This is a genomic window from Psychromonas sp. SR45-3, assembly GCF_014163575.1.
Taxonomy (GTDB): Bacteria; Pseudomonadota; Gammaproteobacteria; order Enterobacterales; family Psychromonadaceae; genus Psychromonas; species Psychromonas arctica.
In genome coordinates this window covers 1-57,671 of sequence record NZ_JACJDP010000018.1, presented here as the reverse complement: position 1 = coordinate 57,671, position 57,671 = coordinate 1, and the positions used below count along the sequence as shown (strand labels likewise).

Genomic DNA, 57,671 nt, shown 5'->3' with positions numbered 1-57,671 from the left:
TGATTGGTGAATCAGAAACTTGATAAAACCCCAGTGATTTACCTGTTTTTGTATCCCATAATGCAAATTCGTCACGGCTGGCAGATAATGCAACACTGTTATTTGATGATAAACGCACAATAAAAACATCGTTGTTTTGCCCCTGGTGATGATACCAGTTGAAAAGCAGTTTATTATGTCGATTATCCCATAAACTGATGCCATGGTGGATCGATGATGTCAGTGAATAATCTCCATTTTGAGAGAGTTCAGCTGCAAAGGCACCTTGCACAGCATGTTCATATTGCTGAGTCGGTTGCGAGTATTGCTCACAAGCAGTTAAAAACAAGCAGGTTGTGAGTAAAATAGTTTTTAAGGTATTAGCTAATGGCATGATTAAATTGTCTTTGTTGATAAACAGCTTTAAGGTTAGTATAAGTAAACTGTTTTAGATACTTGCTTTACAACTTTTTGAAGTAAAATCAAAGCTATCTGTTTTAATTTAATATTTGGAGTAACAATGAAAAACGTTTTTAAAGTTTCTTTATTAGCTGCAGCAGTTGCAATTACTGTTGGCTGTAACCAAGAAGAAGAGCAAGTAACTTCAACTCAAGAAACTGCTGCGGTAAGTTTTAAAGATGATAATGAAAAAGCGGCCTATGCAATTGGCGCATCATTTTCTCGTTATGTTTCTACTACATTGGAGAAGCAAGCTGAGTTTGGTATGACATTAGATAAAGAAATCATCCTGCAAGGTATTACAGATACATTACGTGATAACTCTAAATTAACAGATGAAGAGATGATCGAAACGCTAAAAGCGTACGATACAAAAGTGAAAGCGGCTGCTGAAAAAGTACAGCTTGAAGCGGCAAAAAAATCAGCTGCTGAAGCAAAAGCATTCTTAGATGAAAATGCAAAAGTGGAAGGTGTAACCGTAACTGACTCTGGTTTACAATATTCAGTGATCACTGAAGCAGAAGGTTCAAAACCTGCTGCAGAAGATACAGTGACAGTTCACTATGTAGGTACATTAGTTGACGGTACTGTTTTTGATAGTTCTATAGAGCGTGACCAGCCAGCTAAATTCCCGCTAAACCGTGTTATTCCAGGCTGGACTGAAGGTGTTCAGTTAATGAGTGTTGGCGAGAAATACAAGTTCGTTATTCCTGCTGAATTAGGTTACGGAGAGCAAGGTGCGGGCTCAATCCCACCGGGTGCAACGCTTATTTTTGAAGTTGAATTATTAGACATTGAACCTGCAGAAGCAGAAGAAGCACCGGCTGCAGAATAGTATTATAAGCAATAGCTATTTTAAGTAGTGTTATAGAAAGGTCGCGAAAGCGGCCTTTTTTATTGCTGGTATTTATTATTACCATTTATTGCTGCTATTTATTGCGATTATGTCTTGTTGATATGTAGTGTATTCAGTATTGCTGCTCTTTTAAGCTTTACCCTTAACTTGCATCATTACGCTCAATGCTTTGTAAAATCCATTGTCCAGACCTAAAGGATAAATGACAAACACTAGCATTATGGACGTTAAACATTCGTGGTGCATCCACTGGAATTCGCAGGATTTTTTTAATTAACATCACTATTGATAAACCATGCGTCATTACTGCAATCGACTGATCTTGATGCTGCTTGTTCAGCGCATTAATTTTATCAAACAAGCGTGTTTGCACCTCGGCTAAAGTTTCTCCCTCGTCAATTCTATAACCTAATTCAGCCGAAAATAAACGAGTCAGCTTCTCTCTATCTTTATCCGTTAGTTGGCGTTTTGCTTGGCCATCCAAATAATCATAACTAATTTCACGAAGTTGAGGGCAAGTTTGTAACGGCAATTGCTTTGCCTTAGCAAGCGGCGCAGCTGTGGCGACTGCTCGGCCTAAATCGCTACTATAAAATTGCTGTAACGGAATATCATTAAAATAACTAATTAGATTAGATGCTTGCAGATGGCCTGTTTCAGTCAAAGGGCTATCGGAATGACCTTGAAAATAGCCAAGTTGGTTAAATAATGTTTCACCGTGGCGAATTAAGTATAAATCAGTCATCGTAACCTCTCCTCAGAATAAACGTTTATTAACGTCTCTTAGGGTTTACTCAGTTATCGTTCTGTTTTTGCTGCGAGTTATTATCAGTATTGATCTTGGTACATTGCGATACTACGCTGAAATAAGTCTCTAATTCAAGAGGGCGGAATATCTTAAGAAGCTCTATCATAAACCCGATCATAAACATCAGATAAATACACAATTCCAGCGACAAAGAACAGCCTACCATCTGCTATTTATTTCACAGAGGAATTCCCCCTAAAAAAGGCAAATAGTGTATCCTTAGCCGATAATTTTTTAGTAGAAAAGATAGTTGCAGTTAAAGCCTATTGATTCAATGTTTTATAACAAATGACTCTAAAAAATGAAGCAAAGACAGGAATAATTAATCTCGAACGCTTCAAAACAATATTGAGTCAAAATACCAAGTAGCAAAATTAACTGTGTTTAAGGTGAACAATGTTTGATGTAATTATTATTGGCGCAGGTGCGTCAGGTTTGATGTGTGCAATTGAAGCGGGTAAACGTGGCCGTAAAGTATTACTCATTGAACACGCAAAGCGTATTGGCCAAAAAATAATAATGAGTGGTGGTGGACGTTGTAACTTTACCAACTTATATGTAGAGCCGAGTAATTTTCTATGCAGTAATCCACACTTTGTAAAATCCGCATTAAGCCGATACACACAGTGGGATTTTATTGCGCTGGTGGACAAACATAATATCAGCTGGCATGAACGCGACCACGGGCAACTATTCTGTGATGATAGCGCAAAGCAAATAGTAAAAATGCTATTAGATGAAGCACAAGCTGCCGGTGTAACTATTAAAACGCAATGTGAAGTCATCGATCATCAGCAGATAGCTGACAACGACTTTGCTGTACAAACCAACCAAGGTGATTTTAAATGCCAGTCATTAGTAGTTGCGACGGGGGGGCTTTCACTGCCTAAACTCGGTGCGACTCCTTTTGCTTATCAATTGGCTGAAAAATATGATTTACCTGTAAAGCCGACTCGTGCAGGATTAGTGCCTTTCACATTACAACCGGTGCTCAAAGATAAGCTCGTTGAATTATCTGGAATTAGTTTTCCTGCTACAGCCACCGCGATAAAAAAAGGTGCGTCAAAGAAAGACCATCCAATGAGTTTTAGTGAAGCGCTTTTGTTTACACACCGCGGCTTAAGTGGTCCTGTTATTTTACAGATATCAAACTACTGGCAAGCTGGTGATACCATCTTAATAGATCTATTACCCAGTCAGGATCTGCAAAGTTTATTGATACAAACACAACAAGATCGCCCTGAACTAGCCCTTAAAACACTGCTGTCTCAACACCTACCTAAACGCGTGGTGGAGTGTTTGTTAGGATTGGCCGAAATTGAAAGTCGCCCGTTAAAACAGTTCAATGAAAAAGAGCTACAACAAGTTGTGGCGTTATTCCATCAATGGCAACCGTTAATTAATGGTACCGAAGGGTATAGAACGGCAGAAGTGACACTAGGTGGTGTTGATACCGATGTGATCTCCTCTAAAACCATGGAATGTAAATCCGTTAAAGGCCTATATTTTGTTGGGGAAGCAATGGACGTGACCGGTTGGCTCGGGGGCTTTAACTTTGCATGGTGTTGGAGCTGCGGCTGGGCAGCAGGTCAAGATGTTTAATTTGTAGCGAAGCATTATAAATTTAGACAAAGGTACTAAAAGCTAGACAAAGGTAATTAAATTTAGACAAATTAACGTTTGTCTAAATTTACCTGTAGTAGTTAGAAGGGGAACATATCTATTGACTTATGCTTGTATAATTCTTAGTTTGCTAGTTTCAATTTCTTCTGAAAATCCTAAGCTCGTTCTCAATCACGACAGTAATTAGCTAAATCGTTTTCGTCTCTAAAGTCCCTCAGAGATGAACATTAATTTGTAAAGGCATAAGGTAAGATCTGCCCCTCTTCCCTTCAGACTATTCAATATATAATGTTAGATAAGTGATTCAGCTTGGTATTAATGACTACATTGCTATTCAATGACAAAGTTACTTGGTATATCACGAGTAATAAATTTTGCTGAAGTAGACTCTGAAAAACTACTGAAATAAAAATGTTATAATCTGATCAGAATGGATAGTATTAATATTTTCTCATCTTATTAACCAATATGAAGAAACTACTTTTTAGCTCTCTTTCGCAAGAATATCTACTCAGAAACCTGATATAAAGTTACTAATTAAAAGTTATTGGCTTTTTACTACTCGTCTTTTCATATAGGTAATAAACGTAATGTCCTCAAAAAAAAAGAATCGAAATCCGAAAGGATTTATACAAAAGCATGGACTTTTATCTGGTTTATTTAGCGTTATTTTTACTGCTCTAATTACCATTTACCTTTCAGCAACTTCTAACAATCAAGGCTCTTTTCACCAAATTAACAATAACAGTAGTGCTGGCATAATAAATACAGGTCAAGGTGATATAAATATAACTTATAAAGGCTTATCTCAAAAACAGTACAATTTATTACTGACAGTACTGGAAAATATAACCTCTAATGAGCAATCCTCTCATAGGCTCCTTGATCATCTTCTTGAGCAAATAGATGTTAAAAATATTGAAATTAATGATTTGATCATAAGGGTTGAAGAATTCAAGCAGAAAATTAATGAACTAATGATAAATGACTCGGTGTCTTCTGAGGTTAAAGAGTTAATTAAGCATGGAAAGTTAGATGAGGCAGAAGAGTTAGTTGATAGCTTGCAAACAGAGGTAATACAAGATCAAGAAAAAATTTTAGCTGGTAAATTTTTTGAGATTTCACTCATCAAGCAATTAAATTTTAAATATAAAGAAGCGCTGCTAAATATTGAAAAAGCAGTCGTATTGCAACCAATTAACCTTGGATATCTTAGACAAGCTTCATATTTAAATCTTGTGATGGGAAACTATGATGAAGCTATCATTCATGCCGATTTAGCTCTTAGTGCGAGTCTAAATAAATATGATGAAAACCATATAGCTGTAGCAACTGCATATAATAATCTAGGGCTTCTATATGGATCTACAATGCATTTAAAAAAAGCATTACACTACATTGAGTTATCATTGAAAATAGCATTGCAAAGTGTTGATGAAGAAAGTCGTGAAATTGCTACTAAGCAAAGCAATCTAGGTTCTATTTTGCTTAAAATGGGGAAGGTAGATGAAGCTATTTACCATCATAAATTGACCCTTAAAATTTTTTTAAAGTTATATGGTAAAGATGATTATAGAGTTGCAACTGCTCGCAACAACCTTGGTCTAGATTGGTATTACAAAGGTGAATTCGATAAAGCTTTAACTTATATTGAGTTAGCATTAAATAGTGACTTAAAAACTTTCGGTGCTGATCATGTTGCAATTAGACACAATAACCTTGGATTGATTTGGTTTGGAAAAGGTGAATATAATAAAGCTATTATTTATTTTGAGCTCGCTAAAAATAGCTTTTTAAAAAATTTTGGTAGCGATTACTTTGGCCTTACAGATGTATATCACAGTATTGGTTCAGTCTGGTATGCAAAAGAAGATATCACTAAAGCGATTGAGTATTTTGAATTAGCCCTAAACAATATTCTTTATAATCAAGGTGAAAAACATCCTGTAATTATTAAAATATATACTGATCTAGGGAATTCATGGTTTAAAAAAAGTGATTCGAATAAGGCCATTGATTATTTTGATTTAGCTCTTAAGTCTCAATCGAGTATATTTGGTGAAGAAGCATCACAAACTGCTTTTTTTCGTAAGGATGTAGCTCGTGTTTTTTTGCGTAACGGTGAGCATGACAAAGCAGTTTCACTTTATGAATTTTCACTTGTCAAAGCACGATATGAACTAGGTGAAAATAACATTGCAGTTGCTACTATTTATCGAGAGTTAGGGAAGTTATATTTAGTAGTGCAAAAAAAATATAGTAAATCTATAGAATATTTAGAAAAATCCCTTCGTGTGTATATCGGCGCTTTCGGTGAAAACTCTGTTCAAGTTGCCAATATCAACGCCGACTTGGCTCTAGCGTTCTCACAACAAGGAGAATTCGATAAAGCAATAATTCATTATGAAAAGTCCTTAAACTATCTTAAAGAAAAATTAGGAGAAGCTGATCCTAATACAAAAATAGTTGCCCATAACTTTACTAAACTAAAGTTATATTTAGCAAATAAAGAATCACAAAATTAGAGTATATTAATATTTTAAGTGATTTTTTAGGGGGAAATGCTGAATGTGGCGAAACCTATCCCTCAATACACAACCAACTGAAGCATAGTTGTTGGGGTATAGTATTTCATTTTGTATTATTTAGTAATTAGAATCTGCTCTAAGCTTTTACCCTAGAAATTTGTGTCGAAACTGCACTAAAGGGCGGGGAACTATAATATGTGGCTAATCTTACTTCGCCACAGCATAGTTTAGTGCTCAACTAATTTTAGCCACCTAGTTAGAGGATAATCACGAACATCCTTTTTTAGAAAATATGCTAATTATTGAAAAGGGTAAAATGGAATGGGTCTGTGAGGTTGTTATCGTAATAAAAAAAAACGCAGCGAGGCTGCGTTTTAATATAGTTGTTTAATCGAGTAGGTTAATTTAAATTAACTTCTTCTTCTTCTATTTCATCATCACTTTCAGGTTCAATCAGTTCTGGCTTTTCATGTAAATCAGCTTTTAATTGACCTTTACGGTGTTTTAACACGGTATCTAATTTTTTAGCGGCACTTGTAATCGCTGGATACATAACAGCATTGTTACCATTAGCTGCAATGCTGGTTCCTTCATAATTGGTGCGAATTTCAACATTAAACTCACCATGATCTTTGGAAATGATAATATCTAGCGAGATAAGTGTGGGGAAGTGGGTCGATATTTTAGCGAATTTTTCTTCTAAGTGCTCTTTAATGCTATCAGTAATATCAACATGGTGACCGGAAATATTTATTTTCATAGATTGCCCTTAATAGATTGATCGTTCATTACCTTTGTATACTTGCATAAATAAACTCGTTGTACAAATACAAGCGTATATAATTAGAAATCAAATAATTGGATTGTCCTAGCCTTGTTTACGTCAACAGAATTTACATAGTGACCCATAACTCACATTAACAAATAACAGGGGCAATAGGCGCCTAAATATGCATCAGTTGGCCAATAACTAAATGGTCATTTTATCCTAAAGCAAGCATCACATTGGTTAATTAATTGGGTCACAAGTTAATGATTTGTAAGTCGGCCTATGCGCGTTACTCCATAAGCCGATAAAGCTTGTATTGTTTTTAATTACGTCAAACTATTTATTTTAGTGCTTATAGAGTAAGTATTTGAGCGAAGACATTTGCCTGAATACGAAAGTGTGGCCAAAATCAGTTGACCACTACACTAGCTGATTTAGGACTTGGTGAAACATATAAATTTCAGAAGCTGAAGGTTCAAGAACGAACCTTGAAGATACGTAAACTGCTTATAAACGTTAATCTACTTGCTCATTATTGATAGATAACTCGATTTGCTCAACGTAATTTTTTGTTGATAACAATGGCAGTGGACGTCCTAAACCGAAGAAAGCATTAACATGTTTGATAGCAGGTATCTTTCCACTTTCTTTAAATACTGCTGTTGTTGTCGCTTTAAGTTCAGCTAAATTGATGCGATGTTCAGCGCCGAATGTTTCAACTGGTTTATAGGTCGTTTTTTCTGAAAAAATATTTGCGAAGTCGCTGTAGCCCATTTTTATATCCTTAAATATCATCATTATTGTGGTGTTAAGTCATCTTAATAAGTGCACTTATAAAAGTAAGAACACTAAAACACCTGAAATTATTATACTTACCTTTAATGCCTCTATTGAAAATAAAGGTAACCTAATTTTTAATAGAAGCTTTTTAATCTCCATTAGAAAATACTTCAAATTATGAGATGAAATATTAACAGAATCCCAATAGTTACGTTACTTTAATGCCATGATTACTTTAGTCTGAATCCATATTTTGGTGCTAAATGCTTTAATGGGGGTTATCACTTATTTGTTTTTTTGTTATTTGTTGGAGTGTCAGGTTGTGCACCGTAAAACATTAGGGAATACTCATCAGTTTGCCCTGATCCAGATTTAAGCTATTTTTTGATAATGGTGCTTTAGATATTTGAAGATAGTTTGTTATGTCTTATTTCGACAACTGCGTCAATCTGCGACAACCTGCTATAACTTCGACAACCTTAAGAACTGCTTATAGATAAGCCTTATGACTATCTCATATACGGTTTTTCCGTTTCTAATCCCTTCGTCTTAATGTGCTGTTAGTCGGTTACTTAGCAATAACTTAACGTTTTACTTTGTTTATTAACTTGTCTCATTTACTGTAAAAGTAACAAAATATTATTCATTATGATTGAAATTAGAAGCGCATTGAATCGTTGTGAGTGCAGGAGTCATAATAAAAGGATCGAAAATGAGTTTAGAAAAAGTACGGCAACAGGCACAACTGGACTTTTGTGAAAGCAGTAAAAATATTGAAGTCGGTGATCTTAAAGGTTTCCCAATTACATTAGCAGAATTAAAGTCCACAAACAGTGGATCCCATTATGTTGTTGAAACCTTTGATTCTGGGCTGACTGGGGTTGTCTATCATCTTCAGTTTGCTGATAGTCACTGGACACTAAAACTAAAAAGGTCTGCTAGCCTAGTAAATAATGTCGACGGTCAAACATCCTTTCTTAATGAGGTGCAGCGTCGCTATGATTTTACCGTTTTAAAGCAAAGTAAAGCGGCGGATTTTAATCATATAATTGATACCAAATTTGCATCGTATAGCGAAGGAATTATTCTTTCTCCGTGGATTGTTGGGGAGCCTCCTAAACGTTTTAATAAAGCAATTTTTGAACAAATTTTTACATCCATTTGCAATTTAGAACTAAACGGTTTTTTTGAGTGGGATTTATCCCCTGGCAACATCTTATTGGACAATAACAATAGGATTAAACTGTTTGATTTTGGTTATATGTATCGGTTTGATCCACTTAAGCACTTTAATAGCAATGGTCAAGATACTCCTTTATTCCACGGTATTGAGCGCTTTGAAACACGTTTCTTTTTTGATTACTTATTAAAAAATCCTCTTCAATTGTCTAAGGAAGAGTTGTTTGAGTTATATCGTTTGGAGAAAATATGTGCGCTACAGGCTTATCAGCTTAAACTTCAAAGCCTGAAAAACGCATCTGCCAAGGTTAGTGTCATCGCCCATCAAAAAAATATTAATCTGAAATGGGAAAAAGCACTAGGTAACGAAGAAGCGTTAAGAGAGTTGTATTTGGTTGAAAATTATCGCTCTAACGTACTGGACTTGCTAGATGATTTACATGGCCAGTCATGTAATATTTATACGCTTAAAAAAGCAGATTTAATTTTAAGTTTTATCGATCAGCATTTTATTCAGCTTCTTAATAACGAGGCCTTTTTCTTTGGTGACGAAGAATTAAATCAGGAACAACTGACCGTTAAATATACTCAGCTTCGTGATCAAGCTGCAAGTTTCCAATTAAGTTGTTGAATGGATGGTTAAGTAATTGAAAAGTAAGTTTTTATTTGTTGGTGAGTATTCATGAGTTAAGGGTTGGAGGTAAGTCAGTTGATATGGCTCTAATTACTTTAATGTAATACAGAAGTTAAAGAACAAAAAAAACAATGCTTATTGGCTCACTTTTAAACCATCAACGCCACCAAACTACCTTTATAGCCATACGGTTTCACTCAAGGGTGGCTTTTTATTACGTCACTTAAGCAATGATAGGCGCTGATTCCTGGCGGTCGTACTTCTTTTTTAATCCCCTTAAATACTAACCAACAATTTTATTTCTACCACTATTCTTTGCTTGGTAAAGCCGTTTATCTGCTATTTCTATCAGGGCCTCAGCTGAAGCATTGGGGGATTCCTTGAGGTCAACTAAGCCGAAACTCATGGTGATATGCTGATTTTCAAACACCGGGACAGCAGCAAATTCCTGTTGAATATTATTAAGCCTTTCAAGCACCTGTTCTGCTTCCATATCCAGAAATACCAAGACAAATTCTTCACCTCCATAACGCGCTACAATATCTTTTGCTGCTCGGGTATGTTTCTTAAGGTTAGCGGCCACAGCAACTAATGCGCTATCGCCTAAAGTATGCCCAAACTCGTCATTGATACGTTTAAAGTAGTCAATATCACCCAGTACAAAGGTTAGTGGGTGTGCTTTGTTTTGTGCGGAATTAAATGCCTTTTCGAATACTAGATTAAATCCTCGACGGTTATAAAGTGTTGTTAACTCGTCAGTGAGTGAACTTTCAAGTAAATTCTCATTTTCATACTGTAAGTGAGAAGTTCGCTCTGAAACTTTTTGTTCTAGGTGTTGCAATATATCCAAAAGGTTTTCTGCCATTGCATGTAAGCCTTGATTGAGCGAACTAATTTCGCGGATCCTACTCATGGGTTGTGGGAGTAGGAGAATACTTTCAACCTTTTTATCATTAGCGGCTTTATTAAGTTGTTGTATCGGTTTACCTATATACCAAGCAATCGTGGAACCAATGATTGCAATACACGCAAATAGAGAGAGCGTGATGAAAATAGTGGTTTGTGTGTATTCAGTTAATATCCCTTCATGATAAGAAGAAGGAATAAGAATACCGATCAGCCAAGTTTTCCCATATTTTAGTTTTATGTTACTAACGCGGTATAAGTAAACTTCTCCATCAAGGTTAAGCTGATATGAGCCTTTTTTTAAGTGCTGACTGGCTATTTTAAACAATGGATCTGGGTGGTTGTTGAGGTTCAACCTAGTGTATGTTCCTTCCGTAATATTGTACAAAGCATCTTTGCTTGAAGTGGCAATCAATGCACCATTTTCTTCAGCTAAAAAAATGTAAGCGTTATCCACTAGCTCTAACGATTCTAAATAATCATCTAATTCAATCAACGCAACACTGGTTGCAGTGACGCCTAATACTGCACCATTTGCATCATAAATAGGAACAGATAAACCGACACCTAGTGTTGCTTGACCGTAATAGGGATGAATATCACTCCAGGTCATTGTTTGGGCTTTTAGTGCATCTAGGTAAAAGGGTCTTTCCCTTGGGTCGTAATTAAAAGTGGGGTCGGTTTCTATCTTGATGCCAATATTGTGTTTAGGGTGATAGTTAAATCCTTCCATGGTGAAAGGTTTATGAATAAAATTTGCTGCAATATTGTGCTGTATTTTACCAATGGGATCACGTGCAGATGCGAGGAAGCGACCATCCGCTGTCGCAACGGAAATAAACGTCATATGCTCAAAAGGGATGGCTTGTTCGTATAAGCGGGTGGCGATTGGTGTTAAGTTATTCAGTAATTCAGGTTTGTTAGTAAAGGCATCGCGGTTAATCTTCAAAATGTCGCTAAGTGGCGCAATGAAATCTCTCACCCTATCATCAATGCGACTTTCCACTTCCTTTATATATTGCTCGCCTACATGATTCGCTATATTGGAAATGGTGATGGTGGATACAAAGTACATCAGCACGCCTGCAATAAGTGCAAGTAGTACGAAGGGAGTAATAATTAACCAACGCAGGGGAATAGATTTCACTGAGTATTCTCTCTATTTATAATGGAACATTTTAATCTTAACGAAACTAGCAGGTATTTTTATTAATATTAAATAGTGTACGTTATGCATTGATAGTAATAGCTTTATCCATTTGAATAAGTGATACAACACTGAACTTACGGTTTTCAACTAAATAAAGTCAATAAATAATATTAATAAAGCCTTTTTAAATGTAATAACTTATAAAGTGTGATCTCGGATCTTATATGTATTATTAAAATCTATAAAAGTTCAATTTTTTCTTCGCTTTTTCATTAAAAAAACCTTAGTATTTCCACGGTGTTACCACTTAGGTGGTATTTTTTTTATTGTTAATAAACTATTTGTACGCAAATAGAGGTGAATGGATGCAACAAAGCGATACAGATACACCCGTTAGTAATAACTCTACCTTGTTAGTAAAGATAAAAAATATCTCTTTTACGGTGGTGTTGATTATGTTGTCGCTTGGGCAGTGGAATGATACTAAAGAAGCCGTTGTTAGTGTTTATGAAGAAGTGATTTCAAGGTTTACGAACGAAATAGAATATAAGCGTATTAGCAAATTACGCATTGGACTTACTGAACGTTATACGGAGCAAATCTTAGGAGCTCCTCAAGTCATTAAACCCTCTAAATTAGATGATGATCTTCAATATTATTATTACAACAGTGATAAGTTTCTATTAGTTACTTTTATTAAAAAGCAACGCTTGAGTGGCTTTACCGTATTCAGTAAAAAAGCTGATTTTTTAGCACCCATTGCTTATATCAACAAGCAGCTTAATACGCTGGATATTAAACAATACCTCCCTTCACAGGAGTCAATACTGACTAATGTCGGGAGTTTGGAATATTTCTCAGAAAGCTATGAGTTAAGCCGTAACTTAATGTTCTATAACTTGTTATTAGGGCATGTGAACTACAGCAATGCACCTACGCCTTACAGCCAAACTATTATCGACGTTAACCATATGTTGAATTCAGTGGAAGAATTTGATTTCTCCTCGGTTACATTTTCATCACCATTAATACCCAATTTTTATTCTATTACTGAATTGTCTAACGAAATAATGCAGGAATCTCTGTTAAGCAACTATGAGATGAGTGCGTTATTTAATAATTATGATTAATTACTTCGTTTTTAAAAAAAGGATCTCCAATGTTTAAAAAAACAGCCCTCACATTCTCGTTAGTAACGGTATTAACTGCTTGCCAAAGCACTTCAAGTGTTAACGATGTGCAGTCATTAGCTTGTTTTTACCCTGACGCGCCAAAGGAAGAAGCACCGCAATGGGTGTGTGGTGTAACACCAACAGGATTAGAAATTAGTGCAACCGGCTACGCGAAGAAAAATGTAGCAGGGGCAAGCATTATGAATGATATCTCCATTAATGACGCACGCGTTAACCTAGGTCGTCAATTCGAAGTTAATGTTCAAAGTATTTTAAAAACGGCTTCAACGTCTTCTACTAATACAACCACAGAAGGTGTGAGTGAAAATGTAGATGAGTACTTTGAAAATGTCACTAAAAGCATCTCAAGCACTACTTTAAATAACTCAAGAATCATCACTAAACGTACTAGTCCTGCTGGTGGTTTGTATACGTTAGTGGGTATGGACAAGGCAACTTTCGATATGAACTTTTCTAAAGTGATCCAAAAAGCAGAAGCAAAAGATGCCGAGTTATGGTCTAAATTCAATGACAAAAAAACAGCTGATGAACTTGCAAACGTGCTTTCAAAATTAAAAAACAAATAATATAGGAAGCCGCATCACTGTTGTTCTCTGAGTGATGTGGCTTTTCTGAGGTCATATGAAAAAATTTATAACTAGCCTATTCGTTATCTCTTTAGTACTTAGCCCGCTGGCAAGTTCAGACAATGTATTTGATGAATTTGACGCAGAAATGAATGAGTTTGAATCCCCTGACAATGACAAAATAGTTAAAGAGTATATTTCTTTTGTTAGTGGGTATTTAGCTGAATATGACACTTGGAGAAAGGAGTATTTAAACGGGTTCGATTACAAACAAACTCAAATTATTATGCAATGGGGTGAAACCACAGCACAAGATATCAATAATGTTGTTTATTCTGAAGACTTAAAAACCAGAGAACTGGTTGACTACGATAACAATCAGGCTGTGATTGAAATACTCGTCCCTGTAGATACCACTGCAGCTGAAAGTGAAAAAATATTAACGTCATATCTTGCTAAAGATGAAAAAAAATCAGAAGCAAAGCAAGCACTTAAGAAAGTTGTTAAGGCGAAGGATATTCAGTTAAATGAGATTAAATTCGATGCTGAACAAGAAAAAAATGCCAAGGAAGTGATCAAAAAGCAAACGATCGCTTATAAAAATGAAGCGGATCTTAAAGCGGATAAGTTACAAGAAACTCAAGCAAGTGTACCTGAAAGTATTATTGAGAAATCTGTCGAGTTACAAAAAAAGATACTAGAAAAAGAAGAGATCCAACGTATTGCGGCGGTTGAAGCACAATATGCAGCGTTGAGAGAAAAAACAAAGGTGACACCGCCGACGTATAAAGTACTTAAATATACCGCTAAATTACCAGCTAACAGCCTCAGTAAAAGAGCGAAAAAATACAAGCCATTTGCTGAAAAAGAGAGCCAACGCTTCGATATTCCCGTGGCCTTAGTGATGGCTATTATGCATTCTGAATCTGCTTTTCAACCGAAGGCTAAATCAGCGGTTCCTGCTTATGGATTAATGCAAATAGTGCCACGCACTGCGGGTCATGATGTAAATAAAATGATTCGAAAAATAGATAAACCCATGCAAGTTAAAGAGTTGTATGTGCCTAGTATTAACGTTGAAACGGGCAGTGCTTATTTAAGCATTTTAGATAAGCGTTATCTGAAGTCGATAACTGACCCAAAGAGTCGTTTGTATTGCACTATCGCAGCTTACAACACCGGCGCAGGTAATGTCGCAAAAGTGTTTAATAGCAGTGGTAATACCAGAAATATTAATAAAGCGGCACGAGTTATTAACACATTATCGCCTGAGCAAGTGTATACCGCTTTAATGAATAAACTACCTTACGATGAAACTAAGCATTACTTAAAAAAAGTGTCTAAACGAATCGCCTTATACGAAACAAAATCTGCAATATAATCTGCTACAGGGAAAGATGATGATTAAATGTAAGCAGTATTTTAAACCTTTATTTGTTGCTATTACGGGGCTTGTTCTTTTAGGTGCATGCTCATCTAATTCAGGCAGCGAAAATGTACCTGAATGGGTACTTTCACCGACTCAAGATAATCAACAATATATGTATGGTGTTGGTGTCGGAAGGGGGCTTGAAGAAGCAAAGCAACACGCATTAAAAGAGATTGCCGGTAAATTTTCGGTCAGTGTCAATAGCGATACATTACACAAGCAATCTTTACATAATGGGCAAGTGGATCAGCTCTTTTCACAAAAAGTTAACACGCAAGTGAAAGACATTGAGTTTACGCATGTGGAGCAAAAAAAGGCTGAAAAGGTAGAACAACAGTATTTTGTAGAAGTTGCTATCTCGAGAAATGAGTTTATTAAGGATAAAAAATCTAAGCTGACGACCATTACCAATCACATTGATACTAGGCTGAATAATATAAGTAGTAAAAGTAAGATTGAACAGCTTTACGCTTATAACAAAGTTCAAGCCAGTGTAGCCGAAGCTGAGCCGCTACTGTATTTGATTGCCGTTGCCGATAATGAATTTGATTTAACACCTTATACTCGTTTATTTCAGGAGTATTCATTAGCCGAAGCGCAATTGCTTGCAAGTACTCACTTCTATATTCAAGCAACAAATAACTTATCTCCCATTGCAGAGCAGTTACATGACCTAATGCAAACGCATGGGTTTCAAGTTGCTAGTCATAAAAGTAAAGCTGATGCCATTATTCAGGTGCAAGGTAAAACAAAGAATAGCTTGGCTTTTTCTGTTTATAGCACGCGTATTAACTTCAGTTTTTTAGTTAAATCCAAGGTCGGTAAAGTGTATAGCAAAAGGTCATCTCTGCTTAATGGTTCTTCTGTGACTCGCTACCAACAAGCTTATGAAAGTGCCGTGAGTAAATTCTTAACCGTGGTTGAAAACCGCTCCGATGTTTATCAGTTATTAGGGTTTGATGAGTAAACGATACTGATAATAAGTACAAAATAATTAAATAATCAGAATTCAGCATATTTAACTTTGCATATTAAAAGGAAGTAGTACATGAAGAAAAAATTATTAGTTGTCGCAGTATCTGCAACGTTAGGTCTTACTGGTTGTATTCAAACAAAAGAAAATATTCGTGAATATACTGATGTTTCAATGCAAAAAGCAGATATATTACCAAGCAAAGAAACCATTGCTGGTGCGAAGCAAAAAATAGTGATTTTTCCTGCAGATACAACGGATTCTCCCTTAGGTAAATCAAGCCATACCGGCACAGCGATTTCCACTGCATTAGAAACTCATCTCGCGGAGGTTGGGGTTGAAATAGTAGATAGAAACATTGCAAGAAAGCTTAAGAAAGAACTCGCACTTGCAGAGTCAAAGGGGAAGTCGCAATACAGTGGTCCCGATATTGCTGACTATGCCATCACGGGTAATGTTTCAAACGCTTCTCTTTCCTATGATTTTACAGCGCGAAAGTCATACACAAATGATGATGGTAAAACCAGTGTGACACCTGCACACTGTCGTTTCACGGCAACGGTGGCAGCTAATTTAAAACTCTATAAATTACCTGGGTTAGCTTATTCAAAAACCATTACAACAGAAGACAAAGCTTCCTTCTCAACGGATACCAGCAACAGTCGATGTCCTATCAGCAATGCTTCTGCTAATGCTTTAATACGTAAAGCTGCTAAAGCTGGCGTTGAAAGTAATCGAGCGAAATTCCAGAACTTCTTTGCTCCTAAAGCTTATGTGCTAGAGCGAAAAGTGAATGGCGATAAAAGTTTATTTAAGATATCTGCAGGCAAAAATTTTGGTTTTAAACCTGAATCAACGATCACCTTTTATAACTTAGAAGTTAAAGCAAATCCATTAACCGGTGATGTTGCTATCGAGGAATATGCAGTGGTTGAAGGCACTATCACGAGTAACCTTATTAGTGACAATTTTGCTTGGATATTAGTGGATGACGAATACGCTGATCAAGTTAAGTTAGGTGACTACGTTAAAGTTAAATATGAGAAATCAACCTTCGGTGATCTTACCACTAAAATGACCACGAGTTTTAATAGTGGCCTAAAAAACATGTTTAACTAATTCAGGTTTAACTAATTCAAGTTTAAGTAAGTTTAGCTTAATTCAAACTAACTTAACTCAAACTAGTTTAGCCTATGCCTCATTAGGCACTGCAGTCAGCCATAAAAACGACACATTGTTTCTTTTTATGGCTGATTTTTTTGCTTTTATTTTCCTGCTTTGATCTTCTCCTTAACACTTACACAAATTCAATTAAATATTCTCAATTAAACATGCCCATTAAGTAACTGTGTGATTTTTTAGTAATCGCGGTAACTTCTTTAAATTAACAACTTACTTTAAATTAGCTGACCAGTGTCAACTATCTAAAATTAAAGATTTATAGTGGGATATTATTGATTGTTTGCCTCGCAGATACACAGTATTGTGCGTGATATGATCACAGTAAAATGGCCGTTTAGGAGATAATAATGTCAGAACATGATGCAAACTTACCGAATATTGAAGCAACTGAGTTCGATATTCCAAGCTTAGAAAAAGTGACAGAAAGATCTCTCCCTGCACCGCATAAACCAAGAATATTATTGTTATATGGTTCATTACGAGAGCGTTCTTATAGTCGCTTTGCTGTTGAAGAAAGTGCACGTCTATTAAATGCATTTGGTGCTGAAACGCGGATTTTTAATCCCGCAGGTCTCCCACAACCGGATACTGAAGATGAGTCTCACCCAAAGGTGAAAGAGTTACGTGAGTTGATGATTTGGTCCGAAGGACAAGTGTGGTGTTCACCTGAGCGACACGGTTCAATGACCAGTATTTTTAAAAGCCAAATTGATTGGATGCCTTTAAGTATTGGCGCAGTTAGGCCTACTCAAGGAAAAACCCTTGCTGTTATGCAAGTTTGCGGCGGTTCTCAGTCTTTTAATGCGGTTAATCAAATGCGTATTTTAGGTCGTTGGATGCGGATGGTGACTATCCCAAACCAATCGTCAGTTGCGAAAGCATTTTTAGAGTTTGAGGAAGACGGGCGAATGAAAGCATCATCTTATTACAATCGTATCGTTGATGTGATGGAAGAGCTAGTGAAGTTCACTTTATTGTTACGAGACAATAAAGCGTACTTTGTGGACCGTTATTCAGAGCGTGTTGAATCAGCAGAAAAACTAAGCCAGAGAGTTAATCAAAGATCGATATAACAGCGCTTTTAATGTAAGGGCGAATGTTAATTTAAAGGCAGATGTTAATTTATAGCGTTGAATTTAAAGCAGTAAGTTTAAAGCACAGATGACTGTATTGCATCTATGCTTTAACAAATAAACTTTACACTTTCTTAGTATTGCCTTTATTGCATTTGTAATTGAAACTGTTCAATAATCTGTTTATGTTTTTGCGCTAAAACACCTTCTTTTACCGTAGGAATTCGCATTAAATCAACTTGTTTATTGGTTTCAGAAAACTCCCTTGCAAAATGTGCTGCTAGTTCATGTTTTCGGCTTTGCTGAGATAAGTCGGCAATGTCTGCAATATTAATATCAGGATCAAAGCGGTGAAAGCCTTGATAGCTAAAGTGTTTATCTACATGCAAATCACTGAGACGAATAAACTCTTGCATTAAAGCACGGCTCAATGCATTTAAAGACAGTTCATCTACCATCAAATAAAGTGTCGCATTGCTCATCTCCGGCAAAGTGCTACGTTGTGTTTGTTGAACCTTTATATCGACCAACCACAAACCATTAGGACGTTGTTGTGCCTCTATCAGTGCTAATTGGCTATGGTCATAACTGATAGTCTCTAACACTTGGTTTATTTGTTGCTGCACAGTGGTTGTAATTGCAGGTTCATTGATACATTTATTTTTATCGTAAAACTCCGCCATTAAGGGAAGATCAATGTGAGTATTAAAAGGTGTGGTGGTGCTGTGATTAAGGGTTAATCTGAATAGCTCTCTCACTTCATGCTCGCGTGATTTTTTTATCGCTAAAAAAACACTTTGAATAATCTCAGAGGTTGGTAATTCTCGCTCTACACGCCATTTTCGACCAAATAATAATTTAAGTTGGCTTTCTTTTTGAGTCGATTTTTTATGGTAGTTATCATGCCCTACAACGCCTACTTGTATATAAATGCCCGATAGTTCCTGTGCTGCAAATACAACATATCTAGGGTCATATTCAATATCACAAATGAGTGCTTCGACACTTTGCAAAGTATGTTGATAAGTTAAGTAGTGTTGGGGCACACAGTAGTCACCATTACTTAGTAAAATTTTTGGCGCTTTAGGCATCATCTTTTCACCTAAACGCAGGGAAACTTCTTTAACCATTTGAAAAACCTTATCGTGTTTATTTAAAAACTAATACGCTGTGCAATCAACTAAAGTTCACTGATGCAATAAAAAGTAGTAATTAAGACCAAGGGACGCCACAAATAATTTCATTTGATAGCGTCTTTTTATAAAAGGCTGTGAGGGGTATCAACACTAATACAAGATGATGTGATTAATTGCGAATAGAGGGAGCTTTTATTTATCTCTCATCGTTTGATTATATTAATAACCAAAGCGTGTTGGTTCAAAGCGGTTCAAGAACTTATGCATTGAATGACAAAGAAATAGGGTGATCACAATGGCGACAGCAATACTACTGATCCGGTATAACGCACTAAAGATTAAATCGTTATCAGGACTTAAATATTGTCCGAAAAGAATACCTAAGGTGGTCATAGCTCCAAAACCAATACTAGAGCCACCACCTTCTCGTACGTGAAATTGAGCAAATAACATAAGTCCAATCCACAGAACAGGTATCACCAGTAATAATTGATTTGACCAATCATAGAGTAAAAACTGTAGTGAGATGCCAAAAGCCACTCCAAGAATTGTCCCTATTGCACGTTTACGGGCATAACCAATCACACCATTCCAGTGCATAGGAAATAGAATTAAGATGGTACTTGCCTGAGCGGACATTGAATCTTGTAAATCGAAAATTTGAAAAATAATAAATGAGATCGTTGCGAGGGTGGCGCCTAATAAAGCCTCATGACGCATACGATGTGGCGCTTTAGGCGCAGGTTTATGTGCAGTTCTAGGCTCTACATCTGGTATAACGGCCATCATGGCATAGGCGATAACAACAGATAATATTGTTGCCCAAAAATTACTAAATAATAGATCGTTTAAGTTGGTATCTGGGTAGCTAGCAAAATTCAGCATAATGCTTAGCATCAACACGCCATTTGCCCCAAATAGAAATAAAGATCCTCGTGACATCGCTGCAAAACGATACATAAATAATAAAAATACAACCGGTGTCATCAAACCGGGTGAGGCCCCTAGTAAACTAGTGAGAAAGCCTACTTCAATCACAGCCACGACAGAAGAGGCAATGATTTGGCGCATAGCATGAGCTGACATTACAGGGACTAACCCCAGTAAGATCATCGGTGTAACGGTAAAGAAAATACCATAATGTAAATCAAATATCTTACACAGTGTAAAACCGAGGGTTGCCCCCGTTGCAACACGTAAGCATTGGCGTAAATCATTGGTAGTCAAGGGAGTGTGACGTATTTGCATGAGCAGGCAGACCTTTATTAGACTTTTATTATTTTTTGAATATCTTGCAGTGATAGCAACAATGGACTGTCTGAGTGTGAGTCAGGAAAGTCCATGCCACTATGTGTAAGTGAATCAATCTAAGTTAGTAAATCTAAGCTAGTAAATTTAAGTTAATATATATAATGCAGTAGGCTGATCATTTTAATCTGACCTTTAGCGAATAAACCAAAAATACTATTATCAGGTAACAGCTGTACCGTTGCCCTAGCACCTGCAGGGAGGTGATTAATTTCCGTATCGTTTAAGGTTAGATGTAGTCTTAAGCGTTGTGCATCTCGCACCCAACGTGTTGATTCTTGCGGCTCTGCTAAACGACCATTAGCATCAAATTGTCCCGCACTCACCCCCGCATCAACACCACTAACGGTTGCTTGATACAATTGACCTGGCTCACCATCAAAGGTTACTAATGCCGTCGAGTCGACGTTGACGTCACGCAGGTTCTTTTCTCTAAAGTCCGCAATAATATCTATTTTCTGAGAAACCATGGCGAGCAATGGTTGGCCTATTGTTGCGAAGCTACCGACTTCTAATTGTAAGTTGGTGACAATACCGTCTTGGTCAGCATGGATTTGGGTATAAGAAAGGTCTAACTTTGCTTGCGCTAGACGGTTTTGTGCCTGACGCAGTTTAAGGTTTTTCTCTCCATAACTACCACGGCTGATTTTAAGTTTGTCTAAACGAGCGATCGCTGCTAAAAGATTAGCTTCAGCTGCATCAGCATCACTATCCGCTTGATCTTTTTGTTGACGTGAAACGCCATGAGAAGCGAATAATGCATCAAGACGTTTCGCTTCACTGCGTTTTTGATGCGCAGTTGTTTTACTCGCATTAACATCAGCTTTTGCCGCCGCAAGCGATGCATCCAACTCAGCGTTATCTTGATTTGCTTGTTCAAGAGCCAATTGAGATTGTGCCACCGCTAGCTCATAAGGCGCGGGATCAATTTGGAAAAGTAGATCACCCTTAGCAACCGTTTGGTTATTAGTGACTGCAATGGTTTTAATTTTTCCGCTAATTTGTGGTGTTACTTTAGTGACAACACGCGTCGCCATTGCCTGAGGAGTTAAAGGGATAATATTATCGGCCAGCAAAAAATAGCTAAAAATCATTACAAATCCAAAAATAGCGACTTTTACTAAACGGGCAAATTGTTGATCTGGTGTCATCTTATTTCTCATAAATCAGTTGAAGTAATTTTCGCCAATTTTTGATTGGCGTTATCAGTAATTAAACTAATAATACGTTCGAACTCATTGAGTTCAGTTGGGCTTATTCCTTCAAGCAAATCCATGCGGACTTGTATAATCCGTGTTTCTATTGTTTTTAATGTTTCTTTTCCTGCGGGTGTGAGGTCGACAATTCTTGCGCGTTTATCTTTATCGCAACAATGTCGTTCAATCAAACCTTGCTCTTCTAACTGGCCTAATGTCCGCATCAGCGAAGGCAATTCAATTTCTAATGCATTGGCTAATACCTTTTGACTGACCTTATCCCCTAAGCGTAATAACTTCCAAAGAGCAGTCCAACGTGGGTAAGTTAACCCCAACGGGGCAAGTTCAATCTCTGCCACAGTGCGCCATCGCCTATGCAAACGCGCGAGGTGTTCAGCAAGTGATAGTTCTTTTAACCGCTCTAATTCTTGTCGCATATTATTCACCTAATAAAGAATATAGTTAGCAAGCTAAGTATTGTACTTAGTTAGCTTGCTAAGTAAATAGCTGGCTATTTAAAAGTTGATAGGAAAGTCTTAGTGTTAATGGATCGAATGCTGAATCATTGAGCGGTGATAGTCTGCCAAAGATGGTCTTACCCATAATTTATAACCTAATGATTCATCAGCTAATAATCCATCAGCTAAAAATCCATCAACTAATAGTTCATGGTCTTATATAAAAGAGGAGTAACAATTAGGTGTGAAGTAGTGAAGTTCAGTGATCATGAGCTGTTTAGTGATAGTGATACCTAAAGTGACTGCTAGGTAAAATGATTAGCGATAAAGTAATAGTAAGGTCAGCTGATGAGGTTGATGACATGTAGTACGGCCTCTTTTTTAAAATTTTAAAAAAGAGGCGTTGGTTGAATGATTAAATAAATTGATTCATTCAACCTCTTTATTAGATAGCTGATGAAGATGTCATCAGCTATCTAGAGAGTGGTTATTCACTGGGATCTAAGGTGCTAGACTCATCGAAAGGTAATGGTTTCTAGCATCTTATTTTAATTTGAAATAACTCACTGAACTGAGCAGTTGTTTACTTAGTTCTGATAGCGAAGAAGCAGAGGTCATCGACACTTTTGCTCGATTGGTATTTTCCACTGAGACTTGGTTAACTTCATTAACATTTATTTGTATTTCATCAAGAGTATTGGTTTGTAATAACGACGCTGCAGACGTTTCTTTAGAAATATCTTTAATCTCCTCTACGGAGAGATTAATCTCATCGATGACCTGGCCTGTATGCGTAACATGCTCAACACTTTCCAATGATTTAGTATGGCTATTATTGATAACAGAAACAGCTGATAGTGTGCGTTTTTTAAGTGACTCAAGTGTTGTTTGGATTTCTCCTGTAGAGTCTTGAGTGCGTTTAGCTAAATTTCTGACTTCATCCGCTACTACGGCAAAACCTCGACCGTATTCACCCGCTCGTGCAGCTTCAATTGCTGCATTTAATGCTAATAAGTTAGTTTGATCTGCAATACTTTTAATCACTTCAAGGATGCTAATGATATTATCTGCTTCGGCATCTAATTGTTGAATAGCGGATACTGAGTTTTCAATCTCGCCCGCTAAGCCTTGAATAGAAGTAATAGTGACCTCAACTCTCCGTTTCCCTTTTTGTGCAGACTCAATTGCATTATTTGATTTAGCAACTGCGTTATCTGCTTTTTCAGACAACTGTGTGGAGACAGAATAAAGCGCATCCACCGAGCCTGACAGTTTAGCCATTTGTGAATGTTGGAATTCAGCATTATTGATTCTTAATTTATTATCGCTAACGAGGCCTACTATTTCTTTATCAAGGTTATTTGCGAGTGAAATAACTGATTTAAATATGTTTTTTAGATCGGCCATCATACTGAAAATAGAGCGTTTTATTTCGCTGATTTCATCTTTATTATCCTTCACCTCAATGGTTTTACTGAGATCTCCTTTAGATAAAGAGTGAGTGACTGAAACAATTGATTGCAAGTCTTTTTTTAGCTTAGTGAGCATTAAAAAGGAGAAAGTAATAACCATTACAAAAATACTGATCGCTAATATAGTAGATTGCAGCACATTTTTATTTTCAGCTACAATTATTTTTTCTGAGCGGATATTCACTAACTTATCATACATTACGTTAATGGATTCAATACTTTTAATGACGGGAGGGAAAGCTAGTCGCGCTGCTTTTTCTGCTTTTTTTCGAGTAATAAAAGTTGCTTGAGTTAACCACACATTAGTTAGTTCAGAAAGTGATAGATCAAGGTGTTCTATCTGTTTTAGCAGTTGATCCCTACTGTTGAGAATACCAACTTCAGGTTGTAGTTGTAGTTCCGAATTCCATTCACTTTCAAGAGTATGACTTGTTGTCATTAAACTCGTAATATAATCGTTGAGCATTAACTGAACATTATCGGTTGCTTGTTTTAATTCTTTTTCTTCTATCGCGCGCGCCGAAAATTTCATGCCCATATCTTCAGAGAATTGATAAGCCTTAAGGATATCTTTCCACTTATTATTCACACTTGTGTAGAACTCTCTAATCTCTGAATCTAAGGCAATATTATCAACTACAGTTTGACTATTAATGACCAGTTTTATAGACATAAAGAGTAATGAGCATAATAAAATAACCACTAAGCTCGATATTTTGAAAGACAGCGTCAAGTTTTTAAGTAAATTCAAAGTATACATCCATGTAAAGAAATAATGAAAAATAGGCTGATTGATAAGCTTTAGGAAGCGTATTTGTTAGATCAGGATTGAGTAAAAAATAATACCTCAATAAGGGTAGATGTGATTTTTTAAAATACAACAGTATCACTGTCAATAATAATCAATATCAGTGGGTTGTTAGGTAAAAGTGGGATGAGGTTAATTGTACTGTACTGTATTGTTTCACTTTGTTACTAGCATTAAGCTTTTGTCGCTGAAGATGGAGTAAGTATGTGAGAACTAACATTATTGATTAGCTCTCGACAATTGGGCTAACCTTTTACAGCAAGCCTAAATTTTTAGCATGGAACTGTAGGTGTGAATCAATATAACTACTGATAAAGTAATAACTGTGGTCGTAACCTTCACGCATATTGAGTTGAAACTGGTTTAATTGAAGGTTAGCAATTGCGGCTAAGTTTTCAGGTTTCAACTGTTCTTGTAAAAACGAATCGTTGCTACCTTGGTCAATTAAAATAGGTTGATGATTTTTTTTCTGTGCTAATAATTCACAGCTGTCATAGGCTTTCCATTCTTCAACATTATCACCTAAATAAGCACTGAATGCTTTTTCTCCCCATGGACAATTAATAGGGTTACAGATTGGACTAAATGCACTGATTGATTGGTATAAATCAGGATTCCGTAAACCAATTGTTAATGCGCCATGCCCACCCATTGAGTGACCGCTGATCACACGTTGTTTGGTGACTGGGAAGTTAGCTTCTATTAAAGCGGGTAACTCATTAACGATATAGTCGTACATTTGATAATGCTTATTCCAAGGTGCTTGTGTGGCATTAAGGTAAAAACCTGCACCTAAACCAAGGTCGTAAGCTTTATCTTTATCGTCGGCTACATTCTCGCCACGTGGGCTGGTATCTGGTGCAACAATCGCAATACCTAACTCTGCTGCTAACTTTTGTGCGCCTGCTTTTTGCATAAAGTTTTCGTCGCTACAGGTTAAACCTGATAACCAATACATGACTGGTACTGGGTTATTACTGCTTGCTTGCGGCGGTAAATAGATGGCAAAACGCATTTCACAATTAAGTACGTTTGATGAGTGAGTGTATTGTTTATGCCAACCTTCAAATAGTTTATTGCTGCTGATATTTTCAAGGATCATAATATTGCTCGTTTTTAATTGAAGTAGACCAAACAGCGGTCCTGCTTGGTCTATAAGTGAGGATTTTAGCTACGTATGTTAGCTAGGTACTTTAGTTACTTACTCTATTTATGGTCGAAGTGAATAACAGTACGGATACTTTCGCCACTGTGCATTAAATCGAAAGATTTATTGATATCTTCCAATGGCATAGTATGCGTAATAAAGTCACTCAACTTGAACTCTCCAGCCATGTAACGTTCAACAATTGCTGGTAATTCCGAGCGACCTTTAACACCACCAAATGCAGTACCACGCCATACACGCCCAGTCACTAACTGGAACGGACGAGTAGAAATCTCTTTACCAGCGCCAGCAACACCAACGATCACTGATTCGCCCCAACCTTTATGACAACACTCAAGTGCGCTGCGCATTACGTCAACATTACCGATACACTCAAATGAGTATTCAACACCGCCATCGGTCATTTCAACGATCACATCTTGGATAGGTTTATCGTAGTCTTTAGGGTTAATGCAGTCAGTTGCACCTAGTTGTTTTGCTAGTTCAAATTTACTTTCATTAATATCAATACCAATGATTTTATTTGCGCCAGCCATTTTTGCGCCAATGATAGCTGATAGACCAATACCACCTAAACCAAAGATGGCAACGTTATCGCCTTTTTCAACTTTAGCGGTATTTAATACCGCGCCCATACCTGTGGTAACACCACAACCTAATAAACATACTTCTTCAAGTGGTGCTTCTTTGCTGACTTTAGCTAATGAGATCTCTGGTAATACTGTGTACTCAGAGAATGTTGAACATCCCATGTAGTGGTAAATGGGTTGCCCGTCTTTATAGAAACGGCTAGTGCCGTCTGGCATTACGCCACGGCCTTGTGTTTCACGTACTGCGCTACATAAGTTAGTTTTACCTGATTTACAGAACTTACATTCACCACATTCAGCCGTATAAAGGGGAATAACATGGTCTCCGACACTAACACTAGTGACGCCTTCGCCTACCTGTTCAACAATACCACCACCTTCATGGCCTAAAATAACAGGAAATAAACCTTCTGGATCTTCGCCAGATAAAGTAAATGCATCGGTATGGCAGACACCAGAAGCGACTACTTTAACTAATACTTCACCTTTTCTAGGCAACATTACATCAACTTCTTCAATAACTAGTGGTTGATTTGGGCCCCAAGCGATCGCTGCTTTTGATTTAATAAATTGGTCTGTCATATTTACTCCGATTATGTGTGTATTGCATTTTAATAGGTCTATTATATTTGTTTCTGAATTAATGATAATCTACCTAAAATGAAAATTACTTTTACTAGGTGGTAACAATGAAGTGGCAAGGTATTAATGAATTTGTAGCGGTAGCTGAAACCCAGAGTTTTTCATTAGCCGCTAAAAACCTCAATATATCAACCGCACAAGTAAGCCGTCAAATCAGTGCGCTGGAAAAACGTTTAAAGGTAAAACTGTTCTACCGTACCACACGTAAAGTATCACTAACACAGGAAGCACAGCTATTTTATCAGCATTGTCGTCACCTATTAGATAGTCTTGATACCGCAGAACAAGCGATAACCAATCTGCAAAGTAGCCCGCAGGGGAAAATAAAACTAACTGTGCCAGTTACTTATGGCGAACAAAAAATATTGCCATTAGTGAATGACTTTGTAGCGTTACATAATGAAATTGAAGTGACAACCGAGCTAACCAATCATCGTGTCGACTTAATTGATGGTGGCTTTGATATTGCTATTCGTCTAGGGCAATTACAAGACTCAACCTTAATTGCCAAACGATTGAGCCAACGTTTTAATTATGTGTGTGCCACTGAAGATTATTTACAAACACACGGCCAACCTCACTCATTATCGGAGTTAAAACATCACAATTGTTTATTGGGCACGCGAGACTATTGGCGCTTCATTGAACAAGGTAAAGAAAAAGCGGTGAGGGTAAAGGGAAATTTACGCTGTAACAGTGGCTTATCGCTGGTGGATGCTGCATTAAAAAATATTGGTATTGTGCAGTTACCGGATTATTACGTGCAAGCGTATATAGAGTCAGGCCAGTTAATGAGGATTTTGGATCAGTTCAGAGAACCCGCAGAGGGCATTTGGGCGGTATACCCACAGAATCGTTATATGTCACCTAAGATCCGTTTGTTAATCGATCATCTTGCCAAGTATTTACAGTGATTAGAGCTTAAGTTATAGGGGAATTTTAATCAAAGGAGCTAAATTTCATACTTGGCTAATTCAATATTGAATTGCTTTACTGGACATTGAATATTATAGTGAGACCTATTTGAAGACCTTTTAATAGTACCGAGAAACGTATGACAACAAGAATATTAACTGAAAATGCTGCGAGTATAAGTGAGTTAAAAGCAAACCCAATGAAAGTCGCTTTAAGTGCTTCTGGGGAAGCAATTGCTGTTCTTAATAGAAACGAGCCTGCTTTTTATTGTGTGCCAGCTGAAACCTATGAGCTTTTAATGGATCACGTAGAAAACTTAGAGTTATTAGCCTTGGCTGAAAGTAGAAAAGATGAAATAAGCATCAAGGTTAGTTTAGATGACTTATGAACTTGAATTTAAAAAGTCAGCTTTAAAAGAATGGAAAAAATTAGGCTCTACAGTACAAATTCAATTCAAGAAAAAACTTATTCACATCTTAGAAAATCCACACATTTCAAGTGCTAAATTATCTGGTGGGACCGATCTTTATAAGATCAAACTAAGACAAGCAGGCTATAGACTAGTTTATGCTGTTAACGATCAGGTCATTACTGTTACTGTTATTTCAGTAGGAAAACGAGATAAAAGCAGTGTTTATAAAGAAGCAATGAAGCGGGTCGATTAAGGTTAAGAATTAATATTTTTTCGATGGGTTTAGTTCAGAGAACCTGCAGAGGGCATTTGGATGGTCTACCCAGGTGAATCATTATGTAACGGAAGCCCCGTTTGTTAATCGATCATCTTGCGAAGCATTTACAATAAAAAAATAAAGCGCGTACCAGTCTCCTAATACACGCTTTATATTGTCAGCATTGGTTAATTAACTTCAATTTTAGTTTATTAAATTAAGCATTTTTCCATTGTTTTTTACGGTTTTTTTTCCAATTTCTTTGCTGTTTTGACCTGTAGTCATTGCTGGTTTCTATGCCGTGTGGAAAACAATGATTACATCCCATCTCTTCACCAACACAAATTCTGGAAATAAAAGTGCCTGAAATTTTATGAGGCATTGCTGCTAAACCAGCTTCATTTGCACCGTACGCTGAAATTAATTTACTTTCTTTTTTCATTTTCTCTCTCCTAGGAAATACCTAGAACAGAGAACCTTTTAGAAATTGTATTAACATAATTCCCCCTTAATCACTCCATTGAGCACCATCACCATTAACTCTATTACAAGTTGCTACCACTTACAGAAGCGCCCACTGGAAAGAATTTACCATAGCATAATACACCTAAAAAATAATTAATAAAATATCGTTTGTTATTGATTTAATTGTCTTTAATTAAAGTAATCAGTACCAAAAAACAGCTAAAGCGGTATTCCTATGGAGACTATGGGAACGAGGTATCATGCTAATTGATTACTGATTACTGATTACTGATTACTGATTACTGATTAGTTATGTCGCCATACCAAAACTTGACCAAAGTTACACCAAAGCTTCACCAAAACCACACCGCAACTAAAGACAGATAAGAAATAAAAAATTCCCCAATATAAACCTTACTTCAGCACCTTTTGTAGCCATGCCGAAATATCTCTCAACTGCTCAGCGACTACCGTATGTGGCATTGGATATGAATACCACTGTACTTGATATCCGGCATTAACTAATAATTGATTCGCCATTTTACCCGCGCTAAAAGGCACCACGTCATCTTGCTCACCGTGTTGATGTAAAATCGGTGTTTGCTGATTTTCAACGGCTAATGATGCAGGCAATTGATCGCCATTAGGTAAGTAGCATGACATCGCTAAAATACCCGCCAGCTTTTGCGTATACCTTAATCCAGTAAATAAGCTCATCACGCCGCCTTGGCTAAAACCTGCCAATACTATCTTGTCACTGGCAATCCCGTTATCAAGCTGCTCTTGTATCAATCTTTGAATAATTTTTTCTGAATCAAGTACGTCGGCAATATTTGCTCGATTGTGTAAATCCATGCTTTTAATGTCATACCATGAGCGCATCACTGCACCTTGGTTAATGGTCACTGCTTGCTCTGGAGCATGTGGAAAAACAAAGCGAATTTGATGATCCTGTGGTAATCGTAAGACCGGAACAATCGGTGAAAAACCTGCGCCAGAATCGCCTAATCCATGCAACCAAATTACACAGCGTGTTGCTTTTGATGAAGGTTCGATGGTGATCCTATCTAATTGTGTTACTGACATTTGTGGGTCCTTTAATCTGTACTATGTATAAATTTTTATAAGTTATCGTTTTATTAATCAAGCGGTAATGCGGTTTTCTTAACAACTTCACGTAATACAAAACTGGAATGTACTCCGGTTACGCCTTCAAGTTTGGTAATATGTCCCAATAGAAACTTCTCGTAATGCTGCATATCTCGCACTACCACTTTTAATAAAAAGTCTGCTGATTGGCCTGTAACAATTAGGCACTCTAATACTTCTGGTAGTGATGAGACTTCTCTTTCAAAGTTTTCAAATCGTTCTGGAGTATGCCTATCCATACTAATACCGATCATTGCGGTTAGGTTTAAGCCTAAGGCTGCTGGTTTTAATAGAGTGACGTGTTTATCAATAATGCCAGATTCTTCTAGACGTTTTACACGTCGAGAACAGGGAGTAGGGGATAAGCCAACGCTGTCAGCTAACTCTAAATTACTGATCCGCGCATTACTTTGCATTAAGCGCAATATTTGTTTGTCAGTTCGGTCTAATTTGATCACTGAGTGCATGCTTTAACCTCTGTTTGGTTTTAATCACTACTTTTTTTGCTTTAAGTAGGTTTTTGTTGCGATAATTTGCCATTAAATAAGCGAGTTTGCAATCATTCACTCCATAAAATTGTTTATAGTTTCACTATGGATAGCGAGCGAAGTTTCTAACCGGAAACGGGTGGCAATAACCTTACCATGGTGAGCCAACTCGCTGATTCTTTTGTTTTATCTTAACCAGAGACAAAATAAAAGAGTCCTAACCAACTACTATGCAGACCAAAGACTAAGTAGGACAGAATAAGATAGCAACAAACCGTTAATCGAAGAATAGTTTTAGGGAATCTCTTATGTCAATGAATAGCAATCAGCCATCTAGCTTCAATCATAAAAAGTATCGTGCTTTTACGCCTATTCAAAAAGTTGATAGACGTTGGCCAAATCGCACAATTACCCAAGCACCAGAGTGGTGTAGTGTTGATTTAAGAGATGGTAATCAAGCGCTGATCGAGCCAATGAGTCCAAGCCAGAAATTAGAGTTGTTTAAGTTATTAGTTGATGTTGGTTTTAAAGAGATTGAAGTGGGTTTTCCAGCCGCTTCAGCCCCTGACTTTGATTTTGTTCGTCAATTGATTGAGCAAGATTTAATTCCAGATGACGTAACGATTCAAGTATTAACACAGGCTAGAGAGCCTTTAATTGCACGTAGTTTTGAAGCCTTAAAAGGCGCTAAAAAAGCGATTGTACATTTGTATAATTCAACCTCTACGGTGCAACGTGAACAAGTTTTTAAAAAGTCGCGTGAAGAGATTAAAAGTATTGCAGTGCAAGGTGCGCAATGGGTAAAAGAGATGGCGTTACAACAACCTGATACCTATTGGTCTTTCCAGTATTCCCCTGAAAGCTTTACCGGTACAGAAATGGACTATGCATTAGAAGTCTGTGATGCGGTGATCGATGTCTGGCAACCGACGGTTGATAACAAAGTGATCATCAACTTACCTGCGACAGTAGAAGTATCAACACCTAATGTTTATGCCGACCAAATTGAGTGGATTAACGATAATATCAGTCATCGTGAAGCGGTAAGAATTAGTCTGCACACGCATAATGACCGTGGTTGTGGTGTCGCGGCTGCAGAGTTAGGTGTGTTAGCCGGTGCTGACCGTATCGAAGGTACTTTGCTAGGTAATGGTGAGCGTACTGGTAATATGGATATTGTCACCATGGCGATGAATATTTACAGCCAAGGCATTGACCCTGAATTAAACTTTTCAGATATGGATCGTATTATTTCAACCGTTGAGCGTTGTACGCAATTAGCGGTTCATCCTCGTCATGCTTATGCTGGTGAGCTTGTGTTTGCAGCCTTTTCAGGTAGCCATCAAGATGCGATTAATAAATGTATGAGTATTGATGCTGAGCAGCGAGAGCAAGATCCTGATGCACATTGGCAGGTCGCTTATTTACCTATTGACCCTCGAGATCTAGGTCGCTCTTATCAACAAGTCATCCGTATTAATAGCCAATCGGGCAAGGGCGGTGTTGCTTATGTACTTGAGCAAGATTACGGCATTCAAATGCCACGTTGGATGCAAGTTGACTTTAGCCCATATATTCAAGAGTTTGCAGAACAAAGCGAAGCAGAAGTTGGTCCTAAAGCGATTAAAGAGATTTTTTCTAGTACTTATTTAAATCCACAACAAGCAGCGAAAATGGCCGATTATCAATTAAACCGTGAGGGTAATGTAGATACTTTACAGGTTGAATTAGAAATCGCAGACCAAGTTGTTGGTATTAAAGGCGAAGGTAAAGGTGTGTTAGATGCCTTTGTTAAAGGACTAAGCGCTAAGATTGGTTATGACATTGTATTACTTGATTATAATGAGCATGCTATGCCAAGTAAATTAGGCGCTGAAAATGAACAAGCCGAGGCAATGGCTTACGTACAAATTAGCATTAAAGGCCAGCGTTACTGCGCCGCATCACATTGCGAAGATATTGTTACTGCATCAATGCAAGCGGTATTAAATGCATTAGGCCGAAGTGGTGTAGAGATAGAATCAATTGTATCGCTATCTGCTTAGAGAAAAGAAATGATGATTCGCTAGCGTTATAATGCAGCTATTAAAATAAAGGCTTCAACGATCATTTCATGATCATTGAAGCCTTTATGGTATTAGCGATTGGTCGATTAAGCTGGACCTAGATAAATACGTACCCGTGACGTTATTTTTAAATTAAATGATATATCAGTTAAGCTAAACCCCAGTTACACAGAATTATTGACAGGGCCATTAAGCCAAACCTAAACGACGCCAATCTCTATTTAAACCACGTCATAAACGGCCAACTCAATAATATTGTCATCACTCTTCGAGCAAGACTCTAATCAAAAAATGCTTTAATCAAAAAAATACGGCAATCAAGCCATAAGAGCTCACTTTGGAATAGATAAAAGTGCCAGTTATGTTTTTACTGGCATGCTTACGTGAATAGACTTTTGGGATTGCGAAGAGAGTCTTAGGATAAAAATATTTATGCATCATTGATAAGTCTAACTTTAAAAAGTAGAATACGAATCATTATCGTTCGTTTTTGTTTGAAGGTCATTATGTCTAACGTTGTTATATTAAGTGATGATCCACAAAGTGGTTCATCATTAACTGAAATTTTAAGCCAAAACAGTCATCAAGTAACTTGCTTTAGTGATACAGAAACGACGTTAGACTTCCTACAGCAACAAAATGTTGATCTCGTCTTATTGGACCATCATTTATCCTCTCCGGAAACATTGCAGTTAATCACTACGATATGTAAACGTTTTGCTATTCCTATTTTATTATTGAGCGCGTTGTCTGAGCAAACCAATGTCCTTGATGGTTTGCAGGCAGGAGCAGATCAATACATGATAAAACCATTTTCTGCTAAAGCATTGTTAGTACACATTGATGCTCTATTACGTCGGGTTACGTTAGAGAAGCAGCGTTTAGCATTCCAGCATTGTAGTAAGCAGTTTTCGTTTAAAGTTGCACGCTTACCGTTAACTGAAACAGAAGTTTCCTTAGTGCAATATCTGAGTAAAAATGACGGCGATATTGTTTCTAAAGCGACTTTACAAAAAGAGGTGTTAAAAAGGGAGTTGTCAGCTTTTGATCGAAACTTGGATGTGCATATTAGTAATATTCGTCGCAAAATGTTTAATGCTGGTTTGTCTAAATCACATATAAAGACGGTGCATGGGAAAGGTTATGCTTTCAGTGAAAAAGTTGCACAACTTTCGTGTGCTCTGATGTTTTTTTTATAGTGGTTTTTTAGGGGGCTCAACGTTGCTTTTTAATATAAGTAAATCATGTTTTAAATGAAGTCTGGTTAAATCTTTACGCCAAGCTATTTATTCATTTATTACATATTTATTCATAAATACTGTAACCACTCTGACTTCTCATCTCAATACCTAAATCCTGGATCCCGAACCATTTTATCTTTTAGCGATTTATTCATATCAGTATTTTAATTTTTTTTAAATGTAAAGAATGTAATTTAGTTGTTATTGATAACTATTATCATGTATTTTTCTGACGTTGTTTCCATCAGTTAGAGTGATCAACACTCAAATGGAATTGCTATCAATAATTAACGCTTTGGAGAAGTGGAACATGTTTAAGAAAAATCAATTAGCGGTCTTCGTAGGGGCTGCGCTTGCCTCATCAATGGTTTATGTAAATGCTGCCGAAACAGGGGCAAACCCTGAAGATGTTATGGTGATCACTGCGGAACGTGAAAATTACAAAGTTGATAGTAATACTGGCTCAATGCGTATGGAAATGACGCAACTTGAAACACCGGGACAAGTGACGGTAATTGATGAGCAATTAATTGATGAGCAGCGTGCGGCGACATTAGGACAAGTTTTAAAAAATGATTCAAGTGTTTCAGCGGGCGGTGATAGCCGCAACCGTGAGCGCTTCTCTTTACGTGGTTTCGAATTAAGTAGTAGCAGCGGTTTTTTACGTGATGGTAAACAGCATTGGTCTCATTACCGTCAACCTGTTGAATTATTAGAATCTGTTGAAGTACTAAAAGGGCCTGCTGGTTTGTTATACGGACAATCAGCACCTGGCGGCCTTATTAACATGATATCTAAAAAACCTACCGCTGAAACGCAGGTTGTATTTAGCCAAGATATTGGTTCAGACAGCGCAACCCGAAGCACTCTTGATGTGAGTGGCGCATTAAATGAAGATAAAACATTACGTAGCCGTTTAGTTTTATCACAACAAAATTATGATTCATGGAGAAGTTATAGCGATGGTTCTACACCTTCTACAGAACGTTTTGTAGGTGGACTATTTGTTGACTATGATATCAATGATGCCGTCACTGTTTCTGCACATTACGACCGAACAACAGATAACGGAAGTGTCGATTCTGGTGCTTATGTAGTTGATGGTAAATCAGTATTAGGCGATAAGTATATTTGGGATACGCAATGGTCAAACATTGATAATGAAGTTGAGAATGTAGGCCTTGGTATTGATGCACAATTAAACCAAAATTGGTCGTTAAATGTTAGCTATAACTATCAAAACTTTAAGCGTCATGATGTAGAGAGTTACCCTACTGAAACAAGTTTTGATGGAACTACTTATAGCCAAAATGGCAGTGATCGTAGTGACCATTGGATCTTCCAAACTGCAAGTGCTGATTTAGTCGGTGAATTTAACACTGGCAATATTGAACACCAATTATTAATTGGTAGTAACTGGCTAGGTTACAGTTATGAACGTGAACAGTATTCGTTAAACGGTTCTACAACGACAGTAGGCGAAGCAAATGCCTCTGCAACCATTGATACTTCTGCAAGTGTAAAAACAAGTGACAGTGAATATAACGCTTATGGTTTTTATGTCCAAGATATGGTGACCTTAAATAAACAGTGGCAAGTATTAGCTGGACTTCGTTATGACTTAAAAGTCACACCGGGTGAAGATGGCGAATCTGATGAAAAATTAGATGCTATTGTGCCTAAACTAGCATTGATTTATCACCCTGCAAGCAATGGTTCTATCTACTTAACTTATTCTGAAAGTTTTGAGCCATTATCCGATGTTTCAGATAGCAATGCGACTAACGACGGTGCTTCACTTGATCCAGTGACAGGTAAACTTTACGAGTTAGGGACGAAATGGGAACTGTTTGACGATAGGTTGTTTGCTTCTGCGGCTATTTTTGAAATTACCCAGGAAAACTCAACTATTAATGTTGGACCTTCTGACTCATACGAAGTTACGCAAGCAGGTGAACGTGTTCATCGAGGTGCTGAATTAGCATTCCAAGGTAATTTAACAGAGTCATTATCATTGAGTGGTACGGGTACTTATCTTGATGCTGAATACACCACGGATGCAAATTATCAGGGGAATAGACCTGCTGATGTGCCTAAATTCTCCGCTAGTGTTTGGTCTCGTTATCAAGTGACCAGTGATACGGATCTTAACTTAGGCGCTACCTACGTTGGTTCACGTTACAGTGATGCTGCTAATACCTACAAAAAAGATGCTTATACACGCATTGATTTAGGTGTTTCTCATACACTTCAATATGACCAAAACCTTGAGATGGTTTTCCGCTTAAACGTAGAGAACCTATTTGATACTGAATACTACGCAGGTGGCGGTTCAACCAGTGATGATTACGCTAGTAACGGTGCACAAAACGTAGTGGTTGGTGAAGGACGTAACTTTATGGCAACAGTACAAGTTCGTTATTAATTAAAGCCTGTCAACTGTTTGAGCAGATGCTCAAACAGTTGATACATCTATTTGTAATTTAATCGCCCTGTCATTTATTTACAATCTCACCTTATCGTTTATTTGCATTAGATAGTAAATGTAAAGAATGTAAATTTATTTATCCCTTAAATGATAATGAGTTACATTTGCGTTTTTATAATCTAATAAAATAAGACATCAACTTTCATGGTCAATTCGCTCAAAAATAAAAAAGTGCAGTTATGGGCAAGGCGTTTACATATCTACGTTTCAATGGCTTTGTTATTAGTTGTTTTATTTTTTTCCGTTACCGGCATCACTCTAAATAGACCTCATTTATATGTAAGTGAACAGCCACAAGTTGATCAGCAAACGCTGGCTATACCTGATTTTTTATTTGCAATAACAGACGATCATTTAGTTGTTGATAAAACGAAGCTGTTAACTTACTTAGCAGATAAAACCAATGTCACAGGAGAGCCCTCATCTGTGCAGTTATTCAGCGAAGTAGAAGAAGGGGAGTTGGTTGAAGGTGAGGTTTCCTTAGATTACAAAGGTCCTGGTTTTAACAGCACCGTCTTTATTGATTTAGTCACGAAAGAAGCGGAAATACAAACAACGCATTATGGTGTGATTGCGGTTTTGAATGATCTCCACAAAGGCAGGAATAGTGGTCAGGTATGGGCATGGTTTATTGATATTAGTGCCTTATTAATGATTTTTTTTGTATTAACAGGAGTGTGCTTGTTAGTGCCTAAGAAAAAGAGTTTTAGCTTGGGATTGAAATGGACGGCATTTGGCACCGTTATCAGCTTATTGATTTATCTCTTTGCCGTACCATAAAAAGTACTGTGAGTTATTGCTGAAGTTAACGCCATATCAACAAAAAATACTGTTAAGAAAATTTAAATGAAGAGAGTGAGAAAATGAAAGGGATCTATTTTAGTTATTGGTTGTTGGGATTAATGGTTGCCTTACCGAGTTGGGCAAAAACTATTCCAGCATCAGCGAGCATGGGCGTTGAGCTTGAACTACCTCAAGTGCAAGCAAGTATCTATGCTCGGCCCTATGTCGCAGTGTGGATTGAAGATAAACAACGACAGCCAGTGCGCACCATGCAGTTGTGGGTAGGTGATGACGAATGGTTAAAAGACTTACGCAGTTGGTGGCGTAAAGTAGGGCGTGATAACCGTTCGGTTGTTGATGCCGTTACTTCTGCTACTAGACCCGTTGGACAACATCGCTTCACGTGGGATGGTTTAGATCAGCAAGGAAAGCGAGTTGAACAAGGTGATTACACTTTTTATGTTGAAGTTGTGCGTGAGCATGGTGGACGTAATTACATTCGACAAAAAATAACGTTAGGTGAAGAAAGCTTTGATTTGCAAATTGCACCTACTGAAGAGACTGGCAATATCGCCTTGCATTATCAGCTTAATTAACGGGGGTTTATATTTTCAAGTTATTAAGTTAGCAGTCATCGATAAATCGTCACCTATAAATAACCACTAATTACAAATCAATAATCACTAAGAGAGAGAACAATGATAAATAAAAAATTCAATGCCGTTGTTGTAATGGCGTCAATGCTAGTCGGATTAACACTATCAAGTGTTGCTAGTGCTCATCCACGTTGGGTATTACCTTCTCATTTTACTATTTCTAAAGAAGGTGGTGATTGGTTAACTTTTGATGTGACAGCATCTCATGGAACGTTTGTTATCGATAAACCTGCGGGAAGTGAAACAGCGCAAGTGGTTATGCCCGATGGCCGTAATGAACGTCCTGACTTTGTCTTGCGTGGAAAACGCCGCTCTGTATTTGACTTTCACTTTACAGAAGAAGGTACACACCGAGTGCAAATTAATGGTACGCCAAGCTACGTAACAAGCTATAAAGCAGGTAAACGTGATACTCAGAAAAGATTACGTGCTAGCAAGGTTGAGCGAGCTGGATTGTTACCTGAAGGTGCACGTGACGTAAGCAGTACATTAAACTACACGCGAGCAGAAACCTATATTACTGTTGGCAAACCAAGTGAAAAGCCTTTCCCGTTAGAAGGTAAATTCTTAGAGCTTCAACCTATTACTAAACCTGCTGATATTGTAGCGACTGAATCTGTACGTTTTCAATTATTCTTTAACGGTAAAGCACAAGCGGGTGTGAAAGCAGAAATTACACGTGATGGGACTTTATACCGTAATCAGCAAGACCAAATTGACGTAGTTAGTGATGAGCAAGGTTTTATTGAGTTTACGCCAGAGATTGCTGGTCGTTATATTTTAAAAGCATCACATACTGCACCTATTATGAATAACCCGCTAGCAGAAAAAATGAATGCTAGTGTGCACCTTACTTTTGAAGCGATATTACCGTAGTGGGTACCCGAATGAGTGTAGTCACCCTGCTTAAAAAAAGCCTAATAGGTATTGGGCTTCTGTCTATTAGCCAGCTTGCTTTTGCGCATTATCCATTAATGAATTGTTCGATTGTTGGCGACAATATCGAATGTGAAGCAGGTTATAGTGATGGTAGTAAAGCGGTCGATTATCAGGTCAATATGTACGACTATGACGATAACTTAATTGCTAAAGTGAGGACGGACAAACGCTCTATTGCTACTTTTAGTGACGCTCCCGATGAATACTATTTGGTATTTGATTCAGGCCATGAGTATCCCGTTGAAGTGGATAGTGTTGAGATAACTGATAAATGAACATACAAGCCGTTGTCAGTGAAAATAAAGGGCATGAAGGTTACTGGATAGCGACGTTATGCCTTTTGATTCTGCTAATAGGTGCATTGTTATTACCCTATAACAGTGCACATCATCAACATCAGCCTTTAGCTGATCATCAACTACTGATCACTGATCTCCCTCCTCCTCCTTTAGCTATGATTGCTGAGCTGCGATTAGCCCATGAAGAGATCCGTTATTTTTATCAGGTGGAACAAGATTGGCTAACGGTAACGCAGTTGGAGCAAGATTGGATTGCTCCCTTTGTAAAAGATAAAAGCTGGGCGCATCAAGGTGAGCATGATTGGTCTTTAGTTGCAGCTGGAATCTATCAAAGTACACCGGCGAAAGGTGGCATACGTTATCTTTTAAATAGCCGTAGTGCTCAGGTTGATATTTGGTTGCAGGAAAAGCCTCAAGCAAGTGCAACTAGCACTTTTGATCTAACCGCTTTAGCCACATCAGGTTGGATTCAAGTGGTGTTTAGTGAGTCACAACTTGCTGAGCAACATACTGAACATTAAAGCAATACTGAATATTAAAGTAGTACTGAACAGTAAAACGACGCTGGACATCAGCATTAGGAAATTTCCATGGCGACATTATTAATTATGCTTAAACGCTTCTCATTGCTTTTATTGTTAACGCTGACGAGTTTGCAAAGCTATGCACAAGTTGATCTAAAAAATGAGCAAAAGATTCAACCTAAGCAACTTAAACAACAAAGCAGCAAACAGAATCGACAAGAAAAAAAACTAACGGTTGGCATTACGTTACAACCTTATTATAGCTACGTGAAAGCAGTGGTTGGCGACCAAGTGAATGTATTGCCCCTTGTTGATGAAGGGTTTAACCCACACAACTACCAACCTCAAGCCAATGATTTACGTCGTTTAAATTTAATGGATGTGATTGTTGTTAATGCTATTGGGCACGATGATTTTGCATTAAAAGTAATTAAAGCTGCTGACCGTGATGATCTTATTATTATCAAAGCGAATAAAGATGTGCCTCTATTACCTGCAATGGGGCAATCTGTCGGCAATGGCGTTGTTAATCCACATACCTTTGTTGGTGTGGCAACAACCATTCAAAAGGTTTATAGCATTGCCAATGAAATGTCTAAAATAGACCCCGGCAACGCTAAGTTATACCGTGCAAATGCAAGAGCTTATGCTTTGAAATTTAGAAAGATGAAACATAAAGCAATGATGGACTTAAGCGATATTAATACCGCAGGTATGAAGGTTGCCACTACGCATAATGCTTATGGTTATATTCTGCAGGAGTTTGGTGTGCAAGTCAGTGCTGTTATTGAACCTGCACACGGTGTTGAGCCAAGTGCAAGCCAACTGCAAGAAACCATCGAAAAGATTAAAGAATCTGGAATCGATGTATTGTTTTATGAGCTAAATATGCCAAATCGTTATGTTGATACCATCGAAAAAGAAACAGGAATTAAATTATACCGTTTCTCACACATGACCCACGGTGCTTATCTCGCGGACAAAGTTGAAATTGAAATGCGTCAAAATTTAAATACCTTAGTGGAAGCCATGAAGTTTACTGCAGCACAAAAAGGTGGTGTGTAGTGGGGCCCTCTATTTCATTAAATCAGGTTAGTTTACGCTATGAAAATAACATTGTGTTACAGGATATTTCTGCAACCTTAGGAGCGGGTGAATGCCATGTCATCATGGGCCCTAATGGGGGAGGAAAAACGTCACTATTACGTTCGATATTAGGGTTAACGCCTTTTAAAGGAGAGGTGAATATCCATTGGCCAAAGGGAAAAGGTAAAATAGGGTATGTGCCACAAAAGGCAGCCTTTGAGCCTAGCTTGCCATTAACTGTATTAGATTTTATTTTACTTAATCAAAGTCGCTCACCTTTATTTTTTAACTTTAATAAAAAACACAAGGTCAAAGCGCTGCAACAATTAGCGCGTTTGGGAATGGAAGATCGCGCCATGTTTAGAATGGGCCAATTGTCTGGCGGCGAGCAGCAACGCGTTTTATTTGCACAAGCCTTGTTGGATGATCCTGATTTATTGATTTTGGATGAGCCTACTAATGGCATGGATGACCAGGGTGTTCGCTATTTTGAGTCATTGATTGCTGACCTTGTGAAAGAAAAAAAAACCATTTTAGTCGTACATCATGATATTAGTGCGGTACGCCGTTTACAGGCTGTGGTGCATGTAGTGAATGGAACTTTATTGGAAAGTGGATTGGCAGAAGACGTATTAAAGCCAAATAAAATAGAACGATTATTTAATCATTATCGCACCCATTCAAACCATCAAAATGAGGAAGTCGCTTAATGGATTGGTTACGTTTATTGGCAAACCAAGGTTCGGAAGCTGGCTGGTTAAGTGAAAGTTTTGCCTATGGTTTTATGGTCAATGCTTTAGTGGCTGCTTTGTTAGTTGGACCACTATTGGGCGGATTAGGCACATTAGTGATTGCTAAACGTCTTGCATTCTTTTCCGAGGCGGTAGGGCATGCCGCATTAACCGGCATTGCTATTGGCGTACTATTAGGGGAACCTCCTGAAAACCCAATCATAGGCTTGTTCTGCTTCTGCATGATTTTTGCGTTGTTATTGCATTTTGTACGTAACCGTACCGCAGTACCTTACGATACTTTAGTAGGTGTGTTCCTTGCTGTTGCGCTAGCTGGTGGTGCTGCATTATTAATGTATGTGGCACGTAAAATTAATATTCACATGTTAGAGAATGTGTTATTTGGCTCAATATTAACTATTACCGACTTTGATTTATTAGTATTAGGTGCCAGTTGCCTACTTATTATTGTTGGGTTGATGTTTACCTTTAATCGTATTTTATTAGCTTCAATTAGCCCTGATATCGCTAAAGTACGTGGTTATAATACGCACTTTTATGATTACTTATTTGTCATGATGATCACCTTAGTGACGATTGCTGCGGTGAAAATTGTTGGTGCTGTTTTAGTGGGGGCATTGCTATTAATACCCGGAGCAACGGCGCGCTTAATGACCAGAAGCATGGGCAGTTTTGTTCTGTTGTCTTCATTGTTAGCTACGTTAAGCTGTTTAATTGGGACTTTGTTACCAATGGAATTAAAACTGCCTATTCCCTCTGGCGCGTCAATTATTTTAGTGGCGGCTAGCTTCTTTTTAATCGCAACGGTCTATCGAATTGTGGCGAGGAAACAATGATGAATGCCTTAAATAAAGTTAAAAAGTTTAAACAATGTAAAACATCGAATACATTAAAAAAATCTCTTCTGTTTAAGCGAATTTTATTACTTATATTGTTCTTATTACCTAGCCAGTTAATGGCCAAAGATATTTTAACCACTACCCCAGTGACTTATATGTTGGCGACCCAGTTAATGAAAGGGACAACAATTAGCACCACCTATTTAGCACCTAAGCGTTACGGTATTGATCGTTTAAATAATTGGTATGCAAATAAAGGCGAGCAAAAAGCATATCAAGCAGGAGAACAAGCCACTGTTGCCATTACATTAAGCGCACTATGGGCGCAGGATCCTCTATTCATTTATGCGCGGCAGGGGAATATTAAACTGATTGAGGTAGATGCTTCACAATCACTATCCCCTCGTAGCCGAGGCATTGCCTCAGTTACCTTACCAAGTGCAGAGCGTTCAATTTATGCGTGGTTAAATCCAAATAATTTGAGCACTATGCTAAGTATTGTGAGTGAAGATTTAAAGAAAGTTTGGCCAGAAAAAGCACCTGTAATAGAAAAAAATCAACAACAGTTATTGATTGATATTCGTTCGTTGATTAACCAACAACAGCAAACTTTATTTGCTAAAGAGATTGATTCCGTTGTATTGCTATCGGATCAGCTAGAAGACTTTGCTTCGGCAAATCAGTTGTTTGTAGTAGAACGATTATTTAAAGATGAATTGGAGTGGACAGCGCAGGATAAAGCCAGTTTAAAAGCGTTATTAACAGAATCGCCTGAGTTGTGGTTAGTCACAACGCGTAAAGTATCCTCTCAACTAAAAGCATTATTACCTGATTTTAATCAGATATTAGTTGTTGATAGTATTGACCGTTGGGGAAGGGCTGGCATCACGCTAGATAAACCATTACAACGCTGGTTATTTTAAATGCTCTAAGCGCGAATGACTGCAGCTAATATTAATAATGGTTGCAGTCAGTACTTTAATTTAAGCATGGTAAAAGCTAATGCCGTTCTTATTTATGTGATAAACGGCATCTCACTTCTGTGTTATACGCCTCTTCTACTTTATAAGTATTTAACTTCTTATTTTTATTGATAATTCTTTAGTTGTTGAATGTTCATTATTCAATTATTTATTTACGTCTTTTAATATGTAATAACGAGTATAGTTTTGATTGCAGTTTCTTTTCCGCTCTGTCTTTAATTTTGGCTTCACCGGCTTTCTCTATTTCAATAATCCCAGAACGGTTCAAAGTAATTCTATAACGTTCAAACTGTGCATCATATTGGCCTTGGTCTAATGCGACAATGACGTTAATTTGGTAGCGTCGTTCAATAGAGGTGGTTTGGATTTTTTCTTTATTTGAGGTGCTTTCTAAGCGTTCAAATACCTTACCTGTTCCACCCTCAACAAAACGAGTTAATGGGCGTAGACTGAAAAATATATTTTCTTCAATAGTATCGTAACCTGCCTGAAAACCTTGCCTACTGATACGTGATTCAATACGGTAATGCAAAAGCTGCGCACTCTGTTTATTTTGACTATGACGCTCAGCTAACAAATCTCTACTTTGTTGAGGCAGTTTCTTACTGATGCTGTAATCTAGCCAAACTTTTTGCCTGGCTATTTCCTGTTGATTAGTCGAATCGAATAATGTGCGCGACCATTTAGGTTTACCGCGCCGAATCCAACGCCAAAGCATATTCTTAAATTCGTCCTTAAATACTTCACGCACACCATAAATGATCGCCAATATAAATATCATTAACGTGGTTAATTGGCTAAAGGCACCCTGCGTTTTAATAATCAACACTAATACCACACTCATCAATAAAGCGGTCGCGACACCTGTCACCAATTTTCGAGTGTGATTGCCTAATATTAATGTCTTGCTCTTAAAGATTACGCCGTATTCAATTAAGCGACGTAATAGACGCATTTTATTAGCAATACGGTTTGGATCTTTTAAAGTGGCTTCAGAGTTATAGCCCTTTTTTTTGCGGTATTGATTTTCTTCATCGCAAATAGCTAACAATGCTAAACGGGTTTCACTAAACTCGCTGTTACGCGGTTTTTTGACCAACATTCGCATGATAGTTTGTTCGGTATACCAAGATAGGTAATTGTCTACGTTTTCATAGATGGATGTTAGTTTGGCACTGGTTGGTTGATGGCTACGATGCTTCTTTAAAATATCTAAACAATGCTCTGTTAAATCAACAGCCGCATGATAAAAGTCAGCTAAACCTTCACTATCGTTAATCGCCAACACTTCATTCGCATCGGTATCTAATGCGGAAATGTATTGGTATGCGAAAAGGTTTAAATTACTTTTATATTCAGTGGTCGAGCGTTTCATACGACTAGCAAAACGACGATGTAATAGTGGTAAATGCAAGCCATTGGTGTGGTAAGCGCGTCGCCCGTTAATGCCAGCATTAAAATAATCAACTTCGCTTAAGGTGTCTTTATTGATGCCCATTTCTTTTGGAAGTGAAAAATATAAATCGATACGTCTAAACGTCCCTTGTTTCATATGATGGGTTAGTTTAATCGATAATTTTTCATCTTGTTTTAAAGTGAAGTTGGGCAATGGTTCCTCCTTAGTTATTGGGAATTATATCCCATAGTAATTAATTATAATGAGTAAAAAATTAAAAATTATTATCTTAATTGAACAAAGCAAATTGTGTTTTTGCAATGCATTGCAAAACACCAAAACTAGGCTTCAAGTACTATAAATATGATGTTTCATTTTTATATGGGTATCGGGATGCGAGGTCTGTTATTTGTAATGATAATAGTCCAATTATATGACCGTTTAGTTCATTTATTTATGCTATTGGTCATTAATACGAGCAATATTCTACCACAATATGAGTAAAAAGTGTGCAGTAGAGTGAGGTGTAAATATAGTCATTTTTTTAATTCAGTCATTAAAGAAGGTAACAAAGAACAATAAAAATTGATAATGAGGCCAATACTATTCATTCACATTACAGCGGATAGATAAATTAATACTTTAAGCTTGGCTAAATTTTGGTTATATTAAGTAAGCTTTTAGTGATTTTCGGTTGTTAATAATAAACGCTTGAAACAAGGGCTCGGTATTATCGAGTCAAAAATCATAGTTTTCATTTAACTAAATTCAACTGAATTTTACCTAATATCACTATGGGCAAACTGCTATGCAAAAAAATCTAAATATTAATCCAAATACTAATCTAAATACTACAACACCATCTCCTTCATCAACTTCTGAACAATCAGCGATTAACGCAATTCGTGCCAGTTTCTTACATTTTATTGAAGATCCTGCTCAGCTCGACAATGCAGAAGAGGCTTACCAATATATTGAAGATGGTTTGATGGTGATTGAAAATGGTAAAATAAAATCACTACAAGCCTTTGAACAAAAAAATGCAGACTTATGCGAGTCGGTTGAAGATCAGCGTGGCAAATTAATTATGCCAGGTTTTATCGATACTCATATCCACTACCCACAAACTGAGATGATAGCCGCTTACGGTGCACAATTATTAGAATGGTTAGAAACCTATACTTTCCCGACCGAAAAACAATTTTCTGATAAAGAGTATGCGCAAAAAATATCTGAATTTTTTGTTCATGAACTGCTAAAAAATGGCACAACCAGCGCCTTAGTATTTGGTACTGTGCACCCTGAATCAGTTGATGCTTTGTTTGAAGAAGCGCAAAAAATAGATATGCGATTGATAGCTGGTAAGGTGATGATGGATCGCAATGCCCCTGAATACCTCTTAGATGATGCACAATTAAGTTATGAACAATCCAAACTATTAATTGAAAAGTGGCATAACAAAGGGCGTTTACAATATGCAATCACTCCTCGTTTCGCGCCTACTTCAACACCTGAACAATTACAGTTTGCAGGACAGTTAAAAGCCGAATACCCAGATGTTTATGTGCAAACGCATTTATCAGAAAATATAGACGAAATTAATTGGGTTAAATCGCTTTTTCCAGAGCGAGCAGGGTACTTTGATGTTTACCAACATTATGGGCTGACGGGTAATAAGTCTATCTTTGCACATTCTATCCACCTTACTGAAACCGAGTGGCAAGCAATGGCTGAAACGGACTCAGTGATCGCATTCTGTCCGACTTCAAATCTATTTTTAGGCAGTGGACTATTTGATCTAGAAAAAGCGGATAAAAATAATATTCGTGTTGGCTTAGCAACAGATGTAGGGGGAGGTACCAGCTTTTCTCAGCTGCAGTCACTTAGTGAAGCCTACAAAATCATGCAGCTGCAGGGCAAAAAACTATCGGTCTTTAAAGGCCTGTATTTGGCAACATTAGGCAGTGCAAGATCTCTCAGCTTAGATGACAAAATAGGAAATTTTGTTACAGGTAAAGAAGCTGATTTTGTGGCATTAAACTGGGCAGCAACGGATTTACAAAAGTTACGATTAAAGAACTCTAATAACCTACAGGATAAGTTATTCGCTTTGATGATGTTAGGTGATGAGCGTAATGTTGAAGCTACGTATGTTGCCGGGAAATTAGTTTATAGTGCTGTATAAGGGGTTTTTGAATAGGCATAATAAGGGAACTTAATTATTTTTTGTTTATCCCTATCTATAGGCGAGCAAAGAATTTAAACTTTACACTTTATGCCAATTTAGATAGTCATTAAGACAAAAAGTATAATGTTGGTGCTAGTTTATTGTTTGTGAATTTAGCACCTTTTGTCTTATTGCTCTCATTTAGTCTGTAACAGGAAATACCATGAAACTAACTCAATTAACCGCTGCAGTTTACGATAAACTTTATACCGATATTACGCAGTTTAGAGAAACCTTCGATCTGCCTTGTGCTGCGCCAGAAACCTTGGATGAAAAAGCAGATGCATTACATAGTTCATTGATTATTGAAGAATTAACTGAGTTGGCAGAAGCGCCATGCAAAGTTGAACAAGCGGATGCGATTGTTGATAGTGTGTATGTTTTAATGGGGCGTGTGGTTCACCTTGGCAATAAAAATGTTGAAGATAATATCGCTATTAGCTATTTAGTGGATCTGTTTTTAAATGTAGCCAAGCAACGTAATATTGATTTCATGGCGTGTTGGGATGAAGTGCATTCAAGCAACATGAGTAAAGTATGTCGTAACCAGCAAGAGTATGTTGAAACAGAAGCTTTTTATGCTGAGCAAGGCGTGAAATTAGTAGATAGTGTTAAAGGTGAATTTATCATTGCTAAGTGTGCTGAAGATGTACAATTAGAAGGTAAATTAGTTCGCCAAGGTAAAGTGCTTAAATCGGTATTTTACCGCCCTGCCGATTTGGCTCCCCTAGTTAACGGTTAATACCTTATTAGCTAAGTTGTTGCTGATTAAATCACTGTTAATAAGTCATTGTGAATTAGTAACTCAACAAAAAATTACTGAATAAGTTTGAAACCGCAGTTAGTCGCTTACTAACTGCGGTTTTTTTAGCTCATGCAAAGTTAATTTCTACATGGTGTCCATTAGCGGTTGCAACATTCTCATATTGCCAACCATAGTGCTGAACTAACCTCGCCGTTAACTCTAATCCCAAGCCAAACCCAAGCTCTTCATCATGCTTATCATCACTCATATTTTGATTGTTGATCACGAGGCGACTCTTAGATTGTTGGATCGTTATAATGCCTTCTTGAGTATGCTGTAAAGCATTTCTAATGAGATTAGTGATCACAATTTGACATAGTGCTTCAGGTAAAGAATGGATACTGATATCAGTTTCAATCGTGACATCTACATTTTTACCATTTAATAAATAAGTAAGTTGTTCTAATAATTGTTGTGTCATTAAACCCAATGAGATTGATTTAACTGGGATGGATTTATCAGATTGGCGGTTTAACCACAATAGTGTTTCGGTTAAATCGGTCATGGTAATACTCGCGCGTTCAATACGGTCTAATACGACCAGTTGTTTTTCACTACTAATACCCTTCGATATCATTTTTCGTAGTAACTCAGTATTAGTGCGAGTGACTGCTATGGGAGTGCGTAACTCATGGCTAGCATAACCTAAAAAGCGTTTTTCTCGTTTTAAAATGGTTTGCACTGATTGTAAACTCGATTGCACAATCTTAGCTAAGCTATTCAATTCACTATAATGAAAATCAGGTGCAGGAAGAGACAATTGTTTTTTATTTAATTGTTTCGCCCACAGCATCAACTTTTCTACGGGGGTCGCGATTTTTCGCAAAATAAAATAAGGGGCTAGGGTAAACAAAGCCATTACCGTTAACCCAATCAGCAGCAGGTTTATAAAAGGTGGCGGCCCCGAGTCTTCGAATTTAGGCCTACTCTCTGACGTAAGCATTGATGAAATATAACGCTCTTGACCATCAACATCTAACCTGATCGCAAAGTAAGCGGCTTTAGGTTGCGAAAAAGGAGGTTTACCATCAAGCGCCTTTAATAATTGATTGTCTTCTAAGCTATTTTGATCTAATTTTTCTTGAATAATAGGAGGAAGGTCTTGCCATCTACTGGCCACAACAAAATCATTAATGCCGACGGGGTTTCCTTCTGAGACATTTTCAATATTCGCAATAGAACGCATCGAATCACCGATTGCGATATCAATACCATAAACAAAATATTTAAAGCTAACTACGGACATGATGGAAATGGTAGCAACACCTGTTATCAGCATCATGACTAAAAAATACAGCTTTAAACTTGGGATGATCTTCATAACTTATTACTCATTCTTTAAAACAAACCCATAACCGACAATGGTGTGAATTAATTTATTATTGTTGCTGTTTTCAGTCTCGTTATTTACTTTGCCATCCACCGATTTTCTTAAGTTATACATATGTACTTTTAAGCTATTACTATCAGGTTGATGCTCCCCCCAGACACTTTGTACTAATTTTTCTCTGCTCACCGGGTTTGGACTTGCAAGCATTAATGTTTCTAAAATTTTAAAGCTTATAGGGGATAATTTTAAGGGCATAGCGTCACGTGACGCCGTTTGTTGTTTGGTATTTAATTCTAAACCACAAACATTGAGCTTTTTAACTTGCCCGCTACGTCGACGAGATAATACTTGTACTCTTACAATTAACTCTTCCATCGCAAAAGGTTTCACTAAATAATCATCGGCTCCTTTGGAGAAACCTTGTAATTTATCATCCAATGTATCTTTTGCTGTGAGCATTAATATAGGCACATCAATACCCTGAGCCCTGAGTTTTTCACACACTTCTAAGCCATTCATTTTAGGCATATTCAAATCTAAAATAACCACATCATAGCTATTCGTTTTAATCAGGTTAAACCCCGACAGGCCATTAGCAGCATGATCACAGTGAATTTTTTCAAGCTCAAAGTAGTCAATCACGGCAGTTGCCAAGTCAATATCATCTTCAACTAACAATAACTGTAACTTATTTGAATCCATGATTTTTCCTTAATTTGTGTAATCGGTAGAACTTTACTTGAGGCAAATACAATAACAATTGTAAGGTTAATAGATGGTTAAGACCAAACAATTAGTTTTTATGAAGTTGTGAAGTTGTGAAGTTGTAAAGTTGTGTAGCTTGATAGGTGATGAGACAAAAAAAGCGACTCATTGAGTCGCTTGTAAGTATATGCAGATTTTTAGGGTTAAGTAGCCGTTAAACTTAAGCTTCTTATTAACGTACACCAACTAAAATTAAGCCGGGTAAGATAAAGAAGGTGCCGATAACGTACCCAAAGGCGAGCAGTTTATTCTCTGTGCCCACTTGAGCTAGTTTCTCTGCACCTTTTAACGGTAATTCACGTAGGAATGGAATACCGTATATAACAACAACAGCAAGAAAGTTAAACAAGAAGTGTACTAAAGCAATGGTTAATGCTGCTTCTGCCATTGGGCCTGAAATTGCGGTTGCTGCTAATAATGCGGTGATCGTTGTACCAATGTTTGCACCTAACGTGAAAGGATATATTTGACGAGTGGTGAACATGCCGCTGCCTGCTAATGGGATCATTAAGCTAGTAGTCGTTGATGAAGATTGCACCATCACTGTCATTAATGCGCCTGAACTGATACCTGCAATAGGACCTTTACCTAAAGCGTTATGCAAGATGGCTTTTGCTCTACCCACTAATACCTTTTTCAGTACTTTACCTAAGAAAGCCACTGAGAATAAGATAAGCGCAACTCCGGCAATGACCATTGCAATACCAGCCATTTTCCCCGGAATAATAGACGCCATATCTGAAATTAGATTTACACCAGGTTTTGTTAAAGGCTTCATAAAATTGAAACCTTTAAGGGACATATCTGCACTACCAACCAATAAATGTGATGCCGCACCAGCCATCTTTTCTAATAAACCGAACATTAATTCAAGCGGTAAGAAGATAAGTACTGCAATTAAGTTAAAAAAGTCATGTACTGTTGCAGCGCTAAAAGCACGTTTGAAGTCTTCCTTATCTCGCACGTGTCCGATGGAAACAATCGAGTTAGTGATCGTTGTACCTATATTTGCACCCATGATTAATGGGATTGCAATTGAAATTGGCAAACCACCGGCTACTAAACCAACGGTTACTGCTGTGACGGTAGAAGATGACTGAACTAACGCCGTTGCTAGTGTACCTAGGATTAAGGCAACAAGTGGGTTACTTGCAAATTGAAATATCTCTTCAGCCCCTGCAGCTCCTCCTGAAAATAATTTAAAACCGCTGCTAACTGTGCTCACGGCAACTAACATGCAATAGACTAAAAAGATCACGGCAGACCAATTAATTAGTTGTTTGAAAGTACTGTTGTTATTTTCATTATTCATTTTATTAAGCCTATTATTAGGAAGCTATTTATTGCACAAAGGTTATGTATTTTTTTAATGTGCCGATTAGAACAGAGTTTTGTTACAGAAATATTTCAGTTGTCATAAAAAATTAGTTAATTTTAAAATAATGATGATTATTGATTTGAAAATTATAATAGATAAAGGTTTTATTAGGGTTTTAAAAAGGGCTGGATGATTGGTGGAAGCTGATAAGTGAAAAGTAAAAGGGACAAAAATAAATAAAAAGCAGAGTGTGATTAAACACTCTGCTTTATTTTAATGGCTAACGGTTAAACATTTGTGTCTAAGCATCTATTATTAAAAAGTAATAAAAATAACGATAAAAATTAAAGCTGTTCTTTTAACTGATAAAGCATTGCCAAAGCTTGTTTTGGGGTTAAATCATCCGGGTCTAAGCTGGCTAATAAAGTGATGGCTTGATGCGGCTCTGGCTGTGAAAAGTCCAAACTGCATTGTACCGAAGCTTGCTCTGCATTACTTTCTATTAACGGCTGAGAGTTAAGTTGTGATTGCTTTTGCGATTGCAGTGAGGAGGCTTCTAACTGTTGTAACTTTTGCTTTGCATTATCCAATACTGATTTAGGAACACCCGCCAATGCGGCAACTTGTAATCCATAACTTTTATTGGCAGCACCTTCTTGTAAAGCATGCAAAAAGGCAATGCTATCGCCATGTTCAACAGCATCAAGATGCACATTAACTAATTCTGGAATGGTTTCAGGTAAGCGTGTTAACTCAAAATAGTGCGTTGCGAATAAAGTATATGCTTGAATTTTTTGTGCTAATTGCTCCGCGCAAGCCCAAGCTAAAGAGAGGCCGTCAAAGGTACTGGTACCACGACCAATTTCATCCATCAAGACTAATGAGTTTGGCGTAGCATTATGCAAAATATTAGCTGTTTCTGTCATTTCCACCATGAAGGTTGAACGACCACTCGCAAGATCATCAGAGGCACCAATACGGGTGAAAATGCGATCAATAGGGCCAATTGTTGCACTTTGCGCTGGAATGAAACTGCCGATATGTGCCATTAATACCATCAGAGCTACTTGACGCATATAGGTGGATTTACCCCCCATATTTGGCCCCGTAATAATTAACATGCGACGTTTATCATGCAAGTTAACTGGATTGGCGATGAACGGGGTTTTACTTACTTGCTCTACAACTGGATGACGGCCTTCTTCTATTTCAATCCCGCTTTGTTGCTGCAAAACAGGGCGAACATAATTTAATGTTAATGCGCGTTCAGTTAATGTATTTAATACATCTAACTCCGCTAGAGATTTAGCTGTAAACTGTAAACTTTTTAAGTGAGGCAATAGTAAGTCAATTAGTTGCTCATAGAGTTGTTTTTCTAATGCCAGCGCTTTACCTTGGCTTGATAACACTTTTTCTTCATGTTCTTTTAGTTCGGCAATAATGTATCGTTCAGCCCCTTTAAGGGTTTGTCGGCGTACATAATGTTCCGGCACATGCGCCGATTGGCTTCGGCTTATTTCAATAAAGTAGCCATGGACACGGTTATAGCCGACTTTTAAGGTGCTGATACCAGTGCTTTCTCGCTCACGTTTTTCTAGTGCTTCTAAATAGTCCGTTGCACCTTTAGATAAGTTACGCCAATGATCTAGTTCACTGTTGTAACCTTCCTTGATCACTCCACCATCTCGAATCAATACCGGCGGGTTATCAATAACCGCCGTTTCTAATAGGTTCAATAACTCTGGATAGTTACCCATCTCTTCGCTAAGGTTAGCCACTAGGTCTTGAGGTAATTGCGCGATTAAGTGCTGTAACTCCGGTAGTAAAGAGAAAGCACAGCGTAAACGTGTCAAATCACGCGGACGTGCAGAGCGTAATGCAAGGCGAGCAATTACACGTTCAATATCACCAATCTGTTTAAGTGGAATTGAAAGGGCATCGGTCAAGTCGAAATCCATTAGTGTTTGAATCATGGTTTGACGATAATTGAGCACGGTTAAATTGCGTATAGGCTGATGGATCCAACGTTTTAACAAACGGCTGCCCATTGGTGTTACTGTGGTATCTAGTATCTGTGCTAACGTATTATCAGTACCGCCAGCAAGATTAAAGGTCAGTTCTAAGTTACGACGTGTGGCCGCATCTAAAATAACAGTATCTGTACTTTGCTCTAAAGTGATCGATTGGATATGCGTCAGTACAGTACGTTGTGTATCTTTCAAGTATTGTAATAATGCGCCTGCAGCACAAATAGCAAAATGTGCTTTTTCAATCCCAAAACCCACTAAGTCTTTGGTGCCGAGTTGTTGAGTTAAGATATTTTTACAGGTACCTAATTCAAACTCCCATTCAGGGCGGCGGCGAATTGTAGGTAAGTGCTCAATTAAATCAACACATTCAAAATTATCTGGGTACAGAAGTTCTGCTGGATTCAAGCGCTGTATTTCTGCTTGTAGTGATTCCGCTTTATTTACTTCATTAACAATAAAGCGGCCACTACCAATATCTAAGGAAGCAATACCAAAGGTGTCGCCTTGCTGATAAACTGAACATAATAAATTATCTTGTTTATCATCTAATAAAGCTTCATCGGTGATCGTACCTGGGGTGATGATACGTACAATCTTACGTTCAACAGGCCCTTTACTGGTTGCTGGGTCACCAATTTGTTCACAAATAGCAATTGATTCGCCGAGCGCAATTAGTTTTGCTAAATAGCCTTCCACACTATGGTAAGGAACGCCGGCCATAGGGATAGCATTGCCACCGGTTTTACCCCGTTGAGTGAGGGAAATACCTAATAACTGAGAGGCTTTACGAGCGTCATCGAAAAACAGCTCGTAGAAATCACCCATGCGATAAAAGAGTAAGGTGTCTGGCACTTCACTTTTTAAGGTTAAAAACTGTTGCATCATCGGAGTATGTTGTTTTAATTCTTGCGCTGTTGGCTTCATAATGAATACACTTAATAACTATTTCTAAAAAAGGCGGAAAATTATGTTTACTGAAAAAACCGTTAAAGAATTGGCGCAAGTATTAGGAGAAAAACTCACTAATGCAGGTTTAATTGCGACCACTGCTGAATCCTGTACCGGTGGTGGCGTAGCATACGCTATTACAGAAATTTCTGGAAGTTCGCTGTGGTTTGATCGTAGTTTTGTGACTTATAGTAATGGCGCCAAGACACAAATGCTAGGCGTAGATGCGGATCTGATTGATGAGTTTGGGGCCGTTTCAAAAGAAGTCGTTAATGCCATGGCAATTGGGGCAGTGAAGAATTCTGATGCTGATATTGCGGTTGCGATAAGTGGTATTGCAGGACCTGATGGTGGAAGCGATGAAAAACCAGTTGGTACGGTATGCATTGCTTGGTATAACGCACACAGTGGTCACAAAACTGAAACCTATTTATTTGTTGGGGATCGCTCAGAGGTAAGAACACAAGCCATTCGTTTAGCTTTATTAGGGTTAATCGATAATATAGAAACACATTTTTAATAAAAACACTTGATACTGTATAAATGAGCAGTATACTGCATGAATATACAGTAAATTATAGAACATCACTGGAGAGAATATGAGTCAGGACGCGAATAAAGATAAAGCATTAGCGGCAGCATTAGGCCAAATTGAGAAACAATTTGGTAAAGGTTCAATCATGCGTCTGGGAGATGGCGCAGCAATGATGGAAATCGAATCTGTTTCAACTGGCTCATTAGGTTTAGATGTTGCGCTTGGCATAGGCGGTTTACCTTATGGACGTGTTGTTGAGATTTACGGACCAGAAAGTTCAGGTAAAACGACGCTGACATTACAGGTTATTGCTGAAGCACAAAAACAAGGCAAGACTTGTGCATTCATCGATGCTGAGCATGCGCTTGACCCAAGCTATGCAAGAAAATTAGGCGTAAATGTAGACGATCTTCTTATCTCACAACCAGATACGGGTGAGCAAGCATTAGAAATATGCGACATGTTAGTACGCTCTGGTGCGGTTGGTGTTGTAATTGTCGATTCTGTTGCGGCTTTAACACCCAAAGCTGAAATTGAAGGAGACATGGGTGATTCGCACATGGGTCTTCAAGCTCGTTTAATGTCTCAAGCATTACGTAAATTAACGGGTAATATCAAGCAAACCAATACCATGGTTATCTTTATCAACCAAATTCGTATGAAAATTGGTGTGATGTTTGGTAACCCTGAAACTACAACCGGCGGTAACGCTTTAAAATTCTACGCTTCAGTACGTTTAGATATCCGTCGTATTGGTGCAGTTAAAAATGGCGACGAGATCACGGGTAATGAAACGCGTGTTAAAGTCGTTAAAAACAAAGTATCACCACCGTTTAAACAAGCTGAATTCCAAATCTTGTATGGTCAAGGTATTAATAATTACGGTGAGTTAATTGACCTAGGTGTTAAGCAAGAACTGGTTGAAAAATCAGGATCTTGGTATTCATATAATGGTAACAAGATTGGTCAAGGTAAAACCAATGCATGTAAATTCTTAGATGAAAATCCAGCTGCGGCTAAAGAGTTAGATGCTAAGTTACGTGAAATATTATTAGTAAAACCTGATTTGAAAGCAGAATCAAAAGAAGTTGAAACAGAAGCACCTGAGTAACTAGCTTAATGAGTTATTAGTTACTGTTTAACTGTGGCTAACTAGCAAAAAATAAAAACCGATGCCCACAAAGCATCGGTTTTTTGTTATACCAATTATATCGAATTAGAGCTCTAAATTTTACACAGAAAAAATAACTTAGTTTAAGGCGTAAGTTTAGGCAAATGGTTATTCCCTTTACGAAACTTACAACGAAGAAATAAGTTATTTTAATAAGTTAAAAGTTAAGCGATTAAAAATTTTAATAACAAAAACACTAGCATGCCAAAGAAGATGGTTTTTAATAAGCTCTTTGTCACTAAGCTGATAATGACACTAATGATGGCTGCTAATAAATATACATTACTGAAGCTGAAATCCATTTCTCCAAAAGGCATCACGACTGCGGGTACGATGATCGCAGTTAAGACGGCAGGAGGAACAAATTTTAATGACTGTTGCATCCATATAGGGAAAGTGATTTTTCCTGCGAAAGCAAACATCACAAAGCGAATACCAAAAGTGATCACAAACATTCCCAATATTAGCCAAAACTCATTCATGCTTGCTCTCCTTGATTAATCGACATCTTCTGAAAATGAACAACAGATAAACCGGCGGCAACCCCGATTAATGCGCTGATAATTAACCCTAATTTATTAGGTAAGTAAGCAAAATATAAGGAAGCTATCGCTGCACAGAACATTGCACTAAACATGGCTTTAGTATTTAAATAGGGTATTACCATACCAATGAAAGTCACAGACATCGCAAACTCTAATCCCCAACTTGTCATATCTGGAATAATATTACCCAGTACTAAACCTATTGCCGTTGCTGAACTCCAAGTGATATAAAAACTAAACATAGAGCCCAGATAAAAGAAGTGTGCAAATTGATGGTCGTCGCCTAATGGAGAGCCAGGTTGGTAACGTTGACTCATATTAGCAAAGGTTTCATCGGTTAAACCAAAGGCTAATAGTGTGCGTAATGCAAATGGTAAATGGCTTACTCGAGGCACTAATGCGGTTGCGTATAATAGATGACGTAAATTGACCACAAAGGTAGTTAATAAAATAATCTCTAGCGGTGCTTGCACTGCAATTAATGCCAGTACAATAAATTGAGCGGATCCTGCAAACACAATAAGTGACATTGCCATGGTTGCCCAAACAGAAAGGCCACTGGTTGGCGCTAATGTACCAAATAAAATACCAAAAGGAATTGCGCCTATGATCAATGGAATAGCAGCTTTGCAACCTGCTTTCATTTCGGCTTTTTTAAGCTGTTGATGATTGATAGCACTCTCCTTGAGTAGACGAATAGAATATGGCCCGTATTTGACCACAACAGAATGATTAATAAAACCTTCTTATTCATTTCAATAAATTATTTAATGCTAAGTAGTTAAAGAATCTACTTTTAAAATATTTTAAGATGAATAATCCCTTTTTTGTATCGATAGCGATAAATGAGGTGTGCATTTAACATTGTAGGATTATGCTTTGCCAAAGATATTCGACTAATAAACTCAATTATTGAAAGGATTGTAAATGACAAATTTGACTATCGTTGCGAGTATTATTGTTAAACAAGGGCTGCGTGACTTTGTAAAAAGTGAAATGACTAAACTAATTGACCCAACACTCGTTGAAGCTGGCTGTGTAGAATATCGTTTACACCAGAATAATAATAACCCTGAGCACTTTCTTTTTTATGAATGTTGGCAATCTCGATAAGCGTGGCAAAAACATAGGGAAAATACGCATATGTCAGAATACCGTGCCGTGGTTGAAGGAGCTATCGAATCATTTGATGTCAGTGAAATGACTGAATTAAACTGATATTTAACCCGTTATAGCTTTAATATTAACCTGCTCACAGTTAAGTTTATTGTTTTGTAACTACTCAGGCCGTCGCTATTTAAGCCTATTTCTTCGTTGAAAAATGCTCATTTAAACCACTAAACTGCGCTTTTTCGCCTTGAACTAAGCATAAATAGCTTAGCCCTGAGCATTTAC

The 57,671-nt window shown here is 37.5% G+C and carries 52 protein-coding genes (1 of these 52 running past the window's edge); 30 read left to right on the top strand and 22 right to left on the bottom strand.

Going from position 1 to position 57,671, the window contains the following annotated elements:
• Positions 1-373 carry the 5' end (the start) of a WD40 repeat domain-containing protein gene (locus H5084_RS11210; protein WP_182690508.1) on the bottom strand. The gene continues 614 nt to the left of window position 1, outside the view, so the window shows 373 of its 987 coding nt (coding positions 1-373); its start codon is at positions 371-373; its stop codon lies beyond the left edge, outside the window.
• A gap of 126 nt (positions 374-499) precedes the next feature.
• On the opposite strand from H5084_RS11210, the gene fkpA reads away from it, so the two are divergent.
• Positions 500-1,273, top strand: a complete 774-nt coding sequence (fkpA, locus tag H5084_RS11205; RefSeq protein WP_182690507.1) for an FKBP-type peptidyl-prolyl cis-trans isomerase — start codon at positions 500-502, stop codon at positions 1,271-1,273.
• A 163-nt stretch (positions 1,274-1,436) separates the two neighbouring features.
• Here the strand turns inward: fkpA and H5084_RS11200 are convergent, their stop codons facing one another.
• Positions 1,437-2,039: a histidine phosphatase family protein gene (locus tag H5084_RS11200; RefSeq protein WP_182690506.1), complete on the bottom strand. Its 603-nt coding sequence runs from the start codon at positions 2,037-2,039 to the stop codon at positions 1,437-1,439.
• A gap of 459 nt (positions 2,040-2,498) precedes the next feature.
• Between H5084_RS11200 and H5084_RS11195 the strand changes: the two genes are divergently transcribed.
• Both H5084_RS11195 and H5084_RS11190 read left to right on the top strand, forming a co-directional pair.
• Positions 2,499-3,704 (top strand): NAD(P)/FAD-dependent oxidoreductase, encoded by a 1,206-nt coding sequence (locus H5084_RS11195; protein WP_182690505.1) that lies wholly within the window; start codon positions 2,499-2,501, stop codon positions 3,702-3,704.
• 611 nt (positions 3,705-4,315) lie between these two features.
• Entirely contained in the window at positions 4,316-6,250 is a 1,935-nt protein-coding gene (locus tag H5084_RS11190; RefSeq protein ID WP_182690504.1) for a tetratricopeptide repeat protein, read from the top strand.
• Positions 6,251-6,653: 403 nt separating this feature from the next.
• On the opposite strand, the gene hpf is transcribed toward H5084_RS11190, so the two are convergent.
• A complete protein-coding gene (hpf, locus tag H5084_RS11185; protein WP_028870466.1) occupies positions 6,654-7,013 on the bottom strand; it encodes a ribosome hibernation-promoting factor, HPF/YfiA family in 360 nt (119 codons plus the stop codon).
• Between the two features lie 525 nt (positions 7,014-7,538).
• Positions 7,539-7,796, bottom strand: coding sequence for a hypothetical protein (locus H5084_RS11180; protein WP_028870465.1), 258 nt, complete (start codon positions 7,794-7,796; stop codon positions 7,539-7,541).
• A 718-nt stretch (positions 7,797-8,514) separates the two neighbouring features.
• Between H5084_RS11180 and H5084_RS11175 the strand changes: the two genes are divergently transcribed.
• Positions 8,515-9,612 carry an AarF/UbiB family protein gene (locus H5084_RS11175; RefSeq protein WP_182690503.1) on the top strand — a complete coding sequence of 366 codons (1,098 nt, stop codon included), beginning with the start codon at positions 8,515-8,517 and terminating at the stop codon, positions 9,610-9,612.
• A 286-nt stretch (positions 9,613-9,898) separates the two neighbouring features.
• Here H5084_RS11175 and H5084_RS11170 read toward each other — a convergent pair whose 3' ends face one another.
• Complete coding sequence (locus H5084_RS11170; protein WP_182690502.1) at positions 9,899-11,668, bottom strand: diguanylate cyclase; 1,770 nt, start codon at positions 11,666-11,668, stop codon at positions 9,899-9,901.
• Positions 11,669-12,036: 368 nt separating this feature from the next.
• Here H5084_RS11170 and H5084_RS11165 point away from each other — a divergent pair, with 368 nt between their 5' ends.
• From H5084_RS11165 to arsH, 6 genes are all read left to right on the top strand, one after another.
• The gene (locus H5084_RS11165; RefSeq protein ID WP_028870412.1) at positions 12,037-12,801 is read left to right on the top strand and encodes an ETEC_3214 domain-containing protein; all 765 of its coding nucleotides are present in this window, start codon (positions 12,037-12,039) and stop codon (positions 12,799-12,801) included.
• Positions 12,802-12,830: 29 nt separating this feature from the next.
• Positions 12,831-13,430 (top strand): LPP20 family lipoprotein, encoded by a 600-nt coding sequence (locus H5084_RS11160; protein ID WP_028870413.1) that lies wholly within the window; start codon positions 12,831-12,833, stop codon positions 13,428-13,430.
• Between the two features lie 55 nt (positions 13,431-13,485).
• Complete coding sequence (locus H5084_RS11155) at positions 13,486-14,811, top strand: transglycosylase SLT domain-containing protein (protein ID WP_182690501.1); 1,326 nt, start codon at positions 13,486-13,488, stop codon at positions 14,809-14,811.
• A 19-nt stretch (positions 14,812-14,830) separates the two neighbouring features.
• Entirely contained in the window at positions 14,831-15,826 is a 996-nt protein-coding gene (locus H5084_RS11150; protein ID WP_182690500.1) for an LPP20 family lipoprotein, read from the top strand.
• Positions 15,827-15,907: 81 nt separating this feature from the next.
• Complete coding sequence (locus H5084_RS11145) at positions 15,908-16,951, top strand: hypothetical protein (protein ID WP_051369297.1); 1,044 nt, start codon at positions 15,908-15,910, stop codon at positions 16,949-16,951.
• A gap of 410 nt (positions 16,952-17,361) precedes the next feature.
• Entirely contained in the window at positions 17,362-18,087 is a 726-nt protein-coding gene (arsH, locus tag H5084_RS11140; protein WP_182690499.1) for an arsenical resistance protein ArsH, read from the top strand.
• A gap of 146 nt (positions 18,088-18,233) precedes the next feature.
• On the opposite strand, the gene H5084_RS11135 is transcribed toward arsH, so the two are convergent.
• The 7 genes from H5084_RS11135 to H5084_RS11105 form a co-directional block, all read right to left on the bottom strand.
• A complete protein-coding gene (locus tag H5084_RS11135) occupies positions 18,234-19,217 on the bottom strand; it encodes a hypothetical protein (protein ID WP_182690498.1) in 984 nt (327 codons plus the stop codon).
• Between the two features lie 225 nt (positions 19,218-19,442).
• Complete coding sequence (locus H5084_RS11130) at positions 19,443-20,471, bottom strand: DUF2955 domain-containing protein (protein WP_182690497.1); 1,029 nt, start codon at positions 20,469-20,471, stop codon at positions 19,443-19,445.
• Positions 20,472-20,623: 152 nt separating this feature from the next.
• Entirely contained in the window at positions 20,624-21,682 is a 1,059-nt protein-coding gene (locus H5084_RS11125; protein WP_182690496.1) for an HlyD family secretion protein, read from the bottom strand.
• Positions 21,683-21,690: 8 nt separating this feature from the next.
• Positions 21,691-22,164 (bottom strand): transcriptional regulator SlyA, encoded by a 474-nt coding sequence (slyA, locus tag H5084_RS11120; protein WP_182690495.1) that lies wholly within the window; start codon positions 22,162-22,164, stop codon positions 21,691-21,693.
• A 564-nt stretch (positions 22,165-22,728) separates the two neighbouring features.
• Entirely contained in the window at positions 22,729-24,417 is a 1,689-nt protein-coding gene (locus H5084_RS11115) for a methyl-accepting chemotaxis protein (RefSeq protein WP_259396768.1), read from the bottom strand.
• A gap of 301 nt (positions 24,418-24,718) precedes the next feature.
• Entirely contained in the window at positions 24,719-25,567 is an 849-nt protein-coding gene (fghA, locus tag H5084_RS11110; RefSeq protein WP_028870422.1) for an S-formylglutathione hydrolase, read from the bottom strand.
• 104 nt (positions 25,568-25,671) lie between these two features.
• The gene (locus H5084_RS11105; protein WP_028870423.1) at positions 25,672-26,805 is read right to left on the bottom strand and encodes an S-(hydroxymethyl)glutathione dehydrogenase/class III alcohol dehydrogenase; all 1,134 of its coding nucleotides are present in this window, start codon (positions 26,803-26,805) and stop codon (positions 25,672-25,674) included.
• Positions 26,806-26,912: 107 nt separating this feature from the next.
• Between H5084_RS11105 and H5084_RS11100 the strand changes: the two genes are divergently transcribed.
• The 3 genes from H5084_RS11100 (at position 26,913) to H5084_RS11090 (ending at position 28,445) form a co-directional block, all read left to right on the top strand.
• Positions 26,913-27,779 (top strand): LysR family transcriptional regulator, encoded by an 867-nt coding sequence (locus tag H5084_RS11100; protein ID WP_182690493.1) that lies wholly within the window; start codon positions 26,913-26,915, stop codon positions 27,777-27,779.
• Between the two features lie 140 nt (positions 27,780-27,919).
• Positions 27,920-28,168: a type II toxin-antitoxin system Phd/YefM family antitoxin gene (locus H5084_RS11095; RefSeq protein ID WP_182690492.1), complete on the top strand. Its 249-nt coding sequence runs from the start codon at positions 27,920-27,922 to the stop codon at positions 28,166-28,168.
• Positions 28,158-28,445, top strand: coding sequence for a type II toxin-antitoxin system RelE/ParE family toxin (locus H5084_RS11090; RefSeq protein WP_182690491.1), 288 nt, complete (start codon positions 28,158-28,160; stop codon positions 28,443-28,445). The genes H5084_RS11095 and H5084_RS11090 overlap by 11 nt, the downstream gene beginning before the upstream one ends.
• Before the next feature lie 220 nt (positions 28,446-28,665).
• Here H5084_RS11090 and H5084_RS11085 read toward each other — a convergent pair whose 3' ends face one another.
• The 3 genes from H5084_RS11085 to H5084_RS11075 form a co-directional block, all read right to left on the bottom strand.
• On the bottom strand, positions 28,666-28,890 hold the full coding sequence (locus H5084_RS11085; RefSeq protein WP_182690490.1) for a phosphate ABC transporter substrate-binding protein: 225 nt from the start codon (positions 28,888-28,890) through the stop codon (positions 28,666-28,668).
• A 437-nt stretch (positions 28,891-29,327) separates the two neighbouring features.
• Entirely contained in the window at positions 29,328-29,999 is a 672-nt protein-coding gene (locus tag H5084_RS11080) for an alpha/beta hydrolase (RefSeq protein WP_182690489.1), read from the bottom strand.
• Between the two features lie 53 nt (positions 30,000-30,052).
• Entirely contained in the window at positions 30,053-30,520 is a 468-nt protein-coding gene (locus H5084_RS11075) for an Lrp/AsnC family transcriptional regulator (protein ID WP_028870430.1), read from the bottom strand.
• Between the two features lie 338 nt (positions 30,521-30,858).
• Between H5084_RS11075 and leuA the strand changes: the two genes are divergently transcribed.
• The 12 genes from leuA to H5084_RS11015 all read left to right on the top strand — a co-directional run bounded on the left by leuA (position 30,859) and on the right by H5084_RS11015 (position 43,146).
• Positions 30,859-32,595, top strand: a complete 1,737-nt coding sequence (leuA, locus tag H5084_RS11070; protein WP_182690488.1) for a 2-isopropylmalate synthase — start codon at positions 30,859-30,861, stop codon at positions 32,593-32,595.
• Between the two features lie 527 nt (positions 32,596-33,122).
• The gene (locus H5084_RS11065; protein ID WP_182690487.1) at positions 33,123-33,815 is read left to right on the top strand and encodes a response regulator transcription factor; all 693 of its coding nucleotides are present in this window, start codon (positions 33,123-33,125) and stop codon (positions 33,813-33,815) included.
• A gap of 352 nt (positions 33,816-34,167) precedes the next feature.
• Positions 34,168-36,282, top strand: a complete 2,115-nt coding sequence (locus H5084_RS11060; RefSeq protein WP_182690486.1) for a TonB-dependent siderophore receptor — start codon at positions 34,168-34,170, stop codon at positions 36,280-36,282.
• A gap of 207 nt (positions 36,283-36,489) precedes the next feature.
• Positions 36,490-37,125: a PepSY-associated TM helix domain-containing protein gene (locus tag H5084_RS11055; protein WP_182690485.1), complete on the top strand. Its 636-nt coding sequence runs from the start codon at positions 36,490-36,492 to the stop codon at positions 37,123-37,125.
• Between the two features lie 83 nt (positions 37,126-37,208).
• Positions 37,209-37,724 carry a DUF2271 domain-containing protein gene (locus H5084_RS11050; protein ID WP_182690484.1) on the top strand — a complete coding sequence of 172 codons (516 nt, stop codon included), beginning with the start codon at positions 37,209-37,211 and terminating at the stop codon, positions 37,722-37,724.
• Between the two features lie 102 nt (positions 37,725-37,826).
• Positions 37,827-38,660: a DUF4198 domain-containing protein gene (locus tag H5084_RS11045; protein ID WP_182690483.1), complete on the top strand. Its 834-nt coding sequence runs from the start codon at positions 37,827-37,829 to the stop codon at positions 38,658-38,660.
• Positions 38,661-38,671: 11 nt separating this feature from the next.
• Positions 38,672-38,998 (top strand): hypothetical protein, encoded by a 327-nt coding sequence (locus tag H5084_RS11040; RefSeq protein WP_182690482.1) that lies wholly within the window; start codon positions 38,672-38,674, stop codon positions 38,996-38,998.
• Entirely contained in the window at positions 38,995-39,543 is a 549-nt protein-coding gene (locus H5084_RS11035; protein ID WP_182690481.1) for a DUF6162 family protein, read from the top strand. Before H5084_RS11040 ends, H5084_RS11035 begins: the two co-directional genes overlap by 4 nt.
• Positions 39,544-39,612: 69 nt before the next feature.
• Entirely contained in the window at positions 39,613-40,611 is a 999-nt protein-coding gene (locus H5084_RS11030) for a metal ABC transporter solute-binding protein, Zn/Mn family (RefSeq protein WP_259396767.1), read from the top strand.
• Positions 40,611-41,342, top strand: coding sequence for a metal ABC transporter ATP-binding protein (locus H5084_RS11025; protein WP_182690480.1), 732 nt, complete (start codon positions 40,611-40,613; stop codon positions 41,340-41,342). The genes H5084_RS11030 and H5084_RS11025 overlap by 1 nt, the downstream gene beginning before the upstream one ends.
• Entirely contained in the window at positions 41,342-42,220 is an 879-nt protein-coding gene (locus H5084_RS11020; protein ID WP_028868580.1) for a metal ABC transporter permease, read from the top strand. The genes H5084_RS11025 and H5084_RS11020 overlap by 1 nt, the downstream gene beginning before the upstream one ends.
• A complete protein-coding gene (locus tag H5084_RS11015; protein WP_051369115.1) occupies positions 42,220-43,146 on the top strand; it encodes a metal ABC transporter solute-binding protein, Zn/Mn family in 927 nt (308 codons plus the stop codon). The genes H5084_RS11020 and H5084_RS11015 overlap by 1 nt, the downstream gene beginning before the upstream one ends.
• Before the next feature lie 208 nt (positions 43,147-43,354).
• Here H5084_RS11015 and H5084_RS11010 read toward each other — a convergent pair whose 3' ends face one another.
• Positions 43,355-44,815, bottom strand: a complete 1,461-nt coding sequence (locus tag H5084_RS11010; protein WP_259396765.1) for a hypothetical protein — start codon at positions 44,813-44,815, stop codon at positions 43,355-43,357.
• 595 nt (positions 44,816-45,410) lie between these two features.
• On the opposite strand from H5084_RS11010, the gene guaD reads away from it, so the two are divergent.
• A complete protein-coding gene (gene guaD, locus H5084_RS11005) occupies positions 45,411-46,787 on the top strand; it encodes a guanine deaminase (protein WP_182690479.1) in 1,377 nt (458 codons plus the stop codon).
• Between the two features lie 205 nt (positions 46,788-46,992).
• The gene (locus tag H5084_RS11000) at positions 46,993-47,571 is read left to right on the top strand and encodes a nucleoside triphosphate pyrophosphohydrolase family protein (protein WP_182690478.1); all 579 of its coding nucleotides are present in this window, start codon (positions 46,993-46,995) and stop codon (positions 47,569-47,571) included.
• 130 nt (positions 47,572-47,701) lie between these two features.
• Here the strand turns inward: H5084_RS11000 and H5084_RS10995 are convergent, their stop codons facing one another.
• From H5084_RS10995 to mutS, 4 genes are all read right to left on the bottom strand, one after another.
• Entirely contained in the window at positions 47,702-48,955 is a 1,254-nt protein-coding gene (locus H5084_RS10995) for a HAMP domain-containing sensor histidine kinase (protein WP_182690477.1), read from the bottom strand.
• 6 nt (positions 48,956-48,961) lie between these two features.
• The gene (locus H5084_RS10990) at positions 48,962-49,666 is read right to left on the bottom strand and encodes a response regulator transcription factor (RefSeq protein WP_037071475.1); all 705 of its coding nucleotides are present in this window, start codon (positions 49,664-49,666) and stop codon (positions 48,962-48,964) included.
• Between the two features lie 235 nt (positions 49,667-49,901).
• The gene (locus H5084_RS10985; RefSeq protein ID WP_182690476.1) at positions 49,902-51,041 is read right to left on the bottom strand and encodes a Na/Pi symporter; all 1,140 of its coding nucleotides are present in this window, start codon (positions 51,039-51,041) and stop codon (positions 49,902-49,904) included.
• A 350-nt stretch (positions 51,042-51,391) separates the two neighbouring features.
• Positions 51,392-54,001, bottom strand: a complete 2,610-nt coding sequence (gene mutS, locus H5084_RS10980; RefSeq protein WP_028868574.1) for a DNA mismatch repair protein MutS — start codon at positions 53,999-54,001, stop codon at positions 51,392-51,394.
• A gap of 43 nt (positions 54,002-54,044) precedes the next feature.
• Between mutS and H5084_RS10975 the strand changes: the two genes are divergently transcribed.
• Positions 54,045-54,545, top strand: coding sequence for a CinA family protein (locus tag H5084_RS10975; RefSeq protein ID WP_028868573.1), 501 nt, complete (start codon positions 54,045-54,047; stop codon positions 54,543-54,545).
• A gap of 79 nt (positions 54,546-54,624) precedes the next feature.
• Entirely contained in the window at positions 54,625-55,671 is a 1,047-nt protein-coding gene (recA, locus tag H5084_RS10970) for a recombinase RecA (RefSeq protein ID WP_028868572.1), read from the top strand.
• 224 nt (positions 55,672-55,895) lie between these two features.
• Here recA and H5084_RS10965 read toward each other — a convergent pair whose 3' ends face one another.
• Together H5084_RS10965 and H5084_RS10960 are read right to left on the bottom strand one after the other, a co-directional pair.
• Entirely contained in the window at positions 55,896-56,213 is a 318-nt protein-coding gene (locus H5084_RS10965; protein ID WP_028868571.1) for an AzlD domain-containing protein, read from the bottom strand.
• Entirely contained in the window at positions 56,210-56,998 is a 789-nt protein-coding gene (locus H5084_RS10960) for an AzlC family ABC transporter permease (RefSeq protein ID WP_245600400.1), read from the bottom strand. The genes H5084_RS10965 and H5084_RS10960 overlap by 4 nt, the downstream gene beginning before the upstream one ends.
• Positions 56,999-57,203: 205 nt before the next feature.
• Between H5084_RS10960 and H5084_RS19755 the strand changes: the two genes are divergently transcribed.
• Positions 57,204-57,389: a putative quinol monooxygenase gene (locus H5084_RS19755; RefSeq protein WP_259396764.1), complete on the top strand. Its 186-nt coding sequence runs from the start codon at positions 57,204-57,206 to the stop codon at positions 57,387-57,389.
• The last annotated feature ends 282 nt before the right edge of the window (positions 57,390-57,671 follow it).

Excerpts from the sequence above, each read along its gene's own strand:
- fkpA (WP_182690507.1), top strand. The coding sequence starts at position 500 with ATGAAAAACGTTTTTAAAGTTTCTTTATTAGCTGCAGCAGTTGCAATT.
- H5084_RS11200 (WP_182690506.1), bottom strand. The coding sequence starts at position 2,039 with ATGACTGATTTATACTTAATTCGCCACGGTGAAACATTATTTAACCAA.
- H5084_RS11195 (WP_182690505.1), top strand. The coding sequence starts at position 2,499 with ATGTTTGATGTAATTATTATTGGCGCAGGTGCGTCAGGTTTGATGTGT.
- H5084_RS11190 (WP_182690504.1), top strand. The coding sequence starts at position 4,316 with ATGTCCTCAAAAAAAAAGAATCGAAATCCGAAAGGATTTATACAAAAG.
- hpf (WP_028870466.1), bottom strand. The coding sequence starts at position 7,013 with ATGAAAATAAATATTTCCGGTCACCATGTTGATATTACTGATAGCATT.
- H5084_RS11180 (WP_028870465.1), bottom strand. The coding sequence starts at position 7,796 with ATGGGCTACAGCGACTTCGCAAATATTTTTTCAGAAAAAACGACCTAT.
- H5084_RS11175 (WP_182690503.1), top strand. The coding sequence starts at position 8,515 with ATGAGTTTAGAAAAAGTACGGCAACAGGCACAACTGGACTTTTGTGAA.
- H5084_RS11165 (WP_028870412.1), top strand. The coding sequence starts at position 12,037 with ATGCAACAAAGCGATACAGATACACCCGTTAGTAATAACTCTACCTTG.
- H5084_RS11160 (WP_028870413.1), top strand. The coding sequence starts at position 12,831 with ATGTTTAAAAAAACAGCCCTCACATTCTCGTTAGTAACGGTATTAACT.
- H5084_RS11155 (WP_182690501.1), top strand. The coding sequence starts at position 13,486 with ATGAAAAAATTTATAACTAGCCTATTCGTTATCTCTTTAGTACTTAGC.
- H5084_RS11150 (WP_182690500.1), top strand. The coding sequence starts at position 14,831 with ATGATTAAATGTAAGCAGTATTTTAAACCTTTATTTGTTGCTATTACG.
- H5084_RS11145 (WP_051369297.1), top strand. The coding sequence starts at position 15,908 with ATGAAGAAAAAATTATTAGTTGTCGCAGTATCTGCAACGTTAGGTCTT.
- arsH (WP_182690499.1), top strand. The coding sequence starts at position 17,362 with ATGTCAGAACATGATGCAAACTTACCGAATATTGAAGCAACTGAGTTC.
- H5084_RS11135 (WP_182690498.1), bottom strand. The coding sequence starts at position 19,217 with ATGGTTAAAGAAGTTTCCCTGCGTTTAGGTGAAAAGATGATGCCTAAA.
- H5084_RS11130 (WP_182690497.1), bottom strand. The coding sequence starts at position 20,471 with ATGCAAATACGTCACACTCCCTTGACTACCAATGATTTACGCCAATGC.
- H5084_RS11125 (WP_182690496.1), bottom strand. The coding sequence starts at position 21,682 with ATGACACCAGATCAACAATTTGCCCGTTTAGTAAAAGTCGCTATTTTT.
- slyA (WP_182690495.1), bottom strand. The coding sequence starts at position 22,164 with ATGCGACAAGAATTAGAGCGGTTAAAAGAACTATCACTTGCTGAACAC.
- H5084_RS11115 (WP_259396768.1), bottom strand. The coding sequence starts at position 24,417 with ATGTATACTTTGAATTTACTTAAAAACTTGACGCTGTCTTTCAAAATA.
- fghA (WP_028870422.1), bottom strand. The coding sequence starts at position 25,567 with ATGATCCTTGAAAATATCAGCAGCAATAAACTATTTGAAGGTTGGCAT.
- H5084_RS11105 (WP_028870423.1), bottom strand. The coding sequence starts at position 26,805 with ATGACAGACCAATTTATTAAATCAAAAGCAGCGATCGCTTGGGGCCCA.
- H5084_RS11100 (WP_182690493.1), top strand. The coding sequence starts at position 26,913 with ATGAAGTGGCAAGGTATTAATGAATTTGTAGCGGTAGCTGAAACCCAG.
- H5084_RS11095 (WP_182690492.1), top strand. The coding sequence starts at position 27,920 with ATGACAACAAGAATATTAACTGAAAATGCTGCGAGTATAAGTGAGTTA.
- H5084_RS11090 (WP_182690491.1), top strand. The coding sequence starts at position 28,158 with ATGACTTATGAACTTGAATTTAAAAAGTCAGCTTTAAAAGAATGGAAA.
- H5084_RS11085 (WP_182690490.1), bottom strand. The coding sequence starts at position 28,890 with ATGAAAAAAGAAAGTAAATTAATTTCAGCGTACGGTGCAAATGAAGCT.
- H5084_RS11080 (WP_182690489.1), bottom strand. The coding sequence starts at position 29,999 with ATGTCAGTAACACAATTAGATAGGATCACCATCGAACCTTCATCAAAA.
- leuA (WP_182690488.1), top strand. The coding sequence starts at position 30,859 with ATGTCAATGAATAGCAATCAGCCATCTAGCTTCAATCATAAAAAGTAT.
- H5084_RS11065 (WP_182690487.1), top strand. The coding sequence starts at position 33,123 with ATGTCTAACGTTGTTATATTAAGTGATGATCCACAAAGTGGTTCATCA.
- H5084_RS11060 (WP_182690486.1), top strand. The coding sequence starts at position 34,168 with ATGTTTAAGAAAAATCAATTAGCGGTCTTCGTAGGGGCTGCGCTTGCC.
- H5084_RS11055 (WP_182690485.1), top strand. The coding sequence starts at position 36,490 with ATGGTCAATTCGCTCAAAAATAAAAAAGTGCAGTTATGGGCAAGGCGT.
- H5084_RS11050 (WP_182690484.1), top strand. The coding sequence starts at position 37,209 with ATGAAAGGGATCTATTTTAGTTATTGGTTGTTGGGATTAATGGTTGCC.
- H5084_RS11045 (WP_182690483.1), top strand. The coding sequence starts at position 37,827 with ATGATAAATAAAAAATTCAATGCCGTTGTTGTAATGGCGTCAATGCTA.
- H5084_RS11040 (WP_182690482.1), top strand. The coding sequence starts at position 38,672 with ATGAGTGTAGTCACCCTGCTTAAAAAAAGCCTAATAGGTATTGGGCTT.
- H5084_RS11035 (WP_182690481.1), top strand. The coding sequence starts at position 38,995 with ATGAACATACAAGCCGTTGTCAGTGAAAATAAAGGGCATGAAGGTTAC.
- H5084_RS11030 (WP_259396767.1), top strand. The coding sequence starts at position 39,613 with ATGGCGACATTATTAATTATGCTTAAACGCTTCTCATTGCTTTTATTG.
- H5084_RS11020 (WP_028868580.1), top strand. The coding sequence starts at position 41,342 with ATGGATTGGTTACGTTTATTGGCAAACCAAGGTTCGGAAGCTGGCTGG.
- H5084_RS11015 (WP_051369115.1), top strand. The coding sequence starts at position 42,220 with ATGAATGCCTTAAATAAAGTTAAAAAGTTTAAACAATGTAAAACATCG.
- guaD (WP_182690479.1), top strand. The coding sequence starts at position 45,411 with ATGCAAAAAAATCTAAATATTAATCCAAATACTAATCTAAATACTACA.
- H5084_RS11000 (WP_182690478.1), top strand. The coding sequence starts at position 46,993 with ATGAAACTAACTCAATTAACCGCTGCAGTTTACGATAAACTTTATACC.
- H5084_RS10995 (WP_182690477.1), bottom strand. The coding sequence starts at position 48,955 with ATGAAGATCATCCCAAGTTTAAAGCTGTATTTTTTAGTCATGATGCTG.
- H5084_RS10990 (WP_037071475.1), bottom strand. The coding sequence starts at position 49,666 with ATGGATTCAAATAAGTTACAGTTATTGTTAGTTGAAGATGATATTGAC.
- H5084_RS10985 (WP_182690476.1), bottom strand. The coding sequence starts at position 51,041 with ATGAATAATGAAAATAACAACAGTACTTTCAAACAACTAATTAATTGG.
- mutS (WP_028868574.1), bottom strand. The coding sequence starts at position 54,001 with ATGAAGCCAACAGCGCAAGAATTAAAACAACATACTCCGATGATGCAA.
- H5084_RS10975 (WP_028868573.1), top strand. The coding sequence starts at position 54,045 with ATGTTTACTGAAAAAACCGTTAAAGAATTGGCGCAAGTATTAGGAGAA.
- recA (WP_028868572.1), top strand. The coding sequence starts at position 54,625 with ATGAGTCAGGACGCGAATAAAGATAAAGCATTAGCGGCAGCATTAGGC.
- H5084_RS10965 (WP_028868571.1), bottom strand. The coding sequence starts at position 56,213 with ATGAATGAGTTTTGGCTAATATTGGGAATGTTTGTGATCACTTTTGGT.
- H5084_RS19755 (WP_259396764.1), top strand. The coding sequence starts at position 57,204 with ATGACAAATTTGACTATCGTTGCGAGTATTATTGTTAAACAAGGGCTG.